Here is a 57,671-nt window from a genome sequence, read left to right on the forward strand (position 1 = left end):
CAGTGGCGACGTCGGCATCAAGCCCGCGCCCGCCGCTGCCATTACCAGCGACAGCGACGAATCATCGATCACTAAATGCGGCTGGAGTATTAGGCCGTCGCGATGAGGCGGCGCAGGGCCGCCTGAGCGGGCGGGCCCCAGGTGGCCTTGCCGCCCGGCCGTCCGTGGACGCCGGCGTCGCCGACGTGCAGGCCGACGAGGGCGCGGATCACGGCCCACCCGCGGGCGCGGCGCAGGGTTGCGGTGTCCGGGGACGGCTCGTAGGCCGCGTGGCAGCGCTCGACGGCGGCGACGTCGGGCAGCAGGCTCCAGGCGGCGGACAGGTCGCAGGCCGGGTCGCCGGCGAACAGGTCGCCGAAGTCGATCACGCCGGAGATGACGCCGTCCGCGGTGAGGACGTTCGCCGGGTGCAGGTCGCCGTGCAGCCAGACCGGCGGGCCGTCCCAGGCGGGCGCGGTGGCGGCTGCGTCCCAGATCGTACGGACGACGCCGGCGTCCTCGCCGGAGACGAGCCCGGCCTCGACGGCCGAGGCGAGCTGATCGGCCACGTACGCGGACGCGGCGGCCAGGGGTCCTCCGCGCCCCCGGCCCCCGGTGTCCGCCTCTGCGGGGGCGGGCTGGTGGAGGGCGGTCAGGAAGGCGGCCAGGACGTCGGCCGACTCGGCGCCGCGCGTGACGGGTGCGCGGTCGGCGGGCTCGCCCGGCACCCAGGTGGTGACGATCCACGGCCGCGGGAACGCCGATGACGGCCGTCCGAGCCGCTGCGGCACGGGCACCGGCAGCGGAAGCCGCGGGGCGAGCCTCGGCACCCAGGTGTGCTCCTTGATCACCAGTTCGTCCGCGTCCTGCGTCGCCCACGGCAGCCGTACGGCGAGGTCGTCGCCGAGCCGCCACAGCTGGTTGTCCCAGCCGCGCGCACCGAGCCGCACGGGGCGATCGGCCAGGTCGGGGTGCTGCTCGCGGAGCAGCTCCCGTACGAGCTCCGCGCTGATGTCGATCTCGGTGTGCGTCATGCGGTGCAACCTAGCCGTTCCCCGGGTCCGGCGATTCCGGGCGTCCGGCGAAATTTCTTGATCATGACTCGCAACCTTTACCCGGAGTCCGTCATCAAAGAAGACATGATGAAGATGATGATGGGTGCTTCGCTCCTCGCTTGTTCGCTGCTCGTTGCCGGTGCCACCTCGGCGGTCGCCGAGGCGAAGCCGACGACGCTGGGTCCCCACGGCTACGGTGCCGTCAAGCTCGGGATGACCACCAAGCAGGCTCAGGCGACGGGGCAGATCGTCAAGAAGCTGGACGGGGGCGGCGCGGCCTGCTCGGGCTGGGATCTGAAGAAGTTCAGAACGCCGAAGAACGCGGTGGGGCTCTACATCTCGCCGCGCGTGGGGCTGGCCGCCATCTGGGCGGCGAAGGGCGTGAAGACCCCGCAGGGTATCAAGATCGGCTCCACGTACAAGCAGCTCAAGGCGGCCTACCCGGGCATCAAGAAGGACTTCCACGGCTACTACGTGGTCACGGTGCCGGGCAACAAGAAGGCGTACTACAACTTCACCGTCACTCGCGGCAAGGTCACCGAGTACGGCATCGCGCTGCGCAACCAGGACTGCTTCAACTAGTTCGACCAGGTGGTTTCTCTGCGCGAACGGGGGCGCGTCGGGTACGTCGCAAAGGGCTGAAAGCGGGGGCCGCCAGGGGGTTCGTCGGCCCCCGCTTTCACATGCGGTTCGTCGTCGGGGTCGCCGCGCTCAGGATCGCCGCTGTGACTCCGTACGCCATCGGCCGGACAACCGCCGCGCGGGGCTGAGGCGACGGCACCTCCGCCGACCGGATGCCGCCGCTCAACGCGGCCACCCTGATCATCGACTGCACCGGCCGGCCGGCGGTCCTCACCGGGCCGCGCAGCGCCGCGACGCCCGCGGGCGAGGTCGCCTGGCGGCAAGGCGTGGCGGTCGGGCTCACCCCGGCGGGGATGCGGGCGTTGACGGGGATGGCGCCGAAACGGCTGTTCGCACTCGTCCAAGACATCGTGCCGCCGCCCGCCCAGCGTGCCTGAGCATGATTTCCATGGAGGCCGCTCCCACGCTGGCCGATTCCGGTAAGGATCCGTTGTGGATCACGATCATCAAGGCCGTGATGCTGTTCCTCTTCCTGGCTTTGAGCGTGGCCTTCGGGGTGTGGTTCGAGCGCAAGCTGATCGCGCGGATGCAGCACCGCTACGGCCCCAACCGGGCCGGCAGGTTCGCGGCCTGCTTGTCGTCGCGGTAGCTGAACACGACGGCCACGTACGTGGGGATGTCCGCCGTTCCGCCTCGAATGCAGTCACATGACGCATACCGCCGCGTGCCTCTGTGGTCGCAGGATGGGCGGGCGAGGCCGGCCGTAACGCATCCCGTTATTTCGCGACTTATGGAGACGTACGTGGACACCATCACCCTGGGTGAGGTCACGCTCACCCGCGTCTGGGAGTACTTCGGGCCCGTCGGCATGACGCCCGAGGTGTTCTTCCCGGAGAGCCCGCAGGAGGCGTGGCGGGAGCATCGGTCCTGGCTGGCTCCGCATTTCCTGGACGAGCGGACCGGGATCGTCAACTCGGCGATCCAGACGTGGGTGCTGCGCAGCGAGGGCAAGGTCATCCTGGTGGACACTGGGGTCGGCAACCACAAGGACCGCCCGTACGCGCCCGTGTGGAACCGGCTCAACACGACGTACCTCGACAACCTCGCCCGCGCCGGAGTACGGCCGGAGGACGTCGACATCGTGATCAACACGCACCTGCACATCGATCACGTCGGCTGGAACACCTACCTCGACGGCCGCACCTGGGTGCCGACGTTCCCCCACGCCACCTACCTGATGCCGAAGGCGGACTTCGACTACTGGAACCCCGCCAACGAGCAGAGGACCCGGCTCGGGCGCGGCAACCAGAACGTGTTCGAGGACAGCGTCGCCCCCGTGCACGCGGCCGGGCAGACCCTGCTGTGGGAGGGCGGCCACCGCATCGACGGCAACCTACAGCTCGACCCCGCGCCTGGACACACGCCGGGCTCATCGGTGCTGACGCTGGAGTCCGGCTCGGATCGGGCGCTGTTCGTAGGGGACCTGCTGCACAACCCGTTCCAGATCCACGAGCCGGACGCCAACAGCTGCTTCTGCGAGGACCCCGCCGAGGCCCGCGCCACCCGCCGCGCGCTGCTCGGCCGGGCCGCCGACGAGAACGCGCTCATCATCCCGGCCCATCTGGGCGGGCACGGCGCGGCCGAGGTGGTCCGCGACGGCGGCAAGTTCGCCATCAAGGGCTGGGCGCCCTTCGCCCCGTACGGCGAGCGGGTCTGAGGGAGGAGAGCCCATGATCGACATCGTCACCACCACGCGGGGCGCCGTCCGCGGCGTGCGCCGGGGCGCCGCCCGGGTCTTCCTCAACATTCCGTACGCCGCCCCGCCGCGCGGCGCGGGCCGGTTCGCGCCACCGGAGCCGCACGAGCCGTGGGATGGCGTGCGCGATGCCACGGCTCCGGGCCCGAACGCGCCGCAGTCGGAGCGCCGGATCGGCGAGATGGACATGTCCGCGTATTTCGGCGCCGGCTGGAGCCGCGGCGAGGACTACCTGACGGTCAGCGTGTTCGCGCCGGCCAGCGGTGAAGGGCTGCCGGTCATGGTGTTCGTGCACGGCGGCGGGTTCGTGGCGGGATCGACGCGCTCGCCGCTGTACGACGGATCGGCGTTCGCCCGCGACGGGGTCGTCCTGGTCACGGTCAACTACCGGCTCGGCATCGCCGGATTCCTCGACCTGCCAGGGGCACCCGCCAACCGGGGCCTGCTGGACGTGGCCGCCGCGCTGCGCTGGGTGCGGGAGAACGCCGCCGCGTTCGGCGGAGACCCCTCGAACGTCACCCTTTTCGGCCAGTCGGCGGGGGCGACGATCGTCGGCGGCGTGCTCGCCACGCCCGAGGCGGCGGGGCTGTTCCAGCGGGCGATCGTGCAGAGCGGCAGCGGGCTGGGCGCGTTCACCCGCGAGCAAGCCATGCGCGTCACCGAGAAGGCCGCCGAGATCCTGGGCGTCGCGCCGCACGCCGCCGCCTTCGCCGGCGTCCCCGACGAGCATCTGGTCGAGGCCGCCACCCGGCTCGGCGGCATCAACCTGCGCACCGCGACGCGCCGGGACCCGCTGATCGGGCTCAGCCCGTTCAGCCTCGTGCTCGACACGCAGCCCGCCGACGCCGTCACCGCCGGGCTCGGCAGCGGCGTCGATCTGCTCGTCGGCACCACGAGCGAGGAGGGCAACCTGTATCTCGTGCCGGTCGGCACGTACGAAGGCTCGACCGCCGCCGACGTGCACGAGGCGGCGGCGCGCTCGCACCCTGACCCGGCCGGCCTCGTCGAGACCTACCGCGCCTCGCGGCCCGGGGCCTCGCACGCGGAGCTGCGCTCGGCCATCATGGGCGACGCCCTGTTCGGGGCGGGCAGCCGGGCACTGGCGTCCGCGCACGCCGCCCATCCCGGATCGGGGACGTACGTCTACGAGTTCACCTGGCGCTCCCCCGCCCTCGGCGGGCGGCTCGGGGCGGCCCACACGGTGGAGCTGCCGTTCGTCTTCGACCTCGCGCACCGGCCCGAGCTGCACGGCCCCGACGCCCTGCTCGGCCCCGGCGAGGCTCCCGCGGACCTGGCCACCCGGGTCCACGAGACGTGGATCAGGTTCGCGCGGACCGGCAAGCCCGGCTGGGACTCCTACGACACCGGACGCCGCGCCACCATGCGCATCGGCACCGCCTGGACCCAGATCGACGACCCCCGCCCGGAGGAGCGCCGCGTCTGGACATGATCCACGATCGCGGTAGGGTCGGCTGCCGTGGCGCGCTCAGGGTCGGACTTCCGCGGTTGGTACTGGTGGGCGTTGGTCGTCACGTCCGTCCTTGTGCCGTTCGTGGCGATCGCCGCGGTCGTGTTCCTCATCTCCCAGGGCCGGGAGAACGCCGACCAGTGGGCGAGCATCTTCAGCTTCGTCATCACCGGGCTCGTCGCCGCGGCGGCGATGATCGGCTGGTTGCGTCAACGCGCCAAGAGCAGGGGCGACCTCGGCACGCTGGACGTGGCCGAGCCCGAAGCGGACGCCGTCGCGGCGTGCGCCGAGCGGCTGGCCGCCGGTGTGGAGCGGGCGTGGCGAACCGAGGAGTTGCGGCAGCGCCTGCTGGACCCGGAGCCCATGCCGGTCGCCTGGCGCACGCTCGGCCCGCCGGTCACCGACCACTGGCGGGTCATCGGCGGCGGCGACACGCCCATCGACCTCGACGGCAGCCTGAACGACAGCTACGACGTGGTGCGCACCAGGCTGCCCAAGGGGCGGCTGGTCGTGCTCGGCGAGCCGGGCGGCGGCAAGACGTCGCTGATGGTGCGCTTCGTCCTGGACGCGCTGGCGGCGCGCGAGCCGTCCGACCCCGTACCCGTCATCCTGCGGCTGTCCACCTGGGAGCCCTCCGAGCAGCCGATCAGCAGGGTGAGGACCCCGACGAGCTGCTCACCTTCACGACCAGGCACGAGATCGAGACCCATCTTCTCGCCGGGCTGGTTCCCGCCCTCTACCCGGGTGCGAATGAGCCGGACCAGCCCGGCTGGCATCCGGGCTTCGCGGCAAGCTGGCTGTCCTTTCTAGCGCGGCACTTCGGCCGGCAGCCCATCTCCGTGCCGGGGCTGATCGACGCCGTGCCTACCTGGTTATACGGCGTGGTCCTCAGCCTGCTGTCCGGGTTGTGCGCCGGTGCGGCCTTCGGAGCGGCGGCGGGATCCGCGAGCGGAGCCCTGGTCGGGACGGTCATGGCCGTGGTCACGTTCGCCGGTCTCGCCGTCCCGTCCTCGGAGCCGCTCCCCGGAGGTGGACCACTGCCGTTTCTCGCGGGGACGGGCTTCTTCGCCGTCCTCCTCGCTCTGCTGACGAACGCCGCCGGGCTGAGCGCCGGCCAGGCGGCGGTCATCGCGGCGGGGGCCGCGCTCTGGCTGCAGGCGATCCTCTCGCGCGGCATAAGGGCCGTGCAGGTCGCGCTGCTCGACCTGGCCGTGGTGCACGCCGCCGTCACCCGGCCGTCCGTCTCCCCGTACGCGCTGATCCTGGCCTTCATCGTGACCTACCTCGCCGTGTCCGTGCTGTCCGCGTCTTCCCTGCGCCTGCTGCTGGCCCGCGCCCTGCTCGCGGTGTCGGGGCGGCTGCCGTGGCGGGTGGGCGCCTTCCTGGAGGACGGTCACCGGCGCGGCGTGCTCAGGCAGGTCGGCGGCTTCTACTACTTCCGCCACGATCTGCTCCGGCGGCAGCTCGCCCACGAGGAGTGGTGAGCCGCTTCGGAATATCGCGGGTGGCGGGGGCGTTGTCGGCCGGTCGAAGCCACCGGCCCCGCGGGAGGGACATGCCCGAGTACACCTCCGATCCGGCGATCGTGGGCCGGGACGGCGAGATCGCGGAGATCATGCGGCGGGTCGCCGCCGGGCGCTCTCACGTGCTCGTCCTCTCCGGCGAGCCGGGCGCCGGTAAGAGTGCGGTGCTCGACGTCGTGGCCGGTCGCGTTCGAGGCGACGGCGGGCTGGTGCTGCGGGTCGCCGGGAGCGAGCCGGAGTCGCGTCTGGGGTTCGCGGGGCTGCATCAGCTGCTGCGGCCGGTGCTCGGTGAGCTGGACGGGCTGCCGCCGCGCCAGCGCTGCGCGCTCCGGGCCGTCCTGGGGCTGGACGAGTGTACGGAGGCCCCTGACGGCGTGCTCACCGGCTCGGCCGTGCTCACCCTGATCTCCCGGTTCGGGTCGTCGCCGCTGCTCGTCGTGGTCGATGACGCGCAGTGGATCGACCGGGCGTCGCTGGACGTCCTGTCCTTCGTGGCTCGCCGTCTGGACGCCGAGCCCGTCACGCTGCTGGTCGGCGTGCGGTCGGCGGACGCGCTGCCCGGGTTCGACACGGGCTACGACCGGCTTGAGCTGGGGCCGCTGGACGGTGTCGCCGCCAACCGGCTGCTCGACCTGCAGCCGGAGCCGCCGGTCGGTCGCCATCGGGTGCGCGTTCTGCAGGAGGCCTCCGGCAATCCCCTGGCGCTGATCGAGCTGGCCCGCGTCCGGAGCGCCGGTGTTGAGGGGCCGCTGCCGGTCACCGACCGGCTTGAACGGATCTACGCGGAGCAGGCGCGGCCCCTTCCGGAGTCGACCCGCCGCTCTCTCCTGCTGCTCGCCGCGGCCGACGCGGCGGACTTCTCCGCCGTCTCTCATGGGCTGTCCGAGGCGTTCGTGCCTGCGGAGGAGGCCGGGCTCGTACGCCGATCCGGCCCGTCGGTCTCCTTCCGCCACCCGCTGATCCGCTCGGCCGTCTACCACGCTGCCCCCTTCGAGGAGCGCCGGCAGGCGCACCTCGCTCTGGCGCGGCTGAGCGAGGAGCCCGATCGCCGCGCCTGGCACCTCGCCGCCGCGGCCACCGGTCCCGACGCGGAGGTGTCGGACGCGCTGCGCGAGACCGCCGATCGGGCGCGCCGCCGTGGCGGGTACGCGGCCGCTGCCGCCGCCCTGGAGCGGGCCGCCGAGCTGAGCCCGCGCCGCGCGGACCGGGCGCGGCTGCTCGCCGAGGCCGCCGAACTTGCCGTCTTCACCGGGCAGCTCGACTGGGTGGAACGCCTGGTCGTCGCTGTCCGGGCGCACAGCGACGACCCGGAGCTGATCGGCCGGGCCTCGCTGGCCACCGGGAAGCTCATGGCGCTGCGCAGTAATCACACGACAGCCTTCGCCTTGCTGACCCGCATCGCCGCCGAGGCGTCCTTCCGTGAGATGCTCGCCTCCTCCGTAGAGGCACCGCCGCCCAAGGCCCTCACCATCTCCGCAGAGGTACCGGCCCTGCGCGCGCACCTTTCGGCCACAAAGGGGGCAGCGGCTCGGGAGCCGCATGCCGCAGCCGCAGAGGACACCCCGTCCCTGGAGGCGCTGGCCGCCGCTGCGGTGGTCCGCTACTACTCGGGTGAGGAGGCGCAGCGGCGGCGTATCGAGAGCCTGCTCGCCGCCTCCCCCGACGGCCCGTTGCGGGTCTGGGTGGAGGCCGTTTCCGATCCGCATGGCGCGGGTTCCCGGCTCAGGCCGAAGCTGCCCGAGCTGGTCGCCGCCGCCGAGGGCGACGCGGGCGGGCTGACCGTGCTCGCCGTCGTGGCCTGGCTGCTCGACCAGACCGCCCTGGCCGTGAAGACCTTCGACGAGGCGTACGACAGGTGGCGGGTCCGTGGCGCGCTGCCGGACGGTCTGGGCAGCGCCGTCGGCTGGGCGTACCTCGATCACGGCCGGTGGGCCGAGGCGCGCACGGTGGCCTCCGAGATCGCGGCGGTGGCGGCGACGGCGGGGCTGGAGCACGCCGAGGCGTGCGCGTACGCGCTGGATGCGACGGTGCTCGCGCTGCGCGGCGAGACGGACGGAGCGCGGCGGGCCGCCGAGCGGGCGCTGGCCCTCGTCGATCCGCTGGAGAGCCGCTCCATCGCGGTCGCCGCGCACCGGGCCCTGGGCCTCGCGGCCGTGGCCGACGGCGACTACGAGGCCGCCTACACGTGGTTCGGGTCGGCGTTCACCGGCGACGGCGACCCCGTTCACTATCACGTCTCCCCCACGGTGCTGGCCGAGCTCGCCGCCTCGGCCGCCCGCCTGGGACGGCGGGGCCGCCACGGCCCCGATCGACGTGTCGCCGAGCTGCTCGAACGCGCGGCCCAGCGGCTCGGCCCCGCCCCGTCGCCCCGGCTCGCCGCGCTGCTCGACCGGGGCCGCGCCCTGCTGGCCGAGCCCGGCAGCGCCGGACCCGACAGCGCCGGACCCGGCAGCGCCAGACCCGGCAGCGCCGACCCAGGCAGCGCCGAACCTGACAGTGCCCAACCTGACAGTGCCCAACCTGACAGTGCCCAACCTGACAGTGCCCAACCTGACAGTGCCGAGCCGTACTTCCAGAGGGCGCTGGCGGGCGACGCGGGCGAGCAGTGGCCGTTCGAGCGGGCGCAGACCAGGCTCGACTACGGCGAGTGGCTGAGGAGGCGCCGCCGCATCACCGAGGCCCGCCCGCAGCTGGCCGCCGCGCTGGAGACGTTCCGCAGGCTCGGCGCGCGGCCGTGGGCCGAGCGGGCCGAGGCGGAGCTGCGCGCCGCCGGCGTCGAGGCCATCGGCGGCGTGACGCCGGATGTCCTCACCGAGCTGAGCCCGCAGCAACAGCAGATCGTCAGGCTCGCGGCCCGCGGGCTGACGAACCGCGAGATCGGCGACCGGCTCCACCTGTCGCCGCGCACGGTCGGCTCCCACCTGTACCGGGTGTTCCCCAAGCTGGGCGTCACCGCCCGCGCGCAGCTGCGCGACGTGCTCGAAGGCACCGGCCGGTGACGCGCCACAGGTCCGCGCGGACGTCGCGGTAAGGCACGTCCTTCAGGTACTGCCGCTATTCCTGGCCGGTGAGCGTACGGCCCGCGCGCTCGCACACGAGCCTGGCGTCCGTGGCCGGGCAGCTCGTCGGCGGCGTGCTGGTGGCGGTGCGGGCGTGGCGTTCGGGGTCGCGGTCATCGGACTGATCTTCTTGTCGCTGCTCGGCGGCGCGACCGACGCGGCGAGCCACAGCAGCGCATTCGCCTGGGCGCTGGTGACGAACCCCATGCTGTCGCTGCTGCTGGTGCCCGTGCTCCGGAGAGGCAGGCCCTAGCCCGCCGGGACAGCGGCGGGGGCGGGCTAGGTGCGGGATCGTGGGGCGATGCCCGTTTCTGCCGGTGGGACGAGGTCCTTGACGGCGGCGATCGGGACGTCCTCGGTGCAGGTGCGGACCAGCAGGGTCTCGACGGCGCGCAGCATGGCCGTCGCCGTCTGCCTGGTCAGGTACGCGGTGTCGATGATGAGGCTGAGCTGGCCGGTGTCGGGGGCGGTGCCCAGGGTGAAGAACGCCTTGAACCGGACGCCGGGCCAGGCGTTGGTGACGTACGTACGGGTCCTCTCCGTGAGCGGGGTCAGGTCCTCGCCGAAGCGGGGCAGGTTCGGCCAGGTTCCGTCGCCGCGCCGGTCGTTGAAGAAGGCGTCGAGGTCGGGCTCGCTGCCCCTGATGCGGCCGATCTCCTCGCGCATGGCCGTCATCTCGAACGGGTCGTAATGGGCGTTGCGATAGGCCATGAGGGCGCTGCGGTGGGCGGCCAGGCAGGTGTCGGTGAAGCCGGTCTCGGGCAGGTCGAGCACGAGCAGGGCGTCCTGGCCCACGGTGGCGACCAGCGGACGGGTGCGCGGGTCGCGCCGGTTGCTGTGGACGAGCTGCATGACCGCCCGCGGCCGGCCGCTCGCGACGGCCAGGACGGTGGCGCAGCCGGCGATGAGCACGCTCGTCGTGCTGATCGTCAGCCGCTCGGCCAGCCGGACGGCCGCCGCCGCGAGCGCCACCGACTCCATGCCGACCTCGATGAACCGGGGCTCCTCCGGCTCCCCCGGCGGATGGTCGAACACCTCGAGCGGGACGGTTTCGAGCACCTTGCGCCAGTAGCGGATCGACCGCCGCGAGCGGGCCTGGAACGGCTCCTCGCGTTCCAGCGCCGCCTGCTCCATCGGCTGCCACGGGGGCGCCGGCAGGTCGTCGCCGCGCAGCAGCGCCCGCCACTCGGCCGACAGCAGGCTCAGCGCCTGGTAGTCCACCGCCAGGTGCGAGAAGGCGAACGCCAGGGCGCGCGGCCGGCCGTCGGCCATCACGACGGCGCAGCGCAGCGGCAGGTCCGCGCCGTGATCGAAGATCGTGGTGCCGAGCTCGGCGGCGATGCGCCCCGCGGTCGCCAGCGGCCCCTCCGTGCCCGTCCGCACCAGCTCGACGGTCAGCTCGCCGCTGCGCGCCACCCGCTGCACCGGGCCGTCTGGGGTGTCGATGAACGTGGTGCGCAGGCTCTCGTGGCGTTCGAGCATCCGGCGCAGCGCGCCCAGCACGGTCGCGAGGTCGCGCCTGCCGTGCACCGGCAGCACCCAGGGGCAGTTGAGGAACGACTGGCTGGGCCCCATCAGGTGCACGGCCCGCCACATCAGCCGCTGCCCCCAGGTCAGCGGCGCCTGGCCGTCCCGCGTCCCGCTGAACCGGACCGAGGCGGTCGCCATGGCCGGGGTGGTCATCGGGCGTCCAGCAGGTCCGACACGTGGGCGGCGAGCGCGTCCACGCGGTCGAAGGCGGACAGGTCGCCGCCGAGATCGACGTCCACGCCGAAGACGTCCTCGATCGCGTCGATGAGCCTGATCCACGCCAGCGAGGTCAGGCCCAGCGCCGACAGCGAGTGGTCGCCGGCGAGCGCCTGCTCGGCGCTGATCTCGCCGTCGGACACGGCGGCCACCAGGTCCGCGAGCCTGCGTTCCAGGTCGCTGCTCACCGCGCGCCCCCCTTCGACTCCTGGCGCAGCCGTACGCTGCGGGGACGCATGTCCGTCCAGATCTCGTCGATGTGATCCAGGCACTCCTGCCGGTCGCCGGTGAAGCCCGTCGCCCGCCAGCCGTCCGGGAGCGGGCGGTCGAGCGGCAGCAGCGAGTACTGCTCCTCGTCGTTGACGACCACCTGGTGTCGTCCCGTCACGTCATTCCTCCTTCTGTCGCAGGGCTTGTACGCCGACCAGGTCGTCGGCGACGGCGTCCGGAACCTCGTCGTCGAAGCGGGCCAGGGCCGGAACCCGCATCGCGGCCAGTGTGAGCGCCAGGATGGCGAGGCCGAAGAGCACGTACATCAGGCCGATGCCGCGGCCGGGGCCGACACCGATGACCGCTCCGACCGTCGAGGCGAGCGGGCCGCCGTCCAGCAGCAGCGGGTCGAGCAGCGTGGCGGCGTACGGCGCGACGAGCCCGTACCCGATGGGCAGCGTGGACCAGGCGATGAGCGTGTTCATCGCGAACACCCGGCCGTGGAACCGCTGCGGCACCTTGACCTGCACGATCGTGGTGTAGATGCCGTTCAGCAGGGTGATCCAGAGCGTGATGCCGCACACGCCGGCGGCGATCACGACCAGGTCGGCGCGCAGGCCGGTGAGCAGGCAGAAGCAGCCGAGCACGAGGCTGCACAGCAGCACGCCGCGCAGGCGCCGCCGGCGCGGGCCGCCCCAGACGACCATGATGAGCGCGCCCAGGAACGTCCCGAGTCCGGCGAGGAAGGAGATCCTGCCGACGTCGGCGAGCCCGGCGAAGGAGAGCACCAGCGGCGAGAACATCAGCAGCAGCGGTGCGAGGAACACGTTCAGCACGACGAAGAACAGCAGCATGGCGACGAACCCCCGGTGGCCAAGGGAGTAGCGCAGGCCGCCGAGGATCTCGTCCTTGATCGACTCGCGGCGCCGCCAGGGCATGCTGTCGGGGAAGCGCACCGCCAGCACGACGGCGATGGCGACCGCGTAGCCGGCGATGTCGAGCAGGAGGATGCCGCCGAGCCCGATCGCCGACATCAGCCCGACGGCGAAGATGGGCACCAGGAGCTGGGCGGTGCCGTTGCCGATCTGCGTGATGCCGACCGCGTGCCCGAGGTAGTGCTTGGGGACGAGCTGCGGGACGGCGGAGAAGTACGCAAGGCGCTGGAACGTGAGCGCGACGGACAGGCAGCCGAGCAGCGGGTAGATCATGTCGACCGACAGGTTCCCCGTCCACAGCAGCACGCCGAACGCGAGCTGGATCGTGAACGCGGCGATGTCTCCGGCCAGCATCACCCGGCGGCGGCTCGTCCTGTCGATGATCGCGCCGGCGACCGGTGCCACCAGCATGCCCGGCACCAGGCCGACGACCGCCATGAGCGCGAACTTCGCCACCGACCCGGTCGTGGTGTAGATCCACAGGGGGACGGCGAACTCGGTCAGCGCCGATCCCGTCATGGAGACGAGCTGGCTGAGCGCGATGGCGAGGAAGCGCGGAATGCCGGGCCGCACGCCGGTCGGGGCGGGCATCGTGTCGGCGTGCGACACGTCGTGCAACCACCAGGTACGGCCGCTGCCTCGCGGCGGCCCGGCCGGGCGGGGACCGGCCGGTTCCTTCAGGTTCCGGTGGACGGTGGTGACGATCTCGGCGAGCTCCTGTGCCCGATATTTCAGGAAGAAGTGGCCAGCCTCTGCGAGCACGACCACCGCCGACACCGAGGTGAGGAAGTGCCATTCGCGGAAGCGTTCCTGGTAGTAGTCCGTCGCCGGATCCTCGGTCCCCACGACGCTGATCACGGGAGCGCGCAGCCGCTGCGTGCCGGACTCGAACAGGCGGGTGTAGTAGTCCTCGGCCTCTCGCGAGTCGCGGCGCATGTTCCGTACGATGCGGCGGGCCTGCGCGGGGTCGAGGTCGCTCATGTCCACGCCCTGCGAGATCAGCCAGTTGACGTAGCGCTGATCGCTGCGCAGCCGCTCGGCCTCCGCGATCTTGGCGATGCGCGACATGATCCGGCCGCGCGGGCGGGCGAACGGGAAGATGCCGCCGATGTAGACGCCGTCGAGCTCGCGGCCGGCGGCTTCGAGCCGGCGGGCGATCTCCACGGTCAGCGCCGAGCCCACGCCGCAGTGCCCGTACAGGACGATCGGGCCCTCGACCTTCTCCAGGATCTCGCGCACGCACCCGGCGGCCAGCTCGTCGAACGGCAGCCTGTCCTCGTCCACGCCCACGTCGTGACCGGGGATCGCCACCGACCACAGCGCGTGCCCGTCCGGCAGGGCGTCGGCGAGCGGCTGGTAGACGACGGCACTGCCGCCACCGTACGGGACGCACACGTAGCTGAGGACCGGGCTGGTGCTGCCGGCGGCGGTCAGCCGGTGCAGCAGCGCGCGGGGGCCGCGCCGGTCCTGCGGGGTGTCGGCGAGCGCGGCCAGCTCGCGGACGGTGCGGTGCTTGAAGACGTCCATGACGCTGACCACGGCGCCCGTCTCCTGGCGCAGCCGGGCCACCACCTGGGTCGCGAGCAGGGAGTGGCCGCCGAGGTCGAAGAAGTCGTCGTCCACGCCGACCGCCTCGACGCCCAGCAGCTCGCCCCAGATGGCGGCGAGCGCGCGTTCTGTGGGGGTGCCGGGCGCGATGAACTCGACCGTGGCGTCCCTGGTCGCCACGGGTGCGGGCAGGCGGCGGCGGTCCAGCTTGCCGTTGGGGCTCAGCGGCAGGGCGGCGAGGGTGACATAGCTCGCGGGGACCATGTAGTCGGGCAGCGTCTTCTTCAGCTCGGCCCGGAGCGCGCCGTGGTCGAGGGCCTGGTCGAGCGCCTGGTCCAGGGCGTCGCCGGTGCCGGGGGTGACGTACGCGACCAGGCGGTCGTCGCGGACGATCACGGCGGCGTCCCCGACGGCGGGCAACGCGCGCAGCGCCGCCTCGATCTCGCCCGGCTCGATGCGCAGGCCGCGCAGCTTGACCTGGGCGTCCAGCCGGCCGAGGAACTCCAGCACCCCGTCAGAGCGGCGTCTGACCAGGTCGCCGGTGCGGTAGAGGCGCGAGCCCGGCGGGCCGTACGGGTTCGGCACGAACCGCTCGGCGGTGAGCGCGGGACGGTTGAGGTAGCCCCTGGCCAGGCCGGCACCGCCGATGAACAGCTCACCGGGCACCCCGATCGGCACCGGGGACATGGCGGCGTCCAGGACGTACAGGGTGGTGTTGGCGATGGGGGTGCCGATCGGGACGCGGGCCGCCGAGGTGAGGGTTTCGGGCCGGCAGTGCCAGGCGGAGACGTCCACGGCGGCCTCGGTGGGGCCGTACAGGTTGTGCAGCTCGGCGGCGGGAAGCGCGGCGACGCAGCGGCGGGCCAGGTCGGCGGGCAGCTCCTCGCCGGAGCAGATCACCCGCCGCAGCGAGCCGCACCCCGCGCCGCCGTTCTCGGCGAGGAAGACGGCCAGCATCGACGGGACGAAGTGGGCGGTGGTCACGCCCTCGGTGGTGATGAGCTTGCGCAGGTACGCGGCGTCCTTGTGGCCGCCCGGCGTCGCGAGCACCAGCCTGGCCCCGCAGCGCAGCGGCCAGAACAGCTCCCACACCGACACGTCGAAGCTGAGCGGCGTCTTCTGCGCCACGACGTCGGCCTCGCCGATCCGGAAGCGGTCCTGCATCCAGTCGAGCCGGTTGGCGATGGCGCCGTGGGTGTTCGGCACGCCTTTGGGGCGGCCGGTGGAGCCGGAGGTGTAGATGACGTAGGCGACGTCGTCGGGCCGTACCTCGGGCAGCGGTCCTGCCGCGCCGGTCCAGACGTCGGGATCGTCCAGGTCGAGGACGGTCGCGCCGGTGTCCGGCAGGTCCGGGCGGATGCTGCTTTGGGTGAGCAGCACGGCCGGTGCGGCGTCGGCCAGCATGAACGCCACCCGGTCCGGCGGGTATTCGGGGTCGATCGGCAGGTACGCGGCGCCCGCCTTGAGCACGCCGAGCAGGCCGGGCAGCAGCTCCAGCGAGCGTTCCGCGCACACGGCGACCACCGTCCCAGGGCCCGCGCCGAGGTCGCGCAGCGTGCGGGCGACCCGGTCCGCCGCGGTGTCCAGCTCGCCGTACGTCAGTGACCGCCCTTCGAAGCGCACCGCGACGGCGTCGGGAGTGCGGGCCGCCTGCGCCTCGATGGGGCCGTGCAGGGTGGCGGGGCCGGGGTATTCGGCGGCGGTGTCGTTGAAGGTGTGCAGGACCTGGCGGCGTTCGTCCTCGGTGAGCAGGTCGATGCGGGACAGCGGGGTGCCGGGGTCGGCGGCGACCCGCTCCAGCAGCGTGCACAGGTGGCCGGCGAGGCGTTCGATGGTGTCCGGCTCGAACAGGTCGGTGTTGTAGACGAACATGCCGCCCGAGTCGTCGCCGACGTACAGCTCCAGGTCGTAGCGGGTGGCCCAGGAGTCCACGGGGAAGTCGGTGACGGTCAGCCCGGCGGGCGGGTCGATGGCCTCGTGGCGGTAGTTCTGCATCGCGAACATCACGCCGAACAGCGGTGACCTGGACACGTCGCGCGGCACGTCCAGCTCGGAGACGAGCTGCTCGAACGGCAGGTCCTGGTGGGCGAAGGCGTCCAGGACGAGGTCGCGCACCCGGTCGATCAGCTCGGCGAACGTGGGGTCGCCGGTCAGGTCCACCCGCATGGTGAGCATGTTCACGAAGCAGCCGATCACGCCGTCCAGCTCGGGGACCTGCCGGCCGGCCACGGGCGATCCCACGGCGACGTCCTCGGTGCCCGCGTACCGGCCGAGCAGCGCGGCGAGCGCGGCCAGCATGACCATGTACGGCGTGGCCCGGTGCGCGCGTCCGAGCCCGGCCAGCGCGGCGGCCACCTCGGGGTCGAGGGTGAACGGGTGCGCGGCGCCCGTGTAAGTGCGTTCGGGCGGGCGTGGCCGGTCCGCCGGCAGGTCCAGCGGTTCCAGGCCGGCCAGCCGGTCGCGCCAGTAGTCCAGGTCGCGCTCGGACGGGGGCAGGCCGCGCTGCCAGGCGGCGTAGTCGGCGTACCCGACCTGCGGGGCGGGCGGTGTGCGGCCGTCGTAGCGGGCGAAGACCTCGCGCAGCAGCACGTCGGCGGACCAGCCGTCGGCGGCGATGTGGTGGACCGCGATCACCAGCACGTGATCGTCGTCGCCCAGCCTGATCAGCAGCGCCCGTGCGATGGGGCCCGCCGCGAGGTCGAACGGCGCCGCCAGGAACCGCTCGGCCTGTTCCTTGGCGGCGGCCTCGTCGGGCGCGTCGCGGACGGTGAGGGGGAGCGTGGCGTCCGCGGCGAGCACGACGCGCGGGCGGCCGTCCTCGGTGGCGGGGAAGCGCATGCGCAGCGCGTCGTGCCCGGCCACGACGGCGTCGAGCGCGGCGGCCAGGGCTCCGGTGTCGAGCGCGCCGCGCAGCCGCAGCCGGATCGGGATCGTGAGCTGGGCGGTGCCCGGCGCGAACTGCTCCAGGAACCACAGCCGCTCCTGCGCGTGCGACAGCGGCGGCGGCTCGCCGCCGGGGCGCGCGGGAATGGTACGGCGCGGGGCCGCCCCGCGCCGCAGCCGCTGCGCCAGCAGCGCCTGCTTGGCCGCCGACAGCTCGTTCGCGCCCGTCACTGCGCCACCTCCCACAGCCCCATCGCCTCCGGGCACGTCACTCCCCCACCTCCAGCAGTTCCGCGGCCTCGGCGTCGGTGAGCGCCGAGAGTTGCTCGATCACCAGCCGCTCGACCGCGGCCGCGAGCCCGGCGACGGTCGGGTGGTCGAACACCGTGCGGATCGGCACCTCCGTCTCGACCGCGTTGCGCAGCAGGGCCGCGACCCGGGTGGCGAGCAGGGAGTGCCCGCCCAGGGCGAAGAAGTCGTCGTGGGCCCCGACCGTCTCCAGGCCGAGCAGCTCGCGCCAGACTTCGGCCACGAGCACCTCGGCGTCGGTGCGCGGGGCCACGTACTCCGCGGCGGGTCCTGGCTCGGGCGCGGGCAGGGCCGCCACGTCCACCTTGCCGGTGATCGTGAGCGGCAGCTCCGGCAGGCTCACCCAGGCCGTGGGCACGAGATGGGCCGGCAGGGCCGCGGCCAGGCGTGCCCGCAGCTCGTCCGGTTCGGCCGGCCCGGCCACGTACGCGGCCAGCCGTTCCCCGTCCGCCGTCACCACCGCCTGCCGGACACCGGGCTGGGCCAGCAGCACGGCCTCCACCTCGCCCGGCTCCACCCGGAAGCCGCGCACCTTCACCTGGGCGTCGAACCGGCCCAGGAACTCCAGCGTCCCGTCCCGCCGCCACCGCACCCGGTCGCCGGTCCGGTAGAGCCGGGAGCCGGGCGGGCCGAAAGGATCGGGGACGAACCGGTCGGCCGTCAGCGCCGGGCGCCCCAGGTAGCCCCTCGCCAGCCCCGCCCCGCCCAGGCACAGCTCGCCGGGGCAGCCGGGCGGTACGGGCTCGCCGTACGGGCCGAGGACGTGCGCGGTCGTGCCGGCGATCGGCCGCCCGATGGGCGGGCGCCCCACGGTGTCGGCCGCGCCGAGGTCGTGGGCCGTGGCGATGATGGTGCCCTCGGTCGGCCCGTAGGTGTTGATCAGGCGTACCCGGTCGCCGAACCGCTCCCGCCACCTGGCCACCGCCGCCGCGTGCACCTGCTCGCCACCGAGGATCACCAGCCGCAGCGGCTCCGGCCAGGTCACGTCGCCGAGCGCCTCGGTGAGCCGGTGCCAGTAGGCGGTCGGCAGGTCCAGCACGCTCACCTGCCGGCCGGCCGGTGTGCGCAGCACGTCGGGCAGCGAGGCGGCGCCGTCGGGCAGGAGCAGCACGCTCGCGCCCGCCGTCAGCGCCGGGTACAGCTCCTCGGCGTGCGCGTCGAAGCTGAGCGAGGCGAACTGCGCGACCCGGTCGTCCGGCCCGATCCCGTACGCCTGCCGCATCCACTCCACGCGCGCCGCCAGGCTGCCGTGCTCGACCAGCACCCCCTTCGGCCGGCCCGTCGAGCCCGAGGTGTAGATCACGTACGCGGGGTCGTCCGGCTCGACCGGGTCCCAGTCGCCGTACCAGTGGGGATCGCCTGGCCCTGCCTCGTCGCCGGCGACGAGCACGACCGTCTCTCCCGGCAGCCGCGATGCGAGCCCGGCGTCGGTCACCACCAGCCGGGCGGCGCTGTCTGCGATCAGGAACGCGAGCCGTTCGTCGGGGTAGGCGGGATCGAGCGGCAGGTAGGCGCCCCCGGCCCGCCACACGGCCAGCAGGGCCACGATGGCCTCGGCCGACCGTTCCAGGCAGACGCCGACCACGCATCCATCGGCGACGCCGCGCCGCCGCAGGGCCGCCGCGAGCCGCGCCACCTTGGCGTCGAGCTGCGCGTAGCTCATCGCCTCGCCGCCCCACAGCAGCGCCGTGGCGTCGGGGTGCGCGGCCATGGCCCGCCTGATGAGCGCGGGCACGCTCTCCCCGTCGCCGGGGACGGCCGATCGGGACGCCGTGAGCAGGGCCGTGTCGGCCTCCGTCAGCAGGGGCAACCGGGAGATCGGGGTCTCGGGGGCGTCCGCGATGCCCTGGAGCAGGGTCTCGAGCCGGGCGGCCAGCCCTTCCACGGTGTCCGCCCGATACCGGGTGGCGTCGTAGCCGAACACCGCGAGCAGCCCTCGCTCGTTGCGCCAGAACTCCAGCGACAGCTCGAACTTGGCCTGCCGGTACCCGCCGTCGAACAGCTCCACCCCGAGGTCGCCGACCCGCTCGGGCGGAGTCCCCTCCCCCGCCTGGCTGTGCAGAATGATCATGGTGCTGAGCAGCGGATTGCGGTTCAGGTCGCGGGGCACGCCCAGCTCGCCGATGAGCCGTTCGAAGGGGACGGTCCTGTGGGCGTGCGCGTCGAGCACGGTACGCCGGGTCGCGTCCAGCAGCTCGGCGAAGAGCGGATCCCCGGACAGGTCGCCGCGCAGCACCAGCGTGTCGGTGAGGTAGCCGATGACGGGCTCCAGCTCCATCCGGTCCCTGGTCGCCCACGGGGTGCCGACCAGGATGTCGTCCTGCCCGGTGTGCCGGGCCAGCAGCACCTGGTAGGCGGCGACCAGCACCATGAACAGCGACGCGTTGTGCTCCTGCGCGATCCGTTCCAGCCGGGTCACCAGCTCCGCGGGCACCGTGAAGGTGTGGAAGGCGCCCTCGGGCCGCTCGCCTCCCTGCAGGTCGGCGGGCAGGTCGAGCACGGGCGGGTCGGCGAGCTGGTCGCGCCAGTAGGCCAGCGACTCCTCGGAGTCCTGTTCCCGCTGCCACAGGGCGACGTCGCCGTACTGGATCCTCAGCGGCGGGAGCTCGGCGTCCCTGTCCTGGTAAAGGGCGAACAGGTCGTCGAACAGGATGCCGAGCGACGTTCCGTCCGCGATGATGTGGTGCAGCACGAAGCAGAGCACGTGATCGCCGGGCCCGAGCCGGAGCAGGCTGATCCGCAGGGGCGGCGCCTGCGCCAGGTCGAACGGCGCGTTCGTGCGCTCGGCGACGAGCCGCAGCGCCTCGGATTCCGCGCCCGGCGATCCCGCCAGGTCGATGCGCTCGACGGTCACGGGGCCCGGCGGGTGGATGACCGTGATCGGCGCGCCGTCCACGTCGGCGAACGACGTGCGCAGGCTCTCGTGCCTGGCCACCACCGCGTCCAGCGCCTCCTGCAGCGCGCCGGTGTCCAGCTCGCCCCGCAGCCGCAGCACCAGATACATGTTGTACGAGGCGTCGTCCGGGTCGAACTTCTGCAGGAACCACAGGCGTTCCTGGACGAACGACAGCGGCGGGACGACCCCCTCGGGACGCGGCCGGATCTCCGCCGCCGGGCGGTCACCCTGCAGCCGGACGATCTCCTCGACGACCCCCTGGATGGTCGGATCGTCGAAGAAGGCGTCCAGCGACACGTCCACGCCCAGGCTCTCCCTGATCCTGGCCGAGATCTGGGTGATGGTGAGCGAGTGCCCGCCGAGGTCGAACAGGTCGTCGTCGATGCCGACGTCGTCCAGCTCCAGCACCTCGCACCAGATCCGCCGCACCTCCTCGACCAGCGCCCCGCCGCCGGAGCCCGGCGGCGCGGCTTGCTGTGCCGATTCGGCTTGCTGTGCCAGTTCGGTTCTCTGTGGCGGCTCGGTTGTGCGCGGCGGCTCGGGGAGCGCGGCGCGGTCCAGCTTGCCGATCGGGTTGAGCGGGAGGGCGTCCAGCAGGACGTACGCGCTCGGCAGCGTGGCGGCGGGCAGGGTCCTGGCCAGGTGGGCGGCCAGATCGCCGGCGTCGGGTTCGCCCTGGGCGGGGACGACGTAGGCGATCAGGCGGTGGTCGTCCGTTCCCTCGCCACGGACGACCACCGCGGCCTCGCCCACCTGGGGGTGCTCGCGCAGCCTGGCCTCGATCTCGCCGAGCTCGATCCGGTGGCCGAGCAGCTTGACCTGGCCGTCCCTGCGGCCGAGGAATTCGATCTCGCCGTCGTCCCGGTAGCGGGCCATGTCGCCGGTGCGATAGAGCCGCGCTCCTGGTGGGCCGAAGGGGTCGGGGACGAAGCGTTCCGCCGTGAGCGCCGGTCTGCCCCGGTAGCCGCGCGCCACCCCGGCCCCGCCGATGCACAGCTCGCCCGCGACACCCTGGGGAACCGGCCGCAGTGCCTCGTCGAGCAGGTAGATCCGGGTGTTGGCGAGGGGGCGGCCGATGGTGACGACGTCGCCGTCGCCCGGCTCGCCGTACGTGCTCCAGATCGTGGTCTCCGTCGGGCCGTAGACGTTGACGACGCGGGGGAAGCGCTCGCGTAACTCCTGCGCGAGCCGGGGCGGCAGCGCCTCTCCCCCGGTCAGCGCGGTCACGCCGGCCAGGCCGCCGGGCAGCAGCAGCCGCCACACCGACGGCGTGGCCTGGACGTGCGTGACGCCCTGTTCGGCGACCAGCCGGGCCAGCGCCTCCGGCTGCCGTACGGCGCCGTGCGGCGCGACGACGACCCGGCCGCCGGTGATCAGCGGCAGGTACAGTTCCAGTGCGCTGATGTCGAACGCGGGCGAGGTGAGCGCGAGCCAGGCGTCGGCGGGTCCCGACTCGAGCCGGTCGCGCATGGCCAGCAGCAGGTTGGCCAGGTTGCCGTGGTCGACCTCGACGCCCTTGGGCCGGCCCGTCGAGCCCGAGGTGTAGATCACGTAGGCCGAGTCGCCGGGTCGTACCGGCTCCGCGAGCCGCTCCCCCGTCTCCAGGGACGCGCGGTCCACCAGCATCACCGGCCAGGGCAGCGCGTCCGTCTCGGACAGCACCAGCACGGGACGGGCGTCGTCCACGATCATGGCGAGCCGTTCCGCCGGGTGGTCGGGGTCGAGCGGCAGGTACGCGGCTCCCGCCTTGTGCACGGCGAGCAGGCTCACCAGCAGCAGGTCGGAGCGGCGCAGGTGCACGGCGACCAGCTCGCCTCGCCCGGCCCCTGCCTGCCTGATCCTGGCGGCCAGCCGCCCGGCCGCCGCGTCCAGCTCGGCGTACGTGAGCGTCCTGCCGTCGAAGGTGACGGCGCACGCGCCGGGACGGGCCCGCACCTGCTCGGCGAACAGGCTCGGCAGCGTCGCATCGGCGGGGTAGGCGACCTCGGTGTCGTTCCACTCGACGAGCATCCGCCGCGCCTGCTCCGCCGGCATGACGTCCAGCTCGCCCAGGCACGTGCCGGGATCGTCGGCGGCGTGGCGCAGCAGGGCGCGCAGGCCGTCGGCGAAGCGGGCCGCGACGTCGCGGTCCACGGCCGCCGGGTCGTAGCGCACGCACAGGGCAAGCCCGCCGGGGCCGTCCACGATCTGCAGGTGCAGCGGGTTCCGCGCGCCGCCCGCGAACATCATGCGGTCCACGGTGACCGTCAGGCCGGGGAAGACGGGGTCGGGCTCCTGCCTGCGATAGCTGATCGAGACGGGCAGTGCCGCTCGTCTCGGCGGCGCCTGGCGGAACCGGTACACCGCGCGCAGCTCGTCTCGCAGCTCGCCGACGAACGCGCGGAAGGTCTGCCCGCCTTCCGGCCGGGAGTGCACGGGCAGCTCGTTGACGAACGCGCCGATGTGGTCGCGGGTCTCGGGGCCGCGGGTGGTGACGTCGACGGCGACCGCCACGTGCTCCGCGCCGTACCGGAACAGCAGCGCGTGCACGCCGGCCAGCAGCACCTCGAAGGTCGAGGCGCCGGTCGCCGCCGCGGCCGTGCGCGCCGAGCGGGTCAGCTCGTGGTCGAGCCCGGCGTCGATCTGCTCGCCGGGCCCGTACCGCCGCCCGGTGCGCCGCTGCCCCGGCAGCATGACCTCGCCCGGCTCGCGTGCGGCCCAGAACTCGCCGGCCTCCGCCAGCACGTCCGCCGCGGGCTCCTGCCAGGTGAGCGGCAGCGGCGTCGGGGACTCGGATCTGTAGGCCGCGGCGAGGTCGCGTACCAGGATGTCCTTGGAGATGCCGTCGAAGACCAGATGGTGGGCGACGAACAGCAGCAGATGCCGCCGCTCCCCCGCCCGCGCGAGCGTGAACCGGGCGAGCGGCCCCTTCTCCAGGTCGAACGGCCGCGCGCTCTCCTCCCGGATCAGCCGGTCGGGATCGGTCCGGCCGGCGACAGTCACGGACGGTCGCGCGGCGGGGACCAGCCGGAGCCCGTCGCCGCTCTCCGCGACGGCGGTGGCGAGCACCGGATGCCGGGCGGCCATCGCTTCGCACGCGCCGAGCAGCGCGGCCACGTCGAGGTCGCCGTCGAACCACACGGCGAGCGGCATGTGGTACGCCGTTCCCGCTCCCATGCGCTCGCCGACCCATATGTCCTGCTGGACGTACGAGGCCGGCACGCTCTCCTGGCAGTGCGTCATGTGCGTTCTTCCTGTGATCGTGGTCAGGTGGCGTCGGGCCGGAGCAGGTCGAGCAGCCGCGACTTCACCACCTTGCCGAGGTGGTTCTTCGGCAGTTCGGGGACGAACAGCAGCCGGCTCGGCAGCTCGTGCCTGGCCAGCCGGTCCATCAGGAACGTCCGCAGGTCGGCGGCGCTGACCGGCGACCTGGTCACGACGGCGGCCGCGGTGACCCGGCCGAGCACCGGATGCGGCACCCCGACCACGGCGGCCTCGGCGACCGACGGATGCTCGTACAGCGCGGCCTCCACCTGCAGCGTGGACACCTTGTGCGCGCCGGATTTGATGACGTCGCTCTCCCGGTCGACGAGGTAGAGGTAGCCGTCCGCGTCGAGGTAGCCGACGTCGCCCATGCGCACCCAGCCGTCACGGAAGACGGTCTCGCTCAGCCCGCGGTCGCGGTAGTAGGAGCGGGTGCCGACAGGTGAGCGCAGCCACACCTCGCCGGTCTCCCCGGTCTTCGCGGGCCGCCCGTCCGGGCCGACGATCTTGAGGTCGCCGCCCGAGTGGGGCCGTCCCACCGAGGCCGGCCGCGTGGGGTCCACGATCATCACGGTCTGCGCCGGAGCGGCCTCGGTCGAGGTGTAGTAGTTGACGATCGTCGCCTTCGGGAACGCCTTCGCCATGCCGGCCGCGACGGCGGGCGGCAGGCTCGCCGCGGTGGATCCCAGCAGCCGCACGCTCGACAGGTCGTGCCGCTCGTGGACGCGGGCGTTGAGCAGTTCGATGGCCATGGCGGGCACCACGAAGACCGTCCCCACCCGGTACGACTCGATCAGCCGGGCGAAGCGGGCGGGCGTGAAGCGCGGCATGGTCAGCGCGGCGGGGCGGGCGCCCAGGGAGTTGACGAGCATGGTCTGGCCGGCGTTGCTGCCGATGGGGAAGGCGTGCAGGAAGTGCCGGGAGTGCAGGAGGCTGCGGCGCTTGGGGTCGGCGGACAGCCCGTAGGCGAGGTTGGCGTGGGTGGCGCCGACGCCCTTGGCCTTGCCGGTGGTGCCGGAGGTGTAGATGATCTGCGCCAGCCCGCCGGGTTGCAAGTCCCCGCGCACCGGGCTCTCGTCCGCCTGATCCAGGTCCGCCGGCGTGCCCCGCCAGCCGCCCACGTCCGGTGGATCGATCCCGGGGCCGTGCAGGACGGCGCTCACGGAGCAGTCGGTCAGCGCGTGGCGTAACTCGGCGGGGGCCAGCCGCGCGGACAGCGGCACGGCGACGCAGCCGGCTCGCATCACCCCGCACCAGGCGACGGCGAGGTCGATCCAGTCCCGCTCGTCGAACACCAGGCCGACCCGCTGCCCGCCCGCCAGGCCGCGTTCGATCAGCGCGCGGGCGACCGCGTTGGAGCGCCGGTCCCATGCGCCGAACGTGAGCGTCCCGACCTCGGCCACCACGAGCGCCGGGCTCTCGGGCTGCTCTTGGGCGCGGCGCGCGAGGAGATCCGGCACCAGCAGCCCAGCGTTACCCTTCACCACGGTGAGTGACCGAAACGTTTCGTGACCATGGCCCGCTTCCTTGACTCGAATTCCACGCAGATCACGCCTAATACGGCCGCCCCGAAAACCGTATGGTCCGAAGAATAGGCAATTCGCGCGAGCAACAACAGAGGGAAACTTTAAGAAGTTGTCCGAAACTTTCAGAGGCGGCGGCTCCGGCCGGTGGCCCGCTCGCGGCCCTTCGAACGGGCTCGATCGCATCCCCTGCGGGATTGCATCGTTCCAAGTCTTCAGCGTGGCCGACGCCCGTCAGCGAGCTGATCGCTTCTCTCCGGCGCGTGGTCCGGATGGCCGGGTCCGGCCCCGCGCGTCACAGGTCGGCGCAGACGTCGCGGTAGGGCACGTCCTTCAGGTACTGACGCCACTCCTGGCCGGTGAGCGTACGGCCCGCTCGCTCGCACACGAGCCTGGCCACGCCCTGCGCCCCGACCGGGATGGTGGTGACGGTGTGTTCGCCGTTGCCGGAGACGTACAGGGTCTGGTCGTCGGCGCTGAAGGCGAGCCGGTCGAGGATGCCGATGGGGAAGGAGCCGAGGCGCTCACGGGCGGCGACGTCCCAGACCTGGACGCTGTAGACGTCGTTGAACGTCTCCCCCATGGACCTGCCGATCAAGGCGATGAGGGAGCCGTCGTGGCTGAACCGCATGGCCTCGACCTGGGCTTCGCTCGCCACGCGCAGCGCGGGCGGCAGCTCGGCGCCCTTGGTGAGGTCCCACAGCTCGACCGTCCCTGAGCCGAGTGCGAGCAGCGGCTCCGTGGGACTGACCGCGACGACCTGGCCCGCGCGGCCGAAGCCGGGCCCTGTGGCCTTGCCGGTGCGCAGGTCGTACACGGTCCCGGTGCCGGTCACCACGGCCGTGCCGTCGGATGTGGGCTCGATCGAGCCGGTGGAGGTGGCGAGGGCGTGCCGGGCGAGCACCCGGCCGGTGCCCGCGTCGAGGACGATCAGCTCGTTGCGGGCGTCGCGCTCGCTCTGCTCCGTCAGCGAGAGCACCAGGCTGCGGCCGTCCGGCGTGAACGCCTTCGCCAGCACGCCCTGCCGGCGCGGCACCGGGTACCGCCACAGGCGGCGGCCGGAGGTCACGTCCCAGAGCCCGACAGAGGAGTCGAGGGCTTCGGCGGCCAGCCGCCGGCCCGCCGGGTCGAACACCGCTCCGGTCGCGCCCCCGCTGCCCTCCATCGGAGCTCCGAGGCGGCGGCCGTCCCACAGGCGCAGCGGCTCCGGCCCTTTGGCGGTGGCGGCCAGGCGGCCGTTCCCGGCGAACGCGACGACCTGCTGGCCGCCGGGCAGCCGGGCCGAGGTCAGGCGGGAGCCGAGGTCGGCGGTGATGGTGGAGTTGTCGAGCAGGTAGCGGACGGTGTGGCCGTCGCGTTCCAGCCAGGCGTCCTCGGGCTCGCCTTCTGCGTGGTAGACGGCCAGTTCGTCGCCGCCGGCGGCGTCCCACAGGTGCAGGGTGCTGCCCTCGACGCCGAGCAGGCGGCGGCCGTCGGGGCTGATCCGCAGCCGCCCACCCGGCAGGTACCTCGCCGCCGACGGCTGCCAGAACGGCCGGTCCTCGTCAGGGACCTTGGTCCCGGTGGCGAGGTCCCAGGCGGTGATGTCGCCGTTCGCGCAGAGCAGCCGCCTGCCGTCGGGCGTGAACGCCACCACCGAGCCGCACGTCTTCGGGATGCGGGCGTGGACCTTGAGGTCGGGCAGGTGGATCACTTTGAGCCCGCGCTGGTTCATCTCGACCCCGGCGATGTAGTCGCCGGACGGCGCGATCGCCGGGGTGTGCTCGGCCCACAGGCGTGGCGTGTAGGACGCGCCCGTTCTGGTGTCCCAGAGGAATTCCAGCGTGTTCTCGCGCATGACGGCGGCCAGGCTCTCGTGGCCGTCGAAGACGACGTGCACGCCGGGACTGCCCTCGGTGACGCGGTGCTCGCGCAGCTTCTTGCCGGTGGCGGTGTCCCAGGCGGTGGCGGTCTGCCTGCTGACGACGACCAGGGTGCGGCCGCTCGGGCTGAGCGCCGCCGCGGTCGGCAGCATGTCCATCCCCTCAGGCCACGGCCAGAACGCGGTCTGCCGCCCCGCGGGCACGTCGTAGACCCGTACGCCGTCCTCCCCTGCGATGGCGCGGACACGCCCGCCGGCCGCCGACGCCGCGGCCGAGACGCCCTTGGCGCCCGGGTCGCGGAAGACGCCGCTCTCCGGCATGGTCAGCGACGTGGTGAGGCTGCGCCGGGTGTCGGAGCCGGGGGCCAGCCGCCAGCCGGCCACGCTGAGCAGCATCGCCTTGACCGGGTCGGTGGTCCGCAGCCGGTCGGCCTCCGCCGCGACCTGCCGCCCGACGGCCTGGTCGCGCTGGCGTGCCACCACGCGGCTCTGCTCGGCCACCTGCCTGCCCTGCAGCACGGCGATGCCGCCCGCCGCGAGCGCCACCGCGAGCAGCCCGGCCAGCGCCGCCGTGGTCAGCCGCCTGCGGCGCACGCGCCGCCTGGCCAGGCCGGTGCCGGCGGCGAGGAAGTCGCGTTCGCGCGGGGTCAGCGTGATGTGCCGGCGTCCGGTGGCGGCCCAGGTCAGCGCCTCGTCCAGGCGGCTGCCCTGGAGCAGGTCGGCGTCCTTGCGGCCGTTGTCGTCCCAGTGGCGGGCGGCGTCGCTGATCCTGGCGAGCACGGCGAGGCCGTCGCGGTCGCCGTCCACCCAGATCCGCAGCCGGGGCCAGGCGCGCAGCAGCGCCGGACGCGACAGCCGTACGGCGTCGTCCTGCTGCGTCACCAGGTAGGAGAACGCCTTGAGTATGTGCTCGATGGCCTGGACCTCGCGTTCTGAGCGGCCGGCGAGCAGGTCCTCTTTGAGCGCGTGGCGTACGGTCTCGTGGCCGTCGTCGGTCACCGTCACCAGGCGGAGGAAGACCGCGGCGGCCAGCTCGCGCTCGTCGGGGGTGAGCGCGCCGTAGGCGTCCTCGGCGATCGTGCCGAGCGCCGGGTCGGCCTGCTCGGGCACGTGCACGCCCGCCGCCGCCCTGCTGCCCGCCTCCAGCAGCGGGACGCCGACGCCGCCGACCAGGGCGAGCAGCAGGTCGCGGGCCGCCGGACGGGCCGCCGGGTCCTTCTCCAGCGCGGCCGAGACCAGCGAGGCCAGCGCAGGCGGCAGCGCGCTCAGGTCGGGGTGGTGCGACAGCACGCGGTGCATGACGCCGCCCAGATTGTCGGCCCTGAACGGGTCCTCGCCGGTGGCGGCGAACACCACGATCGCGCCCCAGGCGAACACGTCGGCCGGTGTTCCCGCGCGCTGCCCGGTGAACACCTCGGGCGCCATGTACGTGGGCGTGCCCGCCACCTCGCCGGTCCTGGTCAGCGACATCTCCAGGGTGCGCGCGATGCCGAAGTCGATGACGCGCGGGCCGTCGGCGCTGAGCAGCACGTTGTCCGGCTTCAGGTCGCGGTGGATCACCCCGGCCTCGTGCACGGCGGTCAGCGCGGTGGCGATCGCGGTGGCCAGCCGGTGCAGGTCGTCGCCGGTGAACCTGCGTCCCCGCTCGACCACCCGGCGCAGGCTCGGGCCCGGCACGTACTCGCTGACGATGTACGGCCGCTCGCCCGACATGTCGCAGCCCAGCACCCGCGCCGTGCAGAACGACGCCACCCGCCGCGCCGCCGTCGCCTCCCTGGCGAACCGGTCGCGGCTCGCCTGGTCGTCGACCGCGTGCAGCACCTTGAGCGCGACCCTGCGCCCCTCCCCGTCATAGGCGTCATAGACGACGCCCTGGCCGCCGGAGCCGAGCCGCCCGGCGATCCAGTAGTCCCCGATCCGCTGCGGATCCCCAGCGGTGAGCGCTTCCACGGCGAGTTAGATGCGCGCGTGGCCGCCGTGGTTCCTGAAGCTCTTCCTCGTGGACGTGTCCGGATGGGCAGGTCCCGTTCGTGACTATGGTGAACCGCAATCCGAGGAGGAGCACGCAGTGAAGTACATGATGTTCGTCTGCAACGACCCCGAGCCCGACACCGACAGGGAGAACCTGCCGGACATCGAGGCCTGGGTGGCCGACAACGACACCCGCGGGCGGCGGCTGCAGGGCGGGGCGCTGGCGTCGGGGTCGGCGGCGACCACCGTCCGCGTGCGCAACGGCGAACTGATCCTCACCGACGGCCCGTTCACCGAGACCAAGGAGATGATCGTCGGCTTCGATCTGCTCGAATGCGCCGACCTCGACGAGGCGATCGAGGTGGCCCGCGCCCACCCGATGGCCAGGGAGGGGCGTCTGGAGCTGCGCCCGGTCCTGGAGGCGTGAACGTCCTGGAAAGCGTGGCCGCGGACGCGTACGCGCGCATCGTGGCCACGCTCATCCGCGTCACCGGCGACTGGACGCTGGCCGAGGACTGCGCCCAGGAGGCGCTGGCGCGTGCCGTGCAGCGGTGGCCGGAAGACGGCGTTCCGCCCAATCCGGGCGGCTGGCTGATGACGGTGGCGCGCAACCGCGCGATCGACACGCTGCGCCGCGCCTCGCTGGAACGCCGGAAGCTGGAGGAGCTGGCCGCGCTCTCGGTGGACGCCGGCGACGGCCCGTGGACGAGCGGTGAAAGCGGCGGGGAGGAGATCGTGGACGATCGCCTGAGACTGATCTTCACGTGCTGCCATCCGGCGCTGGCGCTGGAGGCGCGCGTGGCGCTGACGCTGCGGACGATCTGCGCGGTGCCGGCCGCCGAGCTCGCCCGTGCCTTCCAGGTCACCGAGTCGGCCATGACCCGCCGCCTGACCAGGGCCAAGCACAAGATCGCGGCGGCGCGCATCCCGTACCGGGTGCCGAGCGGCCCTGCGTTGGACGAGCGGCTGCCCGGTGTGCTCTCCGTGCTGTACCTGCTGTTCACGCAGGGCTACAACGCCGACGGCGAGCCCGCGTTCGCCGACGAGGCCGTCCGGCTGGCACGGCTGCTGCCGCGGCTGATGCCGGGGCAGGACGAGGTGGCGGCGCTGCTCGCGCTCTTCCTGCTGCAGCACTCGCGGCGGGACGCCCGTCGCGACCGCGCCGGTGAGCTGGTGCCGCTGGAGCGGCAGGACCGGTCGCGCTGGGACCGCGCCGCGATCGCCGAGGCCCTCGGCATCCTGGCCGAGCCGGCGGAGGGCGGTTTCGGGGACCGTATCACCGTGTGCGGCCCGTACGAGTTGCAGGCCCGCATCGCCGCCTGCCACGCGACGGCACCGTCGGTGGCGGATACGGACTGGGCGCAGATCGCACGCTGCTACGACGAGCTGTCCCGCATCCGCTCCACGCCGGCCGTCGAGCTGAACCGCGCCGTGGCGCACGGCTACGCGTACGGCCCTCGGGAGGGCCTTGCCCTGCTGGCCGGCGCCCGTGCGGGCGGCGAGCTGGACGGCCACCCGCTGGCCCTCGCCGCCGAGGCCGACCTCACCGCCAGGCTCGGCGACCGCGGCCGCGCGGCGGCCCTGTTCCGCGAGGCCGCCGCCGTCGCCCACACCGACGCGGAACGCCGCGCCCTGCTCGCCCGCGCCGCGGAGACGGCCCAAGGCTGACGGTCACACAAGCGGCGGTCCTGGCCGTGGACGGCCAGGACCAGGACGGCTCTGCCAGGGCGTACCGGATGTCCGGGCTAGACGATCGCGAACGCGTGCCGCGTGCGCGCGTACCCCTCCGGGAGCCGGGCGGGCAGGCCGAAGGAGGTGAAGTCGGCGGTCAGGAAGGAGACCACCTCGCCGATCCTGGAGCCGCGCACGGTGATGAGGTCGAGGCCGGCGGGCTGGTAGGCGGAGCGGCCGTCCCAGGCGTACGTGCCGAACGCGAGCTGCCCGTTCGCCTCGGTGGGCAGGACGCGCCAGCGCTGCCCCAGCACCTCGCTCAGGAAGATGCGGATCTCGGCGTGCCCGCGGTACAGCTCGGTCAGCGGCGGCATCGAGATCCGGGCGTCCTCGGTGAGCAGTGCGAGGATGGCGTCGGCGTCGCCGCTCTCCCACGCTTCGGCGTAGCGCTGGGCGACGTCCCGCCGGCCGGCCTCGCCGAGCGCGGCGAGCGCCTGCTGCTGGCTCTCCTCGGGACGCCGCGCGGCGAGGACCTTCCTGGCCCGCTGCAGCGCGCTGTTGACGGCGGGCCGGCTCGTGTCCAGCACCTCGGCGGCCTCGCCCGCGCTGTAGCCGAGGACGTCCCGCAGCAGCAGGGCGGCGCGCTGCACGGCGGTCAGGTGCTGGAGCATGGCGACGAACGCGAGCTCCATGCTCTCCCGCTGGAGCGTGCGCGCCTCGGGACCGAGCCGGTCCACCCAGCCCATCAGCCGGTCGGGGTAGGGCTCCAGCCACGCCACGTCCCCCGCCGATGGGCCGTCGGGCCGCAGGTCGGCGGGCAGTTCGCGGCGGCCGCGCCGCTCGATGAGCGTCAGGGAGCGGTTGGTCGCGATCCGGTACAGCCACGGGCGGAACGACCCACGATGCTCGACCCGTCCCAGGCCCCGCCAGGCCCGGTCAAGGGTCTCCTGCACCACGTCCTCCGCGTCGTGCACCGACCCCAGCATGCGGTAGCAGTACGCCCGCAGCTCCCCGCGCAGCGGGCCCACCAGGTCTCCGAACGCGTCGCCGTCGCCGGCCCGCGCCGCGTCGAGCAACTCGGCCTCGGTCGTGGTGTGCGGCCGGTCGGTGGCTTCCCTCATGTCTCCTCCATCGGTGTGCGCCGCACGGCCGGACGACTCGCGTGCCTCGGCACCGCGATGAGTTCGCCCGTTCCGGCGGGTCTTAACTACCGACGGATTCGCACCGACCCCTGAGAACGGAAAATCTGTTGATGTCTACTGACGAGGACAGCACGATTATGCGCGGCGCGCAACCCGTGCGCAGGAGCACATCGTTTGCCACAGGAGCCGCGGCGTGAGCGTCATCCCCGGCGATCGCAAGACCTTCTACCAGCTGCTGGCCAACACCGTTCTGGTGTCGGTGGTCAACAGCACCGCGTGGTTCGCCATCACCTTCTACGTCTATCTGCAGACGCACTCGGTCTTCGCGACCGGCGTGATCTCCGGCATCTTCCTGGTGCTGACGGCGCTGTCCGGCATCTGGTTCGGCAGCCTGGTCGATCACCACTCCAAGAAGGCGATGATGCAGCTGTCGGCGCTGGCGTCGCTCGTGCTCTACGCCGGGGCGCTGGCCGTCTATCTGACGGTGCCGCAGGAGTCGTTCACCGATCCGGCCGGCGTGCCGCTCTGGGTGATGGTCGTGCTGCTGATGTTCGGCGTCATCGCGGGCAACATCCGCACGATCGCGCTGCCGACGCTGGTGACGCTGTTGATCCCCGAGGAGGGCAGGGACCGCGCCAACGGGCTGGTCGGCAGCTCGACGGGGGTGAGCTTCCTGGTCACGTCGGTGTTCAGCGGCGGGCTCGTCGCACTCGGCGGCATGTACTGGGTGCTCGTGCTCGGCCTGGGGGCGCTGGTGCTCGCGCTGCTGCATCTGGCCGCCGTCCGCGTTCCGGGGAATCCGGAGGCTTCCGCGCAGGAGGACGCGCCGAAGCGGTCGGTGGATCTGCGCGGCACGATGCGGCTGGTCGGCGAGGTGCCGGGGCTGACGGCGCTGATCCTGTTCACCACGTTCAACAACTTCCTCGGCGGCGTCTTCATGGCGCTGATCGACCCGTACGGGCTGACGCTGGTGCCCGTGCAGGTGTGGGGGCTGCTCTGGGGCGTTTTGAGCACCGGGTTCATCGTGGGCGGGCTGCTCGTCTCGCGTACCGGTCTGAGCCGCAACCCGCTGCGGGTGCTGCTGCTCACCAACCTCGTGCTGTGGGGGGTGACCGTGCTGTTCCCGGTGCGCTCCTCGATCGTGCTGCTGTCTGTGGGGATGTACGCGTACATGCTGCTCGTGCCGTACGCCGAGGCCGCGGAGCAGACGATCCTGCAGAAGGTCGTGCCGTACGAGCGGCAGGGGCGGGTGTTCGGCTTCGCGCAGAGCGTGGAACAGGCCGCGTCGCCGCTCACCGCGTTCCTGATCTCGCCGATCGCGCAGTTCGTGGTCATCCCGTTCATGACGGACGGCGCGGGCGCCCGGGCGATCGGCGGCTGGTTCGGCACCGGCACCGACCGCGGGCTCGCCGTCATCTTCATGGCGGCCGGCGTCATCGGCCTGCTCGCCACCGTCGTCGCCTTGCGCAGCCGCCCGTACCGCCGGCTCAGCGAGCGCGTCACCTCCTCGCCTGACGAGGACGCCGGGGGCGCGGCCGAGCCGGCACCGCCGGAGGACCTTCAGCAGGCCAGGCCCTGAACCGCCGGTTGACCTCAACCCTGGTTGAGTTTCCAGCGTGATCCGGAGACACGGGAGGATCACGATGCGGATGGATCGGGCTGGAGTTCGGCGTCCTGAGCCTCCCGCTGCGTCCTGTCGCCCTGGTCGCGGCGCAGGTGCAGACGCTCCAGCACCGGTCGGGTGGCCGGGTCGTGCTCGGCGTCGGGATCGGCGGTTTCCCCGGCTCGCCGTTCTGGCGGGCCGTCGGGGCTCCCGCGCGGGACAGGGAGCGCCGGACCGATGAGGCGTTGCGCGTGCTGCCCGGCCTCATCCGCGGCGAGGCCACGAAGGCGGGCGACGCGGAGGTCACGCTCAGCCTCGGCGGCGACGACTTGCTCCGTCAGGCGGAGACGCCGGCAGCGGCCAGGGCGCGGGCGGCTACGGTGCCGCGGCGGCGTACGGCTCCATGAGTTTCTGCTCGGCGTGGTCGAGCGCCATGCGTACGGCGCCGTACGCGATGCTCTCCTCGCCGAACGTGGACGGCGCGACCTCCGGCGGGTTGAGGCACATCTCGGCCAGGTGCGCCCGCATCCGTTCCAGCAGCACCTCTCCCCCGCCTGCCAGCGTGCCGCCCACGACGACCAGCTCGGGGTCCACCGCGGCCACGAGCACGGACGCACCCCGCGCGAGCCCGTGGGCAAGCCGGTCCACCAGCGCGAGCGCCTGCCGCTCGCCCGCCCGTGCGGCCTGGAAGAGCTCGTCCGCGCCGCGGCCCGCCTCGGCGAGCACCACCGACGCGTCCTCCCAGCCGGTGAGCGGGACCCTGCCCAGCTCGCCGGCGCTGCCGGTGCGGCCGGTACGCAGGCGGCCGTCGAGCAGCAGCCCGTGGCCCGCCCGGTAGCCGGTGAGCACGTAGACCAGGTCGTCGACGTGGCGTGCGCTGCCTCGCCAGTGCTCGGCGACGGCGGCGAGGTTGGCGTCGTTCGCCGCGAAGCCGGGGCAGCCGAACCATCGGCCCACCTGCCCGGCGAGGTCGAGCCCCGTCCAGCCGGGGATGAGAGTCGAGATCGTCACCCTGCCCGAGCGGTCCACGACGCCCGAGGTGCCCGCCGTGGCCGCCCACACGCCGCCGCGCGCCGGTCCGGCCGCCTCGACGCAGGCGGTGGCGGCCCGCTCGGCCAGCGCGAGGCGCTCGGCGGCGGGCAGGTGCTCGTCCGTGTCGAGCCGGCGTTCTGCGACGACGTCGCCGTCGAGGTCGGCCAGCATGGCGAGGATGCGCCGCGGCCCCACGTCCAGGCCGACGACGTGACCGGCGTCCGCCCGGAACGCGAAGCGCCGGGCCGGCCGGCCCGCCCCGCCCTCGGCCGGCGCGACCTCGCGTGCGAGCCCGCGCGCGGTCAGGTCGGCGAGCGCCGCCTCGGCGGTCTGCCGCGACAGGCCGGCGGCGCGCGCGAGCTGCGTCAGCGTCTGCGGCCCGCCCCGGCGCAGCGCGTGCAGGGTGGCGCGGGTGTTGAGCCGGCGCAGCAGCGCCGCGTCGCGAGTTACGCCAGGAGTTGTCATAAATCCTCTTGACCGTAGGACTGCAGCGACCCTAGCTTTATAACGCATCTTCTCATAATTGGAGCGGAAAGCATGCCGCACATCGGGCTGGCGCTGGTCGGGGCGGGCGACCGGGGGACGAAGTACACGAGGTACGCGACGATGGACGGCCACGCCAGGCTCGCCGCCGTGGCCGAGCCCGATCGGCGGCGCAGGGACGCGCTGCTCGCCGAGCACCCGGAGGCCCTGGCCTTCGGCGACTGGCGGGAGCTCGCCGAGCGGCCCCGGCTCGCGGACGCGGTGGTGATCGCGACGCTGGACGCCGACCACGTGGAACCGGCGGTGCGCTTCGCCGAGCTGGGTTACCACGTGCTGCTGGAGAAGCCGATGGCCACCGATCTGGCGGACTGCCGCCGGATCGTCGCGGCGGCCGAACGTTCCGGCGTGATATTCGCGGTCTGTCACGTGCTGCGCTACACCACCTACACCCGGCGGGTGAAGGACGTGCTCGACAGCGGGCGGCTCGGGGAGATCGTGACCATCGAGCACCTGGAGCCCGTCGGCTGGTGGCATCACGCCCACTCGTACGTGCGGGGCAAGTGGCGCCGTGCGGACGAGGCCACGTTCATGCTGCTCGCCAAGTCGTGCCACGACCTCGACTGGCTGACGTACGTGATGGGCCGCCGCGTTGCCCGGGTATCGTCGTTCGGCGGCCTGAAGCACTTCACGGCGGAGAACCGCCCGGCGGGCGCCGCCGACCGCTGCCTCGATTGCGCCGTCGCGGCCGGCTGTCCGTACGACGCCAGGCGCATCTATTCGCCGTACGTGGGCGAGGAGAAGCGCTGGCCCCTCTCGGTGCTCACTGACGACCCGACGGAGGCGGGCCTGTTGCGGGCGCTGCGCGAGGGCCCGTACGGCAGGTGCGTGTACGCCTGCGACAACGACGTGGTGGACCACCAGGTGGTGAACCTGGACTTCGACGGCGGGGCGACGGCCTCGTTCACCATGACCGCGTTCTCCCCGATGTCCCACCGCAGGACCCGCATCTTCGGCACCCGCGGCTTCCTTGAGGGTGACGGCGCCACGATCACCGTGACCGACTTCGTGACCGGCGAGGCCGAGGTCATCGAGACGAACCCGCCCGCCGACGGCCACGGAGGCGGCGACCAGGGCCTGATCGCCGCCTTCCTGGACGCGCTCACCCGGGACGACCCGGCCGCGATCCTGTCGGATCCCCGGGAGAGCCTGCACAGCCATGAGGTCGCCTGGGCGGCGGAGGAGTCCCGCCTCACCGGGACGGTCGTCACCCTCTGAGACGCCCTGCTAAGACGCCCCTCCGAGACGCCCTTTGGGAACGCCCTTCTGGGGCGTCAGCGCTGCGGCTCCCGGCGGAAGGTGACGTTCGCGCTGTAGCCGAACCCGCCGCCCCGGACGGTGTTGGCGTAGACGGCGACGTCGCTGACCGGGAGCTGGGCGTTGGTGGCGTTCACGCCGACCGCGGGCCTGGTCGAGCCCCCGGTCAGCGTGATGTCGTTGGCCATGATGTCGCGTGGACGGCCTCATCGCGGCGGCGCTCAACGTGGTCAGCGCTCCGGAGTGAAGGAACGTCTGCGTCGTTCGCCATCGTGGCCGGCGCGGTGACGGCGTGCGCCGGCTCGTGGCCTCAGCTCCGTCAGGTGCGTGATCGTAGAGCAGTGCCCGCTTCGTCCGGTGCGACGTGGTCCTTCCGGCAGCCGTTGGAGCAGCCGGATCGCAGGGAGCGGTCCCGGGAGGATGCGTCTACCATGCGGGCATGCCGCGATCAGGCAGCCCCCGGCGCTCCTGGAGCGGGCTCGGTCACCTGAACGCCGGACCGGCGCTCGCGCTCGCCGCTGTCGCGCTCAGTGCCGACTGCGCGAGCGGGCAGCCCGCCGCGCGAGGAGCGTCCCCCCAACCGGTCCCCTCTTCCGCCACTCCCTCGTCCTCCTCCGCCTCGCCTTCCACCCCCTCGCCTTCTGCACCGCTGCGCAAGTACTCGCTGAAGGAGCTGAGGTCGAAGCCGTGCCTGGCCCTCGACGAGCGCGACCGCGCGGCCCTCGGCATCAAGGAGGAGGGAGAGCACAGCTCGACCAAGGGCGGGGAGGTGTGCAGGTGGGAGGTGGCGGGACAGAGCGTCAGCCTCGACCTCGACGTGCCGCTGTCCTTTGCGAAGACGATGACCAAGGACGGGCGCGTCACGCAGGTGCCGGTGGGTTTGCACCGGGGCATACAGGCCGAGTTCCAGCGCATCTGTTTCATCTTCGTCGCTGTGGACGATGTCGATCATCTGATCGGGACGACGACCATCCCGGACCGAGGGGTTTCACAGGACGCCAATGTCCGATGGGAGCCGCGGTCGTCGCCGCCGCGCTGACTCACATCCGCTGAACGTATGGGTCCCCGCCGGTGCCGTTACGAGGCGGCCGCCGGTTCCGGGGCGTGGTGGGCGCGGCGGTAGGCCAGGGGGGACAGGCCGAGGTTGGCGTAGAAGTGCTTGCGCAAGGCGACGGGGTCGCCGAAGCCGCAGGCGGTGGCGATGCGCGCGATCGGCAGCTCGGTGGTCTCCAGCAGCAGGCGCGCGTGCGCGAGCCGACGCTGCGCCAGCCACTTCTGCGGGCTGCTGCCCACCTCGCTGCGGAAGCGGCGGGTGAACGTGCGCACGCTCATGTTCGCGTGCCTGGCCATGTCCTCCAGTGTGATCGGCTCGGCCAGGTTGTCCAGCACCCACTGCCGGGTGGCCGACGTCGAACGGTCGGTGTCCTGCGGCACCGGGTGCTCGATGAACTGCGCCTGCCCGCCCTCGCGCCAGGGCGCGACCACGCAGCGCCGCGCGGCGGCCGCGGCGACCGCCGCCCCGTGGTCCATGCGGACCAGGTGCAGGCACAGGTCGATGCCGGCCGCGCCGCCGGCGGAGGTCAGGATGCGGCCGTTGTCGACGAACAAGACGTTCGGATCGACCTCGACCTTGGGGAACAGCCGCGCCAGCCGGTCGCACAGCGCCCAGTGGGTGGTGGCCCGCCGGCCGTCCAGCAGCCCGGCGGCGGCGAGCAGGAAGGCGGAGGTGCACAGGCTGACGATGCGGGTGTCCGGCCCGATGCGCTTCAGCGCGGCGGCGACGTCATCGGGCGGCTCGCCGGTCGCGAGCAGCCGCTCGCTGGGCTCCTGCGTGGCGATCACGACCGTGTCGGCGCTCTCCAGCAGCGACTCGTCGTGGTCTACGACGATCTTGTAGTCCTCGTGGGTGCGTACGGGCCTGCCGCCGATGGAGCAGGTGGTGACCGAGTACAGGCGGGTTCCGTCGGGCTCGCAGGCCTCGTTGAACACGCGAGCCGGGATGCCCAGATCCAGCGGCAGCACGCCGTCGAGCGCGAGAACGGCCACACGATGTGTCATGGCCGGAATTGTACGGTAGATGGCTCTCCGGCCACTCACACAGGTCCCTCGCCCTCGGCCACTCTTTCTTCCTGCCGGGGGTGACGCTCCCGGCACGGAACCCGAGGGAGGACATGATGCGAGCTGTCACGATCAAGGAGTTCGGCGGGCCCGAGGTGCTGACCGTGGAGGACGTGGAGCGCCCGGAGCCGCTGCCGACCGAGGTCCTGGTACGCGTGCACGCGGCCGGGGTCAACCCGGTGGACTGGAAGACCCGGGCGGGCCAGGGCATGGCGGGCCTGCAGACGTTCCCGCTGATCCTGGGCTGGGACGTCTCGGGCGTCGTGGAGAAGGTCGGCTTCGGTGTGCACACGCTCAGGCCCGGCGACGAGGTGTACGGCATGCCGTGGTTCCCGCGCGCGGCCGGCGCGTACGCCGAGTACGTGACCGCGCCGAGCCGCCAGTGGGCCCGCAAGCCGGCCACGCTCGACCACGTGCACGCGGCCGCCGTGCCGCTGGCCGCGCTGACCGCCTGGCAGATCCTGACCGCCACCGCCCACGTGCAGGAGGGCCAGCGCGTGCTGATCCACGCCGCCGCCGGCGGTGTCGGGCACTTCGCGGTGCAGTTCGCCCGCCACCTGGGCGCCCACGTGATCGGCACGGCCCGCGCCGCCCGCCACTCCTGGCTGAAGGAGCTGGGCGCCGAGGAGACCATCGACTACACGACCACCCGTTTCGAGGACGTCGCCGAGGACGTGGACGTCGTCATCGACCTGATCGGTGACGGGCAGGACCGGACGAGCACCCGTTCCCTGCGGACGCTGCGCCGCGGCGGCCTGCTGGTGGCCGTGCCCGGCGGCGTCTCCCCCGAGCTGGCCGAGGCGGCCGAGGAGGCCGGGGTGCGCACCAGCGCGTACCTGGTCGAGCCGGACGGTCCCGCGCTGGCCACGATCGCGGGCCTGATCGACGCGGGTCACGTCCGTGTCGAGGTGGAGGAGACGTTCCCACTGGAGCAGGCCGCCAAGGCGCACGAGCGCGGCGAGACCGGCCGCACCCGCGGCAAGCTCGTCCTCACCGTGAACTGACGCGGCCTTCCGAGTGACACGATGTTCTACGAGATCCGCCGCTACCAGGCCAAGCCCGGACGCCGCGACGAATGGGTGCGCTACATGGAGGACGTCGTCATCCCGTTCCAGACCGCGCAGGGCATGGACGTGACCGCCTCCTTCGTCGACGCGGAGGACCCGGACGGCTACGTCTGGATCCGCCGCTTCGATGACGAGGAGGAGAAGAAGGCGCTGTACGAGGCCGTCTACGAGAGCGACCGCTGGAAGAACGAGATCGGCCCGGTCGTCTACGACCTGCTGATCCGGGAGAGGACCGTGGTCACCCGTGTGACGCCGACCCCGGCGTCTCCCCTGAGGTGACGGCGCGGACAGGGCCCGCCCCGGACGCCGGGTCCGGGCTCTGCCGCCCGTCCGGCTCATCCGTGAGGGCCCTGGTCAGCACGTCGAGGACGGTGAACCGCTCCAGCTCCGCGGCGACGGCGTCGGCCACCATCTGGTCGAGGCAGGTCAGCGACTCCTGGATGTTGCGGCCGATCGGGCACGCCGGATCGGGCCCGTGCAGCCCGAGCACCGGGTCGTCGCCCTGAAGCAGCCGCCAGACCTGGGCGAGCGTGATGTCGCGGGGGTCGGCGGCCAGCTCCCAGCCTCCGCGCACGCCGGGGCGCGAGCGCACCAGCGCGGCCTCGCGCAGCGGCCCGAGCACGCGGCGTACGTAGACGGGGTTGACGTTGGTGCTCTCCGACAGCTCGTCGGAGCTGACCGGGCGGCCGTCGGTCTGGCCCGCGAGGTAGGTCAGGACGTGCACGGCCACGGCGAACTGCGTGTTCTTCGACCGTGCCATGCCGCCATCCTGTCATATCGCAACCGTTATGGCTACAGTATAATCAATTCGCAACTTTGATGATTGCGAATAGGAGCATCGGGATGACGATCGCCATCACAGGCGCCTCCGGCCCTCTGGGACGCGCCACCGCCGAGTACGTGCTGCAGACCACCGACCCGCGAGAGGTCGTGCTGACCACGCGCCGCCCCGAGGCGCTCGCCGATCTCGCCGCCCGCGGCGTCCAGGTGCGGCGGGCCGACTTCGGCGAGCCCGCCACGCTCGACACCGCGTTCGCGGGCGTCGAGCGGCTGGTGCTCATCTCCACCGACGTGGTGGGCGTGCGCCTCGACGGGCACCGCGCGGCGGTCAAGGCCGCCGCCGCTGCCGGGGTGCGGCACGTGATCTACACCTCGGTCCCCGAGCCGGTGCCGGACAACCCGGCGCTGGTGGTCACCGATCACGCCGGCACGGAGCAGGCGCTGCGCGACAGCGGCATGAGCTGGACGTTCCTGCGCAACAACCTGTACGCGCACATGCAGACCGCCCGCATCCAGCAGGCGATCGCGTCGGGCCGGCTGGTGAGCAACGGCGGAGACGGCGCCGTCGCCTACGTGACCAGGGAGGACTGCGCGGCGGCGGCCGCGGCGGTGCTCACCGAGGGCGGGCACGAGGGGCAGGCGTACGACATCACCGGGCCCGAGGCGCTGACCGCGGCCGACCTGGCGGCGCTCGCGCGCGAGATCGGCGGCCGGGACGTGGAGCTGGTGGAGGTGGACGACGCCGCGTACGCCGCCGGCCTGCGGGCGGCCGGTGTGCCCGAGGAGGCGGCGCGGGTGATGACGTCGTTCGGCGCGGCGACGCGGGGCGGCTTCCTCGCCACCGTGACCTCGGCGGTCGCCGACATCACCGGGCGGCGGCCGACCGCGCTGGCGGACGTCGTACGCACCGCGCTGAAGGGCTCCTGACGCCGGGGATCGCCTGACGCTGCGGACCGGCTCGCGTTCAAGAGCCGCCTGACCGCGCGGAATCCCGCCGTTCGCACCGTTGTTTAGACTGTACTGTAAAGTCTAAATTCGTGAACGGCAGGCGAGTGAGGAGCGCGGCGGCATGACGGACCGGCCGGCGCAGACGCGGCGGCGCAGATCTTCATCGGACGGGAAGATCCTCGCGGCGGCGAAGGAGCTGTTCCTGGCCGACCGCTACGCCGGCGTCACCGTGGAGCGGGTCGCCGAGCGGGCCGGCGTCTCGCGGCAGACCGTCTACAACCGCTTCGGCGCGAAGGAGACGGTCTTCCGCGAGATGCTCCGCTACCACTGGGAGTCCTTCGATGGCAAGAGCATCACGTGTGATGCGGGTGCGAGCGCCGAGGACGTCCTGCGGGAGTTCGCCCGTTCGCTGCGGCGCTTCGCCACCGAGACCGACCAGATCCGCTTCGCCCGGCTCGTGGTCACCGAGTCCGCCCGGCTTCCGTGGATCGCCGACGAGTTCTACCGGCTGGGTAAGGGACCGGTGGCGGCGGCGTTCACCGCCTGTCTGGACGACCTGGTCGCGCGCGGCCTCCTGCGCTGCGAGGACACCTACCTCGCGGCCCGCCAGTTCATGGGGCTGGTGCAGGAGTTCCTCGTGTGGCCCGGGGTGATGGCCTTCGAGGAGGAGATCGCCGCCCAGCCGTCCGCCGAGGTGGTGATCGAGGAGGCCGTACGCACGTTCCTGGCCCGCTACGGCCCCGCCTCGCCTGGCCCGCAGCTTTAGGAGATCCCGTTTCATGCCCGCTTACAAGATCGTTCTCGGCGACGTCGAGATCACCCGCGTCATCGAGTGGTCCGGCCCCGTCCGCACCGCCCGCTTCATCGTCCCGGACAGCGACGAGGAGACCTGGCGGCGCAACGAGGACTGGCTCGCGCCCGACTTCTGGAACCCCGCCGACGACGCCTACCTCTGCCACATCCAGACCTGGGTGCTGCGCAGCGAGGGCAAGACGATCCTGGTGGACACCGGGGTCGGCAACGGCAGGGCGCGCCCGCAGATCCCGCTGTTCGCCGATCTGCAGACGGACTTTCTCGACCGCCTGCGCGCGGCCGGGGTCGCACCCGAGGACGTCGACGTCGTCGTCAACACGCACATCCACTATGACCACGTCGGCTGGAACACCGAGTGGCGCGACGGGGCGTGGCGGCCGACGTTCCCGAACGCCACGTACCTGATCCCGCGCGTCGACAACACCTACTTCGACCCGGCGAACGCCCACCTGCGCCGGGCGCCGCGCGACGATCACGAGCGTATCCGCTGGGAGGGCAGCAAGCTCGTGTTCAACGACAGCATCGCGCCCATCCACGAGGCCGGGCAGGCGGTGCTGTGGGAGGGCGGCCACCGCATCGACGGCAACCTGACGCTCGAGCCCGCACCGGGGCACACCCCCGGCTCGTCCGTGCTCACCCTGCGCTCCGGCCCCGACCGGGCGGTCTTCGTCGGCGACATGCTGCACAGCCCCGTACAGGTCCTCGATCCGCGCTGGAACAGCTGCTTCTGCGACGACCTGCAGCTCGCCGCCAAGACCCGCCGCGCCTATCTCGAACGCGCCGCCGACCAGCGCGAGCTGATCTTCCCCGCCCACTGGCCCGGACACAGTGCCGCCGAGGTGCACAAGAACGGCGACGGCTTCGCCGTCAACAAGTGGGCCGCCTTCCCCACCAGGTGACGGGCGCCCCTACAGTGGGTGCCCGTGCTCTACGGAAGGTCTGCGGAGATGGGCGCGCTCGACGAGGTGATCGCGCGGGCGCGTGACGGCTCCGGCGGCGCGGTCGTCGTGCGCGGTGAGGCGGGGACGGGCAAGACGGCCCTGCTCGACGCGGCGGCCGCGCGCGGCGGCGGGATGCGGGTGCTGCGGACCACGGGCGTCGAGTCGGAGTCCGATCTCGCGTTCGCGGCGCTGCACCAGGTGCTGTGGCCGGTGCTCGGGTCGCTCGGCGCGCTGCCCGAGCCGCAGCGGCACGCCGTGGGCGCGGCCCTGGGGCTGGAGCCGGGCGGTGCGGGCGATCGGTTCCTGGTGGGGGCCGGGGTCCTGTCGCTGCTGGCCGAGGCGGCCGTGCCGGACGGGCTGATCTGCGTGATCGACGATTTCCAGTGGATCGACCGGGCCTCGGCCGACGCGCTGCTGTTCGCCGCCAGGCGGCTGGGCACGGAACGCATCGCGATGCTGTTCGCCGTACGCGGTGACGCCCCCGTCAAGGGGGTGCCGCGGACGGTGGACGTAGGGGGGCTGCCCGAGTCCGCCGCCGACGAGCTGCTGCGGGAGCGTCACGGCGAGCTGCCCGACGGGGTACGGCGGGAACTCGTCGCGCTGACCGGCGCGAACCCGCTCGCGCTCCACGAGATCGTCGCCCGCCTGACGCCCGCGCAGCTCGCCGGGGACGAGCCGTTGCCCGACCCGCTGCCCGGCGGCGCGCGCCTCTTCGGCGACCGGGTCGCCGCCCTGTCCCCCGAAGCCGGTCTCGTCGCCCTGATCGCCGCCGTCGAGGCCGACCTCCCGCTGGTGCTCGGGGCCGCCGAGCGGCTGGCCGGCGGGCAGGCGGCGCTGGCGGAGCTGGAGGAGTCGGGGCTGGCCGAGGTGTCGGGCGCGACCGTGCGGTTCCGGCATCCGCTCGTCCGCTCCGCGATCCTGGAGGCGGCCTCCCCCGCCGACGTGCGCCGGGTGCACGCCGTGCTGGCGGAGCTGGCCTGCGACGACCGCCGCGCCTGGCACCTGGCGGGTGCCACGCTGGGCCAGGACGAGCAGGTCGCCGCCGCGCTGGTGGCCGCCGCCGAGCGGGCGCGCGAGCGCGGCGGGTACGGCGCCGCCGCCACCGCCCTGTCCCGGGCCGCCGAGCTGACCCCGGACCCGCGCGTCCGTGCCGCGCGGTTGAAGGACGCCGCCGTCGCCGCCTGGCTCGGCGGGCGTCCTGGTCAGGCGCAGTCGCTGCTGGCCGAGGCCCGCGAGCGCGCCGGCGATGACGCGCGTCTCGCCATGGAGATCGCCCGGCTGCGCGGCCGGTTCGAGCTGAACTCGGGGGACGCCGCCGAGGCCGTACGCATCCTGTCGGCGGGCGACACCCTGGACATGCTGGCCGACGCCGTGGAGGCGGCCTCGTACGTCGGCGACACGAAGGCGATCGCCGAGCTGGGCCGGCGGGCGGCGGCGCACCCCGAGGGGTTCCTGCGCGACACGGTGGCCGGGATCGGCCTGACCCTGGACGGCGACCCCGAGGGGCCGGGCCTGCTGCGGCGGGCCCTGTCGCGGGCTCTGTCGCGGGCCGGCGAGCTGGAGGACGCGGCCGAGCACCTGTGGGCGGCGGCCGCGGCCAGCTACCTGGGCGAGAACGACCTGGCCAATGAGCTGGCCGAGCGGGCCGGGCGGGTCGCCAGGGTGTCGGGGATGAGCGGGCAGCTGCCGGTCGTGCTGGAGTTCACAGCGACGGCGGAGCGCCTGGCCGGGCGGCTGGCGCGCAGCCAGGCCCTCTCCGAGGAGGGGCTGGAGCTGGCACGCGAGGCCGGATACACGAACACCGTCGCCGCGCACCTCGCCAACCTGGCGGCGGTGGCGGCGCTGCGGGGCGAGGAGGAGCTGTGCGCGCGGCAGGCCCGCGAGGCGCTGGCCATCGCGATCCCGCACCGGGTGGGGATGCGCGCGGGGGTGGCGTCGTACGCGCTGGCGCTGCTCGATCTGTGTCTCGGCCGGTACGCGGCGGCGCACGACCGGTTCAAGGCCGTCGTCGCGGCGGGGCCGGGGGCCGGGCATCCGACCGTGGTGTGGCGGACGGCCCCGGATCGGGTCGAGGCCGCCGTGGGCGCGGGCGACGAGGAGGGCGCGCGGGCGGCGCTGGCCGCGTACGAGCGGTGGTCGGCGAACGCCGCCACGGCCGAGTCGCAGGCCCTGCTGGCCCGCTGCCGCGGCCTGGTCGAAGGTTCCGATGACGCCTTCGCCGAGGCGCTGCGGCTGCACACCAACCCGTTCGAGGCGGCGAGGACGGCGCTGCTGCTGGGCGAGCGGCTGCGCAGGACGCAGCGGCCCGGTGAGGCGCGGGCGCATCTGCGGGCGGCGCTGGAGACGTTCGAGCAGGCGGGTGCCCGGCCGTGGGCGCGGCGGGCGCAGGACGAGCTGCGGGCGGCGGGCGAGAGCGGGCAGGCACCGGCCGCCGACGTGCTGGACGTGCTGACGCCGCAGGAGCTGCGCATCGCGGGCCTGGTCGCCGACGGGCTGTCCAGCAAGGAGATCGCGGCCCGGCTCTTCCTGAGCCCGCGTACCGTCGAATACCACCTGTACAAGATGTATCCGAAGCTGGGGATCAGCTCCCGTACTGATCTGGCGCGGCTGGTAGTTCTACGGAAGGCACCCGTAAGCGGCGGCGGCATGCTGTGAGGCATGCAGAACGTGAACATCTGGAGTGAAGAGTTCGGCGCCGGCACGGACGAGCCGATCCTGTTGATCATGGGTTCGATGTCACAGGGTGTCCTGTGGCCTGACGAGTTCGTCGGCCGGCTCACCGCCGGGGGCCGCCGGGTCATCCGGTACGACCACCGCGACACCGGCATGTCGGACACCGTGGACTTCGAAGCGAACCCGTACACGTGGGAGGACATCAAGGACGACGTCTACCGCGTGATGGACAAGCACGGCCTGGAAAGCGCGCACCTGGTGTGCCATTCGGCGGGCGGCCTGCTCGGGCAGCTCATCGCGGTGGAGCGTCCTGAGCGGGTGCGTACGCTGACCGTCATCGGCTCGTCCCCGCTCGGCGGTGGCGAGGGCGAGGTGCTCGTGCGGGCATTGATGGGGCAGCCGCAGCCCGAGGGCAGCCTGCCGGAGCCGACGCCGGAGTTCGTGGCCTTCTTCCGCCGGCTCATGGCCGCCCCGCCTCCTGCGGACCGGCGGGCGCAGATCGACGCCATGATCGCCGAGCAGCGCGTGCTGCACGGCACGGGGCTGCCGTTCGACGAGGACGCGGCGCGCCGTCTCCAGGAGCGCATCTACGACCGGGCCCGCGACCTGTCGAAGGCCGCCAACCACCGGCTGGCCGCGGCGGCCAAGCCCGACTTCGAGCCGGTGGGCGTACTCCACCAGGTCAAGGCGCCCACCCTGGTCATCGAGGGCAGCCACGAACCGGCCAAGCCGGGCCACGGCGCGATCATCGCCGAGCAGATCCCGGGGGCGCGGCTGATGATCGTGCAGGGCATGGGGCACACGCTGCCGCCGGAGGTGCACGAGGAGCTGGCCGACGCCATCCTCGCGCACACGGCCGGGTGAATCAGGACCGTGGCCCCAGGAACAGGCCGCCGCCTGGCGTCGATGACCTGGCCGGTGATCCAGCGGGCGGCGTGGGAGGCGAGGAACGCCACCACGTCGGCCACGTCGTCCGCGTTGCCGAGCCGGCACAGCGTTCAAGCCTCCGGGAGCGACGACGGGTCCAGACGCAGCGCACGATCCAGGCGCACGCGATCCGTCCGTTCAGCGAGCGCGGCTACGACGCGACGACCATGAACGACGTCGCCGAGGCGGCCGGGGTGTCGCCGATGACGCTCTACCGGCACTTCCCCACCAAGGAAGATCTCGTACTGATCGACCAGCACGGCGAGCTCATCGCCGAGCGCATCACCGCCTCCCCGCCCGATCAGCCGCTGGTACGCCGCATCGGCCGCGCACTCGTCGCCGCGGCCACCGCACTGACCGGCGACGGCGCGGAGGCCGACCGGCGGTCCCTGCTCGTCCGCCTCCGGCTCATGATCTCCACGCCCGCGCTGCGGGCCCGCCACCTGGACGACCAGTACGCGCTCCAGCAGGCCATCATCGGCCCGCTCGGGGACGAGGTCGCCGGTCCCGAGACGGCGTTCCAGGCGCAGGCGGGCGGCCAGCGCCTGCCTGGCCGCCCTGCACACGGCGCTGGTGCGCTGGGCCGAGGACGACGGCCGCGCCGATCTCGCGGACCTGATCGCCAAGGCGCTCATGTCGGTCTTCGGCGCTGACGTGCTCGACGGCACCGAGGCGTAGGGAGGGTGCGGGGCAGCGACGACGCCGACGCGCGGAAGGAGCGGGGCGGGAGTGGCCGGGGCGGAGGATCCGAGCCCGGCGGTCCCGCCGCGTAGACCCCGCAGGTGCGCACCTACGATCACCACATGACCAACCCCAGCGAGCAACTGCTGACCACACGGCTGTCGCTGCGGCGGCCGGTCCCGGACGACGTCGACGCGATCTTCGCCGTGCACAGCGACCCCGGCACCTGCCTGCACAACTCCTCCGACGCCCTGACCGGGCGTGAGGAGGCGGTGGAGCTCTGCCAGCGCTGGGACGCACACTGGCAGCGGTACGGCTACGGCTACTGGGTGGTGCGCGACCGCGAATCGGGCGGCACGCTGGGCTTCTGCGGCACCAAGCGGATGGAGCTGGACGGCGCGGACGTCCTGAACCTCTTCTACCGCTTCGAGGCCGCGTCATGGGGCCGGGGCGTGGCGACCGAGGCCGCGGCCGCGGTGGTGGGCTGGGTGACGGAACGCGTCCCCGACCTGCCCGTCATCGCCCGCGTCCGCCCCGCCAACACCGCCTCCCAGCGCGTGGCGACGCGCGCCGGACTGACCCGCGCCGAACACCTCGACACCACCGGCGAGGACGGCCTCGACTGGATCTACGCGAAGAACCTCCGGATGTAGGACTTGGCGGCTGCCGGTCCTCGACGACGTCACCTGGGTGTGCACGATCAACGAGCCGAGCATGCTCTGCCTGCTGCGCGACTGGGAGGCCGTCGAGATGATCGCCGCCCGCCTGCCGGAGCCCGACGTCAAGGTGGCGGAGGTGCTCGTCCGCGCGCACAAGGCCGCGCGCGAGGTGCTGGCCGGGCGCGGCGGGCTGCGGTCCGGGTGGACCATCGGCACACAGGACTTCCAGGCGCTGCCCGGCGCCGAGGAGGTGGCCCACGCGTACGGCTACTACCGCGAGGACTTCTTCACCGAGGCCGCCGCGGGCGACGGCTTCATCGGCGTGCAGAGCTACTCGCGTACGGTGATCGGCCCCGACGGTCCGGTGAAGGTGCCCGAGGGCGTGAGACGAACCTCCTCGGCTGGGAGTACTACCCGGCCTCGCCCGGCAACGCGCTGCGCCACTCGTGGGAGCTGGGGCGCGGCACCCCGCTCATCGTCACCGAGAACGGGTTCGCCACCCGCGACGACGAGCGCCGCATCGACCACACCGCCGCCGCGCCTGCCGGCGTGCGGGACGTCGGCGTCGGGCCCGAACTGGCCGGGGTCGCGTCCTGTCGAGGCGAAGCAGGCCAGGACGGGCTCGCCCGCCACCGCGATGGACGACGGCGTGAACGTGCGCGGCTACCTGTACTGGTCGCTGCTCGGCGTGACTCCGCCGACATCCGCAAGCCCGACTAGTAGTATTTTTTCGATCAGTCGTCGTACCGTACGGCGGCGGTCGTCCGGCCATGAGGAAAGGTGCAGCTGTGCGACGACTCGGCGTCCCGCGCCAGATCCCCCCGCCGGTGGAGGGTCATCTGCGGCTGGGCGACCCGCCCGGCGGGCCGGACGCGATCACCGTGAACTCCCGCCACCTGAGCCGGGGCGGCAGGCCGTGGTTTCCGATCATGGGCGAGTTCCACTACGCCCGCTACCCGGTGGCCGAGTGGCGGGAGGAGCTGCTGAAGGTGCGGGCGGGCGGGGTGACGGTCGTCGCCACGTACGTCTTCTGGAACCTGCACGAGGAGCGCCGCGGCGTCTTCGACTGGAGCGGCGACCGTGACCTGCGGCGGTTCGTACGCACCTGCGCCGAGCTCGGCCTTGACGTGGTGGTGCGGATCGGGCCGTGGGCGCACGGCGAGTCGCGCAACGGCGGCTTCCCCGACTGGGTGCTGCGGGCCGATTGCGAGCCGCGTACCGACGACCCACGCTACCTGGACCTGGTGCGCCCGCTGTTCGAGCAGATCGGCGCGCAGCTCGCCGGGCTGACCCGCGCGCACGGCGGCCCGGTGGTGGCGGTGCAGGTGGAGAACGAGCTGCACGACCGGCCGGGCCACCTCGTCACGCTCAAGCGCATGGCCGAGGCGGCGGGCATCGACGCGCCGCTGTGGACGGCGACCGGCTGGGGGCACGCGCGGCTGCCGCCGGACGAGGTGATCCCGCTGTTCGGCGGCTACCCGGAGGCGGCGTGGGACACCGCGCACGACGGCTGGCCGCAGCAGAGCAGGGCGCACTACTTCTTCGGCCCCGGCCGCGACGACGACTCCATCGGGGCCGACCTGCGTACGACGGCGGTGACCGGGTCGGACGAGAGCCACCTCGCGCGCTACCCGTTCGCCACCTGCGAGCTGGGCGGCGGGATGTACACCTCCTACCACCGCAGGCCGATCATCCAGGCCGCCGACATCGCCGCGCTGGCGCTGGTGAAGCTGGGCAGCGGGTCGGTGTGGCAGGGCTACTACATGTACCACGGGGCGTCGCAGAAGATCGGCGCGCTGTCCACGCTGCAGGAGTCGCACGCCACCGGCTACCCCAACGACTGCCCGGTCATCACCTACGACTTCCAGGCGCCGCTCGGCGAGTACGGCCAGGTCCGCGACTCCTATCGGCACCTGCGGCGGCAGCACCTGTGGCTGGCGAGCGACGGCCCCGATCTGGCCGGCATGACGCTGGTGATGCCGCCCGACGCCCCCGCCGACACGGCCGACCGGCGGACGCTGCGCTGGTGCGTACGCTCCGACGGCCGCTCCGGGTTCCTGTTCGTCAACAACCACCAGCCGGTCGAGACCCTGCCCGCGCACGAGGGCGTGCGGTTCGCGGTCGAGCTGGGCGGGCGCGAGCTGGTCGTCCCGCGCGAGCCGGTGACGGTGCCCTCCGGGGCGTACTTCGCCTGGCCGCTGGCCCGCCCGGTCGGCGGCGCCACGCTGCTCACCGCCACCGCGCAGCCCATGGGCGTGCTGGCGGGCGACGAGCCGGTGCACGTCTTCTGCCAGACGGCGGGCATCCCGGTTGAGCTGGTCTTCGACGCCGCCACCGTGAGCGAGGTCGAGGGCCCCGCGACGGCGGAGCGCGACGGCGACCGCCTCGTGGTCACCGATCTCGCGCCCGGCACCGGATGCCTGCTGCGGATCCGCGACGCCTCCGGGGGCCGTGCGGCCGTCCTCGTCCTGGACGCCGATCGTGCGCTGAACGCGGCGGCGGGCCGGCTGTGGGGCGCGCACCGGCTGGTGCTGAGCGAGCGGCCGGTCGTGATCGAGGACGACCGGCTGACGGTCTACGGGCGGGGCTCGTCCGAGGTGCGGATCTACCCCGCGCCCGCCTCAGCGACGCGGACGGACGGCGTGTTCGGCCTGCTGCCCGCGCCGGCTCCGGCCGGTCAGCCGCCCGAGCCCAAGGTGGAGGAGATCAGGCAGGCGGGCCCGGCCCGGGCACCGGTCATCGACCCCAGGTCAGGGCGGGCGTCCGCGCCGGCCGACACCGACTTCGAGCAGGCCGCCGTCTACCACGTCACCGTCCCGCGCGAGGCTTTGACCGGTGATGACGAGGTGCTGCTGCGGCTCGACTGGGTCGGCGACGTCGGCCGCGCCTACATCGGCGGCCGCCTGGTGGCCGACCAGTTCTGGTACGGCCCCGCCTGGGAGATCGGGCTGCGCCGCTTCCGCGACGCGGTGCTGGAGCACGGCATCGAGATCCGGCTGCTGCCGCTGCGCGAGGACGCTCCCGTGTACGTCTCGCCGCAGGTGCGGCCCGGCTCCTATCCCGGCGGCTCCGTGCTGGAGCTGCGCTCGGTCAGCCTCGTCCCCATGCCCAGGCTCACCTTGGAGGAATCATGACGACGCTTGATGAGGCGCTGGCGGAGCTGCCCGTCATCGCCATCATCAGGGCCGCCGAGGCCCGCCACCTCGACGCGGCGCTGGAGACCCTGGCCGGGTCCGGCCTGCGGGCGATGGAGGTCACCATGCCGACCCCCGGCGCGACCGAGGCGATCCGCCGGGCCACCGGGCTTGAGGGCGTGGCGGTCGGGGCGGGCACCGTGCTCGACGCCGCCTCGGCGCGCAAGGCCGTGGACGCGGGTGCGGGCTTCCTCATCACCCCGGCCGTGCTGCCCGAGGTGATCGCGGAAGGGCGGCGGCTCGGCGTGCCCGTCCTGCCGGGGGCGTTCACGCCGACGGAGATCGTGCAGGCGTGGTCGCAGGGGGCCGCCATGGTGAAGGTCTTCCCGGCCGGTGCGGCCGGCGGGCCCGGCTACATCAAGGACGTGCGGGCGCCGCTGCCGCAGATCCCGCTGGTGCCGACGGGCGGCATCGGCATCGAGGACGTGCCCGCCTACCTGGCGGCCGGGGCGCGCGCGGTGGGGATGGGCTCGCCGCTGCTGGGCGACGCGTGCGCGGACGGCGACATGGCGGCGTTGGCCGCCCGCGCCAGACGCCTGGTCGATATGGCCGGTCGACGGCCATCGGACGGGTGAACAAGACGCTATGACCGGGTCCGGCGCGAGGGCGCGGAGTTGCGGGCTCGGCGCTCGCGACAGAGCGCGGGAACGCGGGCTCGGCGGTCAGCGGGCCGTCTGCTCGCCGTGGATCTTCTTGGCCAGCTCGACGTCCGCGATCGAGCGCTCCATGAGCGACCGCATCGCGGTCTCGGCCGCCTTCGGCCGCTGCTTGCGCACGGCGAGCAGCACCTCGGCGTGCTTGTCCGTGGACTCGCTGGTGAGCGTGGCGTGCACGAACTGGTCGCGCAGCCGCAGCCCGGCCTCGATCGCGCTGGCCATCTGCGTCATCAGCTCGTTGTGCGCGGCGCGCAGCAGGGCGTGGTGGAAGGCCAGGTCGGCCTCGACGTGATCACCGGTGGCCCCGCCGGCCGCCGCTCGCATGGCGGCCAGGGCGTCCTCGAGGTCGGCGAGGTCGCGGTCGGTGCGGCGCTGGGCCGCCATGCGCGCCACGGCGGGCTCGACGGTCAGCCGCACCTCTCCCAGCTCGTCGAGGAACCGCTCGTCCACGCGGTCGGCGAAGCGCCAGCGCAGCACGTCGGCGTCGAGCAGCGCCCACTGCTCGCGGGGCGCGACGAAGGTGCCGCGCCGGGGCCTGGCGCCGACCAGGCCCTTGGCGGCCAGCACGCGCAGCGCCTCGCGTACGGCGGTCCTGCTCACCGCGAAGCGCTCCTGCAGCTCTGCCACGTCGAGGTCGTCGTCGGGGAGGAGGTCGCCGTTGACGATGGCCGTGCCGAGGCTGCTGACCACCCGGTCGTGCGCGCCGGATCTCCCGATCTCCGTCATGGCGGAATCATGCCACGCCCGCACTCCCTGCCACCGCCCTCATGATCACCCATGCCCGAGTCAGCTGAGCATACTAGTGAGAACATTAATCATACTTTTTCTTGACGTCGTACGAGGCAGGGCGGCATCCTGCTCGTCGAGTCCCGTACCCGGGCACCTCACCTGCCGATCCTGAGGGAGCCGACCTGTTGTCCACTTTGACCATCACGCTCTGGGACTTCTCCTGGTACGCCAGGACCGGGCCCGGCGAGCCGTTCGAGGATCTGGACCGCGCCTTCGACGAGGCGGTGGCACGCGGCTACAACACGGTCCGGATCTGCGCGATGCCGTACCTGCTGTTCGGGTCGGGGCTGGACACCTCCGCGCTGACCTTCGCCCCCTTCGGGCGCGGTTACGGCCTCGGCACCCGCTGGTACGACCTGCGTGCGAGCGCGACGCTGGACGGCCGCGCCCACTTGCTGGCGCTGTTCGAGGCGGCCAGGCGGCACGGCTGCAAGGTGATCGTCTCCTCCTGGGAGTACCAGCAGAGCTCGAGTTTCCTGGCCGATCCCGCCTGGTACGAGGCGCTGCGCGCGGTGCCGCCGGAGCGGCGGGCGGGCGCGCTGGCCGAGGCGCTGGCCGGCCTGGTCGACTTCGTGGCCGGGCACGGGCTGGCCGAGCAGATCGCGTTCGTGGAGCTGCACAACGAGGTCCAGGCCTCCTGGCTCACCGAGGCGCTGCCGCCGGGCGAGCCACCGGTGCCAGGGCTGCGGCCGTACTTGGAGAAGGCGCTGGACGCGTTCAAGTGCCGGCATCCCGACGTGCCCGCGACCGTGAACTACGCGGGCGTGCCCCACGGCGAGCTGCGCGGCGTCCCCGCGAACATCGACGTCGCCGTCTTCCACCCCTACGTCTACGGCGTGCTGGACGAGCTGGTCGGCACGTTCGCGCTGCGCGATCCGTCCCGGCCGTTCCCGCAGGAGCGCGCCCGCCGCGAGCTGCTGCGTCCGGACGCGCCCGACGTGGCGGAGTGGGGGCCGCAGCAGGAGTGGCGGACGGCGGCCACGGTGGTGTCGCCGCGCGAGGTCTATCTGCACGACTGGTGCGACCCGGCCCGCTTCGACCGCTGGCTGTACGACCGGTACGCCGCCTACCGCTACGGCATGGACGAGAAGCTGCGCTTGTGGATCGAGGTGGCCGCCGACTGGGCCGCCGCCCGGGACCTCCCGCTGGTGTTCGGCGAGGGCTGGGTCGGCTACACCCCGCTGCGCGGCACGTTCGAGGAGGGGCCCGTGGGGGCCGGGATCTGCCTGGACGCCGTACGCCACGCCAGGGACACCGGCGCATGGGGCACCGTCGTGTGCTCGAACGCCGCCCCGCACCACCCCATGTGGGACGACGTGACGCTGCAGGTCACCGCCAACCGGATCTTCACGGAGGGACGATGAGCGACCGCTTCACCGGCAGGACCGCCCTGGTCACCGGCGCCGCGTCGGGCATCGGCGCGGCCACCGCCCGCCGCCTGGCCGCCGAGGGCGCGCGGGTGCTGCTCGCCGACATCGCCGACGAGCCCGGCCGCGAGGTGGCCGCGTCGATCGGCGAGCGGGCCGCGTACGTGCACCTGAACGTCGCCTCCGCCGGCGACTGGGCCGCCGCCCTGGACGAGGTGCGCGACCGGTTCGGCCGCCTGGACGTGCTGCACGCCAACGGTCCCGGCCGGGTGGTGCCCGCGCGTCCGGCGCACGAGATGCCGGAGGCGGACTGGGACCTGCAGATCGACGTCTCGCTCAAGGCCGCGTACCTGGCCGCGCGGACGTTCTGCCCGCTGCTCGCCGAGACCTCGGGCGCGCTGGTCATCACCTCGTCGGTGCACGCCCAGACCGGCATCCCCGGCTGCGCGCCGTACGCCGCCGCCAAGGGCGGGCTGCAGTCGCTGGCCAGGCAGCTCGCCGTCGAGTACGCGCCGCGCGTCCGCGTCAACGCCGTCGTCCCCGGCCCGATCATGACCCCCGCCTGGGACGGCATCGATGAGGCGGGCCGCGACGCCACCCTCGCAGAGACCCTGGCGGGCCGCTTCGGCACACCCGACGAGGTGGCCGCGGCGGTCGCGTTCCTCGCCTCGCCGGACGCCTCGTTCATCACCGGAGCCTGCCTCAACGTCGACGGCGGCTGGAGCATCTCCACCACCTCCTCTTAGGAACGGAACCCCATGAAGATCGTTTCTCTGGACACCTTCCTCGTCCCGCCACGCTGGCTGTTCCTGCGGATCCGCACCGACGAGGGCGTCACCGGCTGGGGCGAGCCGATCGTCGAAGGCCGGGCGGAGACCGTCCGCGCCGCCATCGCCGAGCTCGCCGATTACCTCGTCGGCCAGGACCCGCTGCGCATCGAGGACCACTGGCAGGTCCTCACCAAGGGCGGCTTCTACCGGGGCGGCCCGGTGCTGTCCAGCGCGGTCGCCGGCATCGACCAGGCGCTGTGGGACATCGCCGGCAAGTCCGCGGGGCTGCCCGTGCACCAGCTCCTGGGCGGGCCGGTGCGCGACAAGGCCCGCATGTACGCCTGGATCGGCGGCGACCGTCCCTCCGAGGTCGCCGAGCAGGCCAAGGCGCAGATCGAGGCCGGGTTCACCGCCGTGAAGATGAACGGCTCGGCCGAGCTGACCGCCATCGACACCCCGGCCCGCACCATGGAGGTCGTCCAGCGGGTCGCCGCCGTCCGCGAGGCCATCGGCGACCACAACGACCTGGTGGTGGACCTGCACGGCCGGGCCACCACCGCCATGTCCAGGCGGCTGCTGCCGCTGCTGGAGCCGTACATGCCGCTGTTCGTGGAGGAGGCGGTGCTGCCCGAGCACTCGCGCAACCTCTCCGCGCTCGCCGCCAGCACCTCCATCCCGCTGGCCACCGGCGAGCGGCTGTTCTCACGGTGGGACTTCCGCGACGTCATCGGGCACGGCATCGCGGTCGCCCAGCCGGATGTGAGCCACGCGGGCGGCATCTCGGAGGTCCGCAGGATCGCCGCGATGGCCGAGACGTACGACGTCAGCATGGCCCCGCACTGCCCGCTCGGCCCGATCTCGCTGGCCTCCAGCCTGCAGCTCGCCTTCGCCGTCCCGAACTTCCTCATCCAGGAGCAGAGCGTCGGCATCCACTACAACCAGGGCAACGACGTCCTGGACTACCTCGTCGATCGCGAGCCGCTGACCTTCCCCGGCGGGTACGCCACCCGCACCACCCGGCCCGGGCTCGGCATCGAGATCGACGAGGCCGAGGTGGAGCGGGCGGCCGAGCGCGGCCACCGCTGGCGCAACCCGACGTGGCGGCACGCGGACGGCTCCTTCGCCGAGTGGTGATGCCCGTGCTTCACGCCTGAGCCGGCGATCTCGGCACTCGCGCTCGGCCCGGGGCGGATGCCACCATGGCTCAGTGGATCTCACCGACCCGGGCACGTTCCTGCTCGGCGCGCCGCACGAGTTCTTCGCCCGGCTGCGCCGCGAGGACCCGGTCTTCCTGCATCGCCGTCCCGACCGGCCGCACTTTTAGGTCGTGACCCGCTACGACGACGTGGTGCGCGTCTCGCGCGACCCGTCGTTCTCGGCCGAACGCGACGGGGCCTTCGTCGACGAGCAGCCCGACCGGCGGGGCCGGACACTGGTCAGCCTGGACCCGCCCGCGCACGGCGAGCTGCGCGGCCTGATCGACGGCGCGTTCACCGCGCAGGCCGTCGCGCGGCGGGCGGGCCGCGTGCGCGCGCTGTGCGGGCAGGTCCTCGACCGGGTGGCCGGGAAGGGCGAGTGCGACTTCGCGCGGGACGTCGCGGCCGAGTTCGCGATCGCGGTGCTGGCCGACGTGATCGGTTTCCCCGATGACGAGGACCGCCGCCGGGTCCTGCGGCTGGCCGACGTCCTCGACGATCCCGAGCAGCCGCCCGCCGGAGTACCTGTGCTCGACCTTCGCCAACGGCATCCGCTCGCTGCCGGTGCGCTTCACCCCCGCCGGGTAGCGGTCAGCGGAGGCGGGACTCCAAGCCGTCGAGCACCACGCCGAGCTGGCGTTCGAAGCGCTGGTCGCCGTCGTCGCGCAGGTGGAAGGCGGCCTTGACCAGCTCGACGCCCTCCCCCAGCCACTTGTCGCGCTCCTCGGCCGAATAGCGGTCGCCGTCGTCGTCCGGCCGCCGGCGCTCCTGTTCCTCGATCACGAAGCCGACCACGAACGCCGTGATCACATCGAGCGCGTCGTCCGCCTCGGCCAGCGAGAAACCGGCCCCGGTCAGCAGCTCAAGCCAGGACTCCTTCTGCCGCACCACCTCCGGGTCGACGTAGCGGGTGCCGCTGAAGATGCGCGCGCCGTCGCGGTGGCGCAGGTACTCGGCGCGCAGGACGCGGGCGTACGCGGCCAGGCCCTCGCGCCAGCCGGCGCCGTGATCGATCTTCCCGAGCGCCTCGATCACCCGGCGGATGACGAACGTGGCCATCTCGTCAAGCAGTTCCTGCTTGTTGCGTACGTGCCAGTACAGCGCGGGCGCCCCCACGCCGAGCCGGGACGCGAGCGCCCTGACCGTGAGCGCGTCCATGCCCTTGTCATTGAGCAGGTCGAGGGCCGCCGCCACGATCCGCTCCCGAGTGATGCCCTTCGCCACGCTTGACACCTTAACAAAGTTCAGGGCATCGTTGAGGCCGTCGGAATTGAACTTAGTTCAGGAGGCGCTGTCATGCGTGCTGCCGTCATCGAATCCCCCGAAGCCGCCCCCGTGTGCGCGGACTTCCCCGACCCCGAGCCGCACCCGGGCCGCGCGCCGGTCAGGCTCGTGGGCGCGGGCCTGCACCACGTCGTCCGGGGCATGGCCACCGGCCGCCACTACGGCAGCGGGAAGGGGTTCCCGATCGTCCCCGGCATCGACGCGGTCGCCAGGACGCAGGACGGGCGGCTGGTCTACACCGGCCTCCCCCGTGCGCCCTGGGGCACGTTCGCCGAGTCGATGGTCACCCCGTTCGAGGTGGAGGTCCCTGAAGGGGCCGACCCGCTCGCCGTCGCCGCCGGCATGAACCCCGCGTCGGCGGGCTGGATGCCGCTGACCGCCCACCGCAGGGAGACGGGCGCGCTGGGCACGGTGCTGGTGCTCGGGGCCACCGGCATGTCGGGCGGCCTGGCCGCGCGGGCGGCGCTGGCGCTCGGCGCGAAGCAGGTCATCGCGGCCGGACGCGACCGCGAGTCGCTGGACCGGCTGGGCGCACTCGGCGCCGTCACCGTCCCGATCTCCCAGGAGGACGCGCGCGCGGTGCTCGCCCCCGTGCTGGCCGACGCGCAGCCCGCGCTGATCCTCGACTTCGTGTGGGGCTGGGTGGCCGAGGCCGCCTTCGCCGCGCTGTCGGCCTTCCGCCCCGGCAACGAGGACGAGACGGTCTCGTACGTGCAGATCGGCTCGCTCGCCGGGAACGAGGCGGCGCTGCCATCGGAGCTGCTGCGCAGCCGGCGGTTCCGGGTCACCGGCAGCGGACTCGGCTCGGTCTCCAAGGCCGACCTGATCACCGAGTTCCCCGAGATGATCGCGCGGTTCGCCGACGGCACGTTCGAGGTGCCGTACACCGCCTATCCGCTGAGCCGCGTCGGCGAGGCGTGGGCGCACCAGGGGCGCACCCGCGCGGTCATCGTCCCCGACTGAGTCCGAGAGAGTCCGGAGAAAGGAGAGACATGATGCCGAAGCGCGCTTTGGTC

Annotated in this window: 47 protein-coding genes (1 of these 47 running past the window's edge); 31 read left to right on the forward strand and 16 right to left on the reverse strand. The window is 73.1% G+C overall.

What is annotated here, in order from left to right; translation table 11 throughout:
• Positions 1 to 89: 89 nt before the first annotated feature.
• On the reverse strand, positions 90 to 1,013 hold the full coding sequence (locus tag AB0K67_RS38275; protein WP_364069941.1) for an aminoglycoside phosphotransferase family protein: 924 nt from the start codon (positions 1,011 to 1,013) through the stop codon (positions 90 to 92).
• 63 nt (positions 1,014 to 1,076) lie between these two features.
• On the opposite strand from AB0K67_RS38275, the gene AB0K67_RS38280 reads away from it, so the two are divergent.
• The 9 genes from AB0K67_RS38280 (at position 1,077) to AB0K67_RS38320 (ending at position 9,675) form a co-directional block, all read left to right on the forward strand.
• A complete protein-coding gene (locus tag AB0K67_RS38280) occupies positions 1,077 to 1,616 on the forward strand; it encodes a hypothetical protein (protein ID WP_364069943.1) in 540 nt (179 codons plus the stop codon).
• A gap of 212 nt (positions 1,617 to 1,828) precedes the next feature.
• On the forward strand, positions 1,829 to 2,053 hold the full coding sequence (locus tag AB0K67_RS38285) for a hypothetical protein (RefSeq protein WP_364069945.1): 225 nt from the start codon (positions 1,829 to 1,831) through the stop codon (positions 2,051 to 2,053).
• Between the two features lie 11 nt (positions 2,054 to 2,064).
• Positions 2,065 to 2,265 (forward strand): NADH-quinone oxidoreductase subunit H, encoded by a 201-nt coding sequence (locus AB0K67_RS38290; protein ID WP_364069947.1) that lies wholly within the window; start codon positions 2,065 to 2,067, stop codon positions 2,263 to 2,265.
• 162 nt (positions 2,266 to 2,427) lie between these two features.
• Entirely contained in the window at positions 2,428 to 3,333 is a 906-nt protein-coding gene (locus AB0K67_RS38295; protein ID WP_364070068.1) for an MBL fold metallo-hydrolase, read from the forward strand.
• A gap of 13 nt (positions 3,334 to 3,346) precedes the next feature.
• On the forward strand, positions 3,347 to 4,822 hold the full coding sequence (locus tag AB0K67_RS38300) for a carboxylesterase family protein (RefSeq protein ID WP_364069949.1): 1,476 nt from the start codon (positions 3,347 to 3,349) through the stop codon (positions 4,820 to 4,822).
• Positions 4,823 to 4,849: 27 nt separating this feature from the next.
• Positions 4,850 to 5,650, forward strand: coding sequence for a hypothetical protein (locus AB0K67_RS38305; RefSeq protein ID WP_364069951.1), 801 nt, complete (start codon positions 4,850 to 4,852; stop codon positions 5,648 to 5,650).
• Between the two features lie 50 nt (positions 5,651 to 5,700).
• A complete protein-coding gene (locus AB0K67_RS38310) occupies positions 5,701 to 6,324 on the forward strand; it encodes a hypothetical protein (protein ID WP_364069952.1) in 624 nt (207 codons plus the stop codon).
• Positions 6,325 to 6,395: 71 nt separating this feature from the next.
• Entirely contained in the window at positions 6,396 to 9,362 is a 2,967-nt protein-coding gene (locus AB0K67_RS38315) for an AAA family ATPase (RefSeq protein ID WP_364069954.1), read from the forward strand.
• 154 nt (positions 9,363 to 9,516) lie between these two features.
• Positions 9,517 to 9,675: a hypothetical protein gene (locus AB0K67_RS38320; protein WP_364069956.1), complete on the forward strand. Its 159-nt coding sequence runs from the start codon at positions 9,517 to 9,519 to the stop codon at positions 9,673 to 9,675.
• A gap of 26 nt (positions 9,676 to 9,701) precedes the next feature.
• Here AB0K67_RS38320 and AB0K67_RS38325 read toward each other — a convergent pair whose 3' ends face one another.
• From AB0K67_RS38325 to AB0K67_RS38355, 7 genes are all read right to left on the reverse strand, one after another.
• Complete coding sequence (locus tag AB0K67_RS38325; protein ID WP_364069958.1) at positions 9,702 to 11,105, reverse strand: condensation domain-containing protein; 1,404 nt, start codon at positions 11,103 to 11,105, stop codon at positions 9,702 to 9,704.
• Entirely contained in the window at positions 11,102 to 11,356 is a 255-nt protein-coding gene (locus AB0K67_RS38330; RefSeq protein ID WP_364069960.1) for a phosphopantetheine-binding protein, read from the reverse strand. Before AB0K67_RS38330 ends, AB0K67_RS38325 begins: the two co-directional genes overlap by 4 nt.
• Positions 11,353 to 11,556: an MbtH family protein gene (locus AB0K67_RS38335; protein WP_364069962.1), complete on the reverse strand. Its 204-nt coding sequence runs from the start codon at positions 11,554 to 11,556 to the stop codon at positions 11,353 to 11,355. Before AB0K67_RS38335 ends, AB0K67_RS38330 begins: the two co-directional genes overlap by 4 nt.
• A 1-nt stretch (position 11,557) precedes the next feature.
• Complete coding sequence (locus tag AB0K67_RS38340) at positions 11,558 to 16,975, reverse strand: amino acid adenylation domain-containing protein (protein WP_364069964.1); 5,418 nt, start codon at positions 16,973 to 16,975, stop codon at positions 11,558 to 11,560.
• A 37-nt stretch (positions 16,976 to 17,012) separates the two neighbouring features.
• Entirely contained in the window at positions 17,013 to 23,171 is a 6,159-nt protein-coding gene (locus AB0K67_RS38345; RefSeq protein ID WP_364069966.1) for an amino acid adenylation domain-containing protein, read from the reverse strand.
• A gap of 23 nt (positions 23,172 to 23,194) precedes the next feature.
• Positions 23,195 to 24,676, reverse strand: coding sequence for an AMP-binding protein (locus tag AB0K67_RS38350; RefSeq protein ID WP_364069968.1), 1,482 nt, complete (start codon positions 24,674 to 24,676; stop codon positions 23,195 to 23,197).
• A gap of 334 nt (positions 24,677 to 25,010) precedes the next feature.
• A complete protein-coding gene (locus AB0K67_RS38355) occupies positions 25,011 to 28,526 on the reverse strand; it encodes a serine/threonine-protein kinase (protein WP_364069970.1) in 3,516 nt (1,171 codons plus the stop codon).
• Positions 28,527 to 28,653: 127 nt separating this feature from the next.
• Here AB0K67_RS38355 and AB0K67_RS38360 point away from each other — a divergent pair, with 127 nt between their 5' ends.
• Complete coding sequence (locus AB0K67_RS38360) at positions 28,654 to 28,974, forward strand: YciI family protein (RefSeq protein WP_364070070.1); 321 nt, start codon at positions 28,654 to 28,656, stop codon at positions 28,972 to 28,974.
• Positions 28,971 to 30,215, forward strand: a complete 1,245-nt coding sequence (locus AB0K67_RS38365) for a DUF6596 domain-containing protein (protein WP_364069972.1) — start codon at positions 28,971 to 28,973, stop codon at positions 30,213 to 30,215. Before AB0K67_RS38360 ends, AB0K67_RS38365 begins: the two co-directional genes overlap by 4 nt.
• 77 nt (positions 30,216 to 30,292) lie before the next feature.
• Here AB0K67_RS38365 and AB0K67_RS38370 read toward each other — a convergent pair whose 3' ends face one another.
• Entirely contained in the window at positions 30,293 to 31,339 is a 1,047-nt protein-coding gene (locus tag AB0K67_RS38370) for an RNA polymerase subunit sigma-70 (RefSeq protein WP_364069974.1), read from the reverse strand.
• 214 nt (positions 31,340 to 31,553) lie between these two features.
• On the opposite strand from AB0K67_RS38370, the gene AB0K67_RS38375 reads away from it, so the two are divergent.
• Positions 31,554 to 32,939, forward strand: coding sequence for an MFS transporter (locus tag AB0K67_RS38375; RefSeq protein WP_364069976.1), 1,386 nt, complete (start codon positions 31,554 to 31,556; stop codon positions 32,937 to 32,939).
• A gap of 80 nt (positions 32,940 to 33,019) precedes the next feature.
• Positions 33,020 to 33,370: an LLM class flavin-dependent oxidoreductase gene (locus AB0K67_RS38380; protein WP_364070072.1), complete on the forward strand. Its 351-nt coding sequence runs from the start codon at positions 33,020 to 33,022 to the stop codon at positions 33,368 to 33,370.
• Here the strand turns inward: AB0K67_RS38380 and AB0K67_RS38385 are convergent.
• Complete coding sequence (locus tag AB0K67_RS38385; RefSeq protein WP_364069978.1) at positions 33,339 to 34,460, reverse strand: ROK family protein; 1,122 nt, start codon at positions 34,458 to 34,460, stop codon at positions 33,339 to 33,341. The genes AB0K67_RS38380 and AB0K67_RS38385 overlap by 32 nt on opposite strands.
• 72 nt (positions 34,461 to 34,532) lie before the next feature.
• Between AB0K67_RS38385 and AB0K67_RS38390 the strand changes: the two genes are divergently transcribed.
• On the forward strand, positions 34,533 to 35,753 hold the full coding sequence (locus AB0K67_RS38390) for a Gfo/Idh/MocA family oxidoreductase (RefSeq protein ID WP_364069980.1): 1,221 nt from the start codon (positions 34,533 to 34,535) through the stop codon (positions 35,751 to 35,753).
• Positions 35,754 to 35,809: 56 nt separating this feature from the next.
• On the opposite strand, the gene AB0K67_RS38395 is transcribed toward AB0K67_RS38390, so the two are convergent.
• On the reverse strand, positions 35,810 to 35,980 hold the full coding sequence (locus tag AB0K67_RS38395) for a hypothetical protein (protein ID WP_364069982.1): 171 nt from the start codon (positions 35,978 to 35,980) through the stop codon (positions 35,810 to 35,812).
• 251 nt (positions 35,981 to 36,231) lie between these two features.
• Between AB0K67_RS38395 and AB0K67_RS38400 the strand changes: the two genes are divergently transcribed.
• Positions 36,232 to 36,831: a DUF3558 family protein gene (locus AB0K67_RS38400; protein WP_364069984.1), complete on the forward strand. Its 600-nt coding sequence runs from the start codon at positions 36,232 to 36,234 to the stop codon at positions 36,829 to 36,831.
• A gap of 38 nt (positions 36,832 to 36,869) precedes the next feature.
• On the opposite strand, the gene AB0K67_RS38405 is transcribed toward AB0K67_RS38400, so the two are convergent.
• Positions 36,870 to 37,850: a helix-turn-helix domain-containing protein gene (locus AB0K67_RS38405; RefSeq protein ID WP_364069986.1), complete on the reverse strand. Its 981-nt coding sequence runs from the start codon at positions 37,848 to 37,850 to the stop codon at positions 36,870 to 36,872.
• Between the two features lie 113 nt (positions 37,851 to 37,963).
• On the opposite strand from AB0K67_RS38405, the gene AB0K67_RS38410 reads away from it, so the two are divergent.
• Complete coding sequence (locus AB0K67_RS38410; RefSeq protein WP_364069988.1) at positions 37,964 to 38,914, forward strand: NADP-dependent oxidoreductase; 951 nt, start codon at positions 37,964 to 37,966, stop codon at positions 38,912 to 38,914.
• Positions 38,915 to 38,935: 21 nt separating this feature from the next.
• Positions 38,936 to 39,256 (forward strand): NIPSNAP family protein, encoded by a 321-nt coding sequence (locus tag AB0K67_RS38415; RefSeq protein ID WP_364069990.1) that lies wholly within the window; start codon positions 38,936 to 38,938, stop codon positions 39,254 to 39,256.
• Here the strand turns inward: AB0K67_RS38415 and AB0K67_RS38420 are convergent.
• A complete protein-coding gene (locus AB0K67_RS38420) occupies positions 39,216 to 39,737 on the reverse strand; it encodes an Rrf2 family transcriptional regulator (protein ID WP_364069992.1) in 522 nt (173 codons plus the stop codon). The two genes, AB0K67_RS38415 and AB0K67_RS38420, sit on opposite strands and share 41 nt — an antisense overlap.
• A gap of 83 nt (positions 39,738 to 39,820) precedes the next feature.
• Here AB0K67_RS38420 and AB0K67_RS38425 point away from each other — a divergent pair, with 83 nt between their 5' ends.
• From AB0K67_RS38425 to AB0K67_RS38465, 9 genes are all read left to right on the forward strand, one after another.
• Positions 39,821 to 40,684: an NAD(P)H-binding protein gene (locus tag AB0K67_RS38425; RefSeq protein ID WP_364069994.1), complete on the forward strand. Its 864-nt coding sequence runs from the start codon at positions 39,821 to 39,823 to the stop codon at positions 40,682 to 40,684.
• A gap of 142 nt (positions 40,685 to 40,826) precedes the next feature.
• Complete coding sequence (locus AB0K67_RS38430) at positions 40,827 to 41,471, forward strand: TetR/AcrR family transcriptional regulator (RefSeq protein ID WP_364069996.1); 645 nt, start codon at positions 40,827 to 40,829, stop codon at positions 41,469 to 41,471.
• Between the two features lie 13 nt (positions 41,472 to 41,484).
• Positions 41,485 to 42,417 (forward strand): MBL fold metallo-hydrolase, encoded by a 933-nt coding sequence (locus AB0K67_RS38435; RefSeq protein ID WP_364069998.1) that lies wholly within the window; start codon positions 41,485 to 41,487, stop codon positions 42,415 to 42,417.
• Between the two features lie 24 nt (positions 42,418 to 42,441).
• A complete protein-coding gene (locus tag AB0K67_RS38440; RefSeq protein WP_364070000.1) occupies positions 42,442 to 45,114 on the forward strand; it encodes an AAA family ATPase in 2,673 nt (890 codons plus the stop codon).
• 3 nt (positions 45,115 to 45,117) lie between these two features.
• Positions 45,118 to 45,996, forward strand: a complete 879-nt coding sequence (locus tag AB0K67_RS38445; protein WP_364070002.1) for an alpha/beta fold hydrolase — start codon at positions 45,118 to 45,120, stop codon at positions 45,994 to 45,996.
• A 71-nt stretch (positions 45,997 to 46,067) separates the two neighbouring features.
• Positions 46,068 to 46,712 carry a helix-turn-helix domain-containing protein gene (locus tag AB0K67_RS38450; RefSeq protein ID WP_364070004.1) on the forward strand — a complete coding sequence of 215 codons (645 nt, stop codon included), beginning with the start codon at positions 46,068 to 46,070 and terminating at the stop codon, positions 46,710 to 46,712.
• A gap of 150 nt (positions 46,713 to 46,862) precedes the next feature.
• Positions 46,863 to 47,393 carry a GNAT family N-acetyltransferase gene (locus AB0K67_RS38455; protein WP_364070006.1) on the forward strand — a complete coding sequence of 177 codons (531 nt, stop codon included), beginning with the start codon at positions 46,863 to 46,865 and terminating at the stop codon, positions 47,391 to 47,393.
• 794 nt (positions 47,394 to 48,187) lie between these two features.
• The gene (locus AB0K67_RS38460) at positions 48,188 to 50,533 is read left to right on the forward strand and encodes a beta-galactosidase (RefSeq protein WP_364070008.1); all 2,346 of its coding nucleotides are present in this window, start codon (positions 48,188 to 48,190) and stop codon (positions 50,531 to 50,533) included.
• Positions 50,530 to 51,168 carry a bifunctional 4-hydroxy-2-oxoglutarate aldolase/2-dehydro-3-deoxy-phosphogluconate aldolase gene (locus AB0K67_RS38465; RefSeq protein ID WP_364070010.1) on the forward strand — a complete coding sequence of 213 codons (639 nt, stop codon included), beginning with the start codon at positions 50,530 to 50,532 and terminating at the stop codon, positions 51,166 to 51,168. The genes AB0K67_RS38460 and AB0K67_RS38465 overlap by 4 nt, the downstream gene beginning before the upstream one ends.
• Before the next feature lie 87 nt (positions 51,169 to 51,255).
• Here the strand turns inward: AB0K67_RS38465 and AB0K67_RS38470 are convergent, their stop codons facing one another.
• Positions 51,256 to 51,975 (reverse strand): FCD domain-containing protein, encoded by a 720-nt coding sequence (locus tag AB0K67_RS38470; RefSeq protein ID WP_364070012.1) that lies wholly within the window; start codon positions 51,973 to 51,975, stop codon positions 51,256 to 51,258.
• A gap of 188 nt (positions 51,976 to 52,163) precedes the next feature.
• On the opposite strand from AB0K67_RS38470, the gene AB0K67_RS38475 reads away from it, so the two are divergent.
• Genes AB0K67_RS38475 through dgoD form a run of 3 tightly spaced genes read left to right on the forward strand, consistent with a single transcriptional unit; the run spans position 52,164 to position 55,309 of the window.
• Positions 52,164 to 53,402, forward strand: a complete 1,239-nt coding sequence (locus tag AB0K67_RS38475; RefSeq protein ID WP_364070014.1) for a cellulase-like family protein — start codon at positions 52,164 to 52,166, stop codon at positions 53,400 to 53,402.
• Positions 53,399 to 54,151, forward strand: coding sequence for an SDR family oxidoreductase (locus tag AB0K67_RS38480; protein WP_364070016.1), 753 nt, complete (start codon positions 53,399 to 53,401; stop codon positions 54,149 to 54,151). Before AB0K67_RS38475 ends, AB0K67_RS38480 begins: the two co-directional genes overlap by 4 nt.
• A 12-nt stretch (positions 54,152 to 54,163) precedes the next feature.
• Positions 54,164 to 55,309: a galactonate dehydratase gene (dgoD, locus tag AB0K67_RS38485; protein ID WP_364070018.1), complete on the forward strand. Its 1,146-nt coding sequence runs from the start codon at positions 54,164 to 54,166 to the stop codon at positions 55,307 to 55,309.
• Between the two features lie 70 nt (positions 55,310 to 55,379).
• Here dgoD and AB0K67_RS38490 read toward each other — a convergent pair whose 3' ends face one another.
• The gene (locus tag AB0K67_RS38490) at positions 55,380 to 55,946 is read right to left on the reverse strand and encodes a hypothetical protein (protein ID WP_364070020.1); all 567 of its coding nucleotides are present in this window, start codon (positions 55,944 to 55,946) and stop codon (positions 55,380 to 55,382) included.
• 16 nt (positions 55,947 to 55,962) lie between these two features.
• A complete protein-coding gene (locus tag AB0K67_RS38495; protein ID WP_364070022.1) occupies positions 55,963 to 56,595 on the reverse strand; it encodes a TetR/AcrR family transcriptional regulator C-terminal domain-containing protein in 633 nt (210 codons plus the stop codon).
• Between the two features lie 72 nt (positions 56,596 to 56,667).
• On the opposite strand from AB0K67_RS38495, the gene AB0K67_RS38500 reads away from it, so the two are divergent.
• Complete coding sequence (locus AB0K67_RS38500; RefSeq protein WP_364070024.1) at positions 56,668 to 57,618, forward strand: hypothetical protein; 951 nt, start codon at positions 56,668 to 56,670, stop codon at positions 57,616 to 57,618.
• Between the two features lie 29 nt (positions 57,619 to 57,647).
• Positions 57,648 to 57,671 carry the 5' end (the start) of an FAD-dependent monooxygenase gene (locus AB0K67_RS38505; protein WP_364070026.1) on the forward strand. 1,155 nt of this gene lie beyond the right edge of the window, so the window shows 24 of its 1,179 coding nt (coding positions 1-24); its start codon is at positions 57,648 to 57,650; the stop codon falls past the right edge of the window.

This window comes from Nonomuraea sp. NPDC052634, assembly GCF_040678535.1.
In the GTDB taxonomy this organism is placed as follows: domain Bacteria; phylum Actinomycetota; class Actinomycetes; order Streptosporangiales; family Streptosporangiaceae; genus Nonomuraea; species Nonomuraea fastidiosa.

Coding starts and splice junctions, on each gene's coding strand:
- AB0K67_RS38360 (WP_364070070.1), top strand. CDS start 28,654: ATGATGTTCGTCTGCAACGACCCCGAGCCCGACACCGACAGGGAGAAC.
- AB0K67_RS38400 (WP_364069984.1), top strand. CDS start 36,232: ATGCCGCGATCAGGCAGCCCCCGGCGCTCCTGGAGCGGGCTCGGTCAC.
- AB0K67_RS38315 (WP_364069954.1), top strand. CDS start 6,396: ATGCCCGAGTACACCTCCGATCCGGCGATCGTGGGCCGGGACGGCGAG.
- AB0K67_RS38465 (WP_364070010.1), top strand. CDS start 50,530: ATGACGACGCTTGATGAGGCGCTGGCGGAGCTGCCCGTCATCGCCATC.
- AB0K67_RS38415 (WP_364069990.1), top strand. CDS start 38,936: ATGTTCTACGAGATCCGCCGCTACCAGGCCAAGCCCGGACGCCGCGAC.
- AB0K67_RS38500 (WP_364070024.1), top strand. CDS start 56,668: ATGCGTGCTGCCGTCATCGAATCCCCCGAAGCCGCCCCCGTGTGCGCG.
- AB0K67_RS38370 (WP_364069974.1), bottom strand. CDS start 31,339: ATGAGGGAAGCCACCGACCGGCCGCACACCACGACCGAGGCCGAGTTG.
- AB0K67_RS38285 (WP_364069945.1), top strand. CDS start 1,829: ATGCCGCCGCTCAACGCGGCCACCCTGATCATCGACTGCACCGGCCGG.
- AB0K67_RS38390 (WP_364069980.1), top strand. CDS start 34,533: ATGCCGCACATCGGGCTGGCGCTGGTCGGGGCGGGCGACCGGGGGACG.
- AB0K67_RS38455 (WP_364070006.1), top strand. CDS start 46,863: ATGACCAACCCCAGCGAGCAACTGCTGACCACACGGCTGTCGCTGCGG.
- AB0K67_RS38275 (WP_364069941.1), bottom strand. CDS start 1,013: ATGACGCACACCGAGATCGACATCAGCGCGGAGCTCGTACGGGAGCTG.
- AB0K67_RS38280 (WP_364069943.1), top strand. CDS start 1,077: ATGACTCGCAACCTTTACCCGGAGTCCGTCATCAAAGAAGACATGATG.
- AB0K67_RS38480 (WP_364070016.1), top strand. CDS start 53,399: ATGAGCGACCGCTTCACCGGCAGGACCGCCCTGGTCACCGGCGCCGCG.
- AB0K67_RS38395 (WP_364069982.1), bottom strand. CDS start 35,980: ATGGCCAACGACATCACGCTGACCGGGGGCTCGACCAGGCCCGCGGTC.
- AB0K67_RS38300 (WP_364069949.1), top strand. CDS start 3,347: ATGATCGACATCGTCACCACCACGCGGGGCGCCGTCCGCGGCGTGCGC.
- AB0K67_RS38345 (WP_364069966.1), bottom strand. CDS start 23,171: ATGACGCACTGCCAGGAGAGCGTGCCGGCCTCGTACGTCCAGCAGGAC.
- AB0K67_RS38385 (WP_364069978.1), bottom strand. CDS start 34,460: ATGACAACTCCTGGCGTAACTCGCGACGCGGCGCTGCTGCGCCGGCTC.
- AB0K67_RS38430 (WP_364069996.1), top strand. CDS start 40,827: ATGACGGACCGGCCGGCGCAGACGCGGCGGCGCAGATCTTCATCGGAC.
- AB0K67_RS38425 (WP_364069994.1), top strand. CDS start 39,821: ATGACGATCGCCATCACAGGCGCCTCCGGCCCTCTGGGACGCGCCACC.
- AB0K67_RS38410 (WP_364069988.1), top strand. CDS start 37,964: ATGATGCGAGCTGTCACGATCAAGGAGTTCGGCGGGCCCGAGGTGCTG.
- AB0K67_RS38435 (WP_364069998.1), top strand. CDS start 41,485: ATGCCCGCTTACAAGATCGTTCTCGGCGACGTCGAGATCACCCGCGTC.
- AB0K67_RS38470 (WP_364070012.1), bottom strand. CDS start 51,975: ATGACGGAGATCGGGAGATCCGGCGCGCACGACCGGGTGGTCAGCAGC.
- AB0K67_RS38405 (WP_364069986.1), bottom strand. CDS start 37,850: ATGACACATCGTGTGGCCGTTCTCGCGCTCGACGGCGTGCTGCCGCTG.
- AB0K67_RS38325 (WP_364069958.1), bottom strand. CDS start 11,105: ATGACCACCCCGGCCATGGCGACCGCCTCGGTCCGGTTCAGCGGGACG.
- AB0K67_RS38290 (WP_364069947.1), top strand. CDS start 2,065: ATGGAGGCCGCTCCCACGCTGGCCGATTCCGGTAAGGATCCGTTGTGG.
- AB0K67_RS38445 (WP_364070002.1), top strand. CDS start 45,118: ATGCAGAACGTGAACATCTGGAGTGAAGAGTTCGGCGCCGGCACGGAC.
- AB0K67_RS38420 (WP_364069992.1), bottom strand. CDS start 39,737: ATGGCACGGTCGAAGAACACGCAGTTCGCCGTGGCCGTGCACGTCCTG.
- dgoD (WP_364070018.1), top strand. CDS start 54,164: ATGAAGATCGTTTCTCTGGACACCTTCCTCGTCCCGCCACGCTGGCTG.